This is a genomic window from Streptomyces sp. NPDC046915 (assembly GCF_040644935.1).
Taxonomy (GTDB): domain Bacteria; phylum Actinomycetota; class Actinomycetes; order Streptomycetales; family Streptomycetaceae; genus Streptomyces.
Genome location: NZ_JBEYXB010000013.1, coordinates 112612 through 169757, shown reverse-complemented (window position 1 = coordinate 169757; position 57146 = coordinate 112612). Strand labels below are relative to the sequence as shown.

Below are 57146 nucleotides of genomic sequence, written 5' to 3'. Positions count from 1 at the left end.
ACAGCGCAACCGTTGAGGGAGATCTGACTCTGGTTGGGCAGACCCGTCCGCTCCGCTTGGATGTGCGACAGCTAGACGACGGAAGCGTCAAGGGTGCCGGGAGCGTGGTGCAGTCCCAATGGGGCATCAAGCCATACTCCGGCTTCTTCGGCGCCCTCAAACTTCGCGACGCCGTCGACATTGAGGTCACCACCGGTCTTCAGGAGATCCACGCACCAGGCTGACGGCAGCGACGGCAGTCCTGGGGCGTGCCCGCATCTTCTAAGCGCTTGGCATAGGTTGAGTCCTTCCCTGCCAGCGGCTGCCCGTCACCGGTCCAGTCGTGGTACGAAGCAACATGCCCATCACGATGACCGTCAGAGGGTTCTCGATCCCCGGCGATGCCACCTGCATTGTGTGCCAGCAGGTCCACCCTGTCTGGCCCTCGGGGAACCTGATCCCTCGACTTCATGATCTGGATGAGGACCCTCATGCCTGGGGGATGGTTCTACGCATCTTGGCCGCAGCTGGTGATGGGTCTACCGACTGCAACCGACCGATGGCCTGGACTGCCGTTGAGCACTACCAGCGCATGAGTGTTCACCTCAGCGACCGTAAACGGCACAGGCATTGGGAACATCGGCGGGACGGCAAGTCCCCGCTGCTGATGCATGAGGCGATGATCTACCTCTTCCACTCCCTAACGCTGCTATGGGCCCACGTGGTGGCGGAGGCCCGCGGAGTCGGCTACGAGACGGTACTCGACAACTGCGTCATCGACGGCGCCAAGCAGCTCATCCGGGGGGTCCAGGAGGAGGCCATCAACGTAACGGCATCCGCTCTCGCGCTCTGTGGTGCTGTGGCCAGTCCTGACGGCAGAAGCGCAGATGCAGGGCTCCTTCACACGCAAGCGCGCGGCGCCGGGATTGATCTCGAAGAGATCAGCGCATACGTCCCGGGAAACGTCTACGACGCGGAGGTTGAACCACTGATGGCGGCGGCAAGCTTCTCGATCTACGCCGGAGCCCTGGTATCCCAGTTGGAGTAGTTGGCGCTTGGGGCGGGGTTCTGTCGCTCTCGAGAGGTACACGGTCGAACTCGGCGGCCACGCGAGCCGGCCTGGCCGCGCAGCCCCCGCCGGTCGCATACGTGGCGCTGACCAGCGGCGTTCCCGGAGATGGGCCCTCCGGAGCCGTGCGCGCAGGTTCGAACCGTCCGCCTCTGCAAGGGCGCCCAGTCTTCAAGAGCTGGCCTCGGTCTCGTCCGGTCCGGCTCTTTGCCGTGCTCCCGCACCGCTGCGGGATACCGGTCTTTCACCCCAATTCGGACGGCGCAGGCATGGGCCCCCTCGGCCGTCTGGCTCAGGCGTTGGGGCGCTTGCCGTGATTGGCCTTCTTCTTCTTACGGCCACGTCGCTTGTTCCCTCGTTTAGCCACGGTGCGCATCTCCCTAATTCGGAACTTTCTATGCGTTGGTCAGTCTAGATCCGGCCCGGAGTGTCCGCATCAGCGGTGCCGCGGGCACACCGCACATAGCCCAGCCCCCGTCCCGGAGCAATCACTGGCTTCTGTCGAATGCACGTCGAAGCCGCCCAGACGTTGTGCAGGTCGTGCCAGAACTGTGCCAGGTCGTGCGGGGAACCAGGGGGAATGGCGGGGACCCGGTCGCCGGCCGGTCAGGTGCCCTAGCCAGTCCGCCACAGGTCACGCAACCGGCCGTAGATGACCCAAGCTTCCCAAGCTCAGGGCTTCGGCCACCGGACACGCGGTAGCCACCCGACCCGCGGTTCTGTAGCTTGCCCGCATGACCGACAAACTAAGGGGCGATGCCGCGTAGGCGCCCGTCAGCCCTGCGGGGCGACCTCCCTATCCGTCCCAGGAGGCGGCGACGATATCCGCTCATTGATCGACTCTCAGGATCTTGCACAGCTGACCTGCGTCGACTGGAGCGGACCCGCTTCTGGCCCGAAGCTACAGAAGAAGCGTTCTGGCACTGGCAGGCTTATGCCCATGGCCCTATCAGGGACCTTGTAGACCCCCTCACAGGTCCCGACTGCGGCATTCCCGAGTGCGGGTGTTACGGCGTCGGCTTCCGTGAGCACCTCGAAGCCGTGCTTCACGCGCTGCCGAGAAAAAGCGCGCGTGAGTTACGGGCCCTCGTGCGGGCCCACGACAGGAAAATCCTGGCAAGGGCCAAGGTCATCCCGGCTGACAGCCCAGACGTGCCATGGTGGCGAGATCAGCCCTAGGACGAGACCATAGGAGCAAGCACTGACAACGGACCCACCGGCGATCAACCTTTGAGGTATTAGTCTGCCGTTCGTCCGGGCTGCGGCGCTGGGGCGCCGGTCCCGGCCGAGCGGCAGACCAACAAACCAAGGGCATCGTGCACAGCAGAAGGCCCCGTACGTCGGTTGCCGGGGGAACGACGACGTACGGGGCCAGGCCGGCCAGTCGCAGGAACTGGTCGAACCATCGACCGGCCGGGGTCTCATCGGTGCTTCATCAGGCAGCCGGCTCATTCCGACCGGCAGCGCCCGCCTCCACCATCACCGCATCGAGGTTGCTCCCCGTCTCGGCCGCGAGGCCCGACACGATCAGTTCGGCCAGCATCCGCGCCGCCTCAGGCCGGAGGGTCCCCAGTCGTACCAGGCCGTCGCCCGAGACGTTCACATCCGCCGCGAGGCCTGGGAAGTCCGGTTCCAAGCCCAGCGCCGTCAACTGCGCGGCGAGGGCGCCAGCGCTGCGCCGAGCCTGAGCCCAGCCGCGGACATAGGGGACGCCGGGCATGATGTCCTCGGCGCGCTTGGCTACGACTCCCCGTCGGTCGATCACGGCGTCAATCCTTTCCCCGCACGGTGTTCGGCACCTTCGTCGCCACTCTCCTCAAGCCGCTGCAAGGCGGAAGCCAGTGCGAGGCTCAGCAGTTCCGCCAACCGCTCCGCTGTCGCCGGCGACACATGCCCGAGTTCGACAAGCCCATGTCCGAAGGCGTTCAAGTCGGCCCGCAGGTAAGGGAAGTCCTTCTCCAGGCCAGCGCGGACAAGAGCGTCCCTCAGCGCGGTTGTGGCATTGCGCGCCGCATACCAACCGTCGCTGTCCAAAGGCGACCAGCTCGCAGCGTCGTGCCGGTCAGTGGTCTCATCCTGCATCGGTCGCATCCCCTTCGATCAGGGAAAGGACAAGGTCAGCCGCAGACGGGTAGCGCTCGCCGTACCGGTCCACACGGGCAAGCAACTCGGCGGAGGCAACGAGCATGGTCGCCAGGGCCACCGGGCGGAGCGGATTGGCCATCGGCCGCCGAGTCGGGGCACGAAGCCACTCGTAACGGTCACCGCGCAGGGGCATGGGGCCAGGCACAACGACCACCGACCCTCGGCTCAGATAACGGTATGCGGGTGGCGAGCCGTCTTCCCGCCCGAGGTAGTGGACGAAGGTCTCCTGACTCTGCGAGCCCAGGAAGAAGCCAACCCGTCGAGCCTGGTGGTCGAGCACCGTTGGGCCGAACGGCAGTCCGCGACGCAGCAGTTGGTCAAACGTCTCGATACCGATTCGCTGGTCGACCGTCACCACGTCGAAGTAACGGCCGGTCGGCAACATGTACGGCGCGCGGGTCGTCCGCCCAGGTGGCCCGGCACGTAACTGGATCGTCCGCCGCAGCGGAGAGCCATTCCACACCTCTCCTGGTCATCCTCTGCACGTCATCTCACCTCGGTCGGACTCAGCTGCGGCTGTGCTGCCGCTCTGGTATTCAGACTCGCGGTCGGGCCCCTGACCAGGGCAGATGACGAGAGGTGATGAGGGGTGACGTGCCAAACGAGAACGCGTCATCCCTCGTCACGAGTTGAGCGCCCCGGGATCTCCCGTTACTTGCAGCGCGCAGCGATGAGCAGCGCGTACATTCGGTCGCAAGATCCCACAGCCGTGCGCTCAGCAACCACACCAGCCCGCGAGTAAGGGAGGGAACGGTCACGTCTTCGACGCAGCCGACCAGCGTTCGGTTACGGCACGCTCGAGTGAGCCGGGGTTGGAGCCAGCCTCGGTTGGTGCGCGAGTTATGTCAGGCTGCGCTCCGCCGCGGCCACCACCTGCCGGCGGACGCCAGCGTGAAACGTCGTATCGCCAGTTGGGAGAACGGACACAGCGTCCCGGATGACTTCTATGGTCCGCTGCTGTGCGAGGTCTACGACCTCAGTGCCGCCGAGCTCGGGCTGAATCACAGCGGTGAGCGGGATACAGGGCTGTTGAACGCCAGTTATCCAACGAGTCCCGAAGGCGCGATCGATACAGTCAGCCAAGCGGAAGCGATGAGGCCCCTGGACAGGGGGCCAGGGGCCTCGGACACGGTCAGATGGTGTCACTTGCGGGCTCTGTCCGGACGGCGGCCGTACTCCGTCGACGAACCGCTCACCAGGCCGTTGGACCCGTACACCATCGCCTTCATGACCCCAACGGCACAGCACACTCCCGCCCTCCGCGCCGGGCGGGAAGGAGAACTGCCCGCCACTGCGGACCGCTGGCTGTGGCAACTGGCCTCACGTTCCACCCCGGAGGACTTCCCCCTCCCACCGGAGGCCGCCGACGACCAACTCGACCACACCGTGCGGATCTCGGCGGACTGGAGCGCCCTGGTGCTACGGCAAGGAGCTGCCTTCCTCGGCCACCGGCCCGACACCGGCGCGGGTGACTTCTTCGACTTCGGGGCACTGCACTCCCGCACCGTCCTATCTCGACGCCCTGCTCCTCGGTGCTCTCCAACGCGATCACATCGACGAGCTCACCGACGAACTCTCCGGGGTGTTCGACTCTTCACCCCGACTGGCGCGCCGCGTCGCCGGCTTGGAGAGGAACATCGCCGTCTTTCGCAGCACCTACTGGCGGCAACACCTCACCGCCCACGGCCCGGCGAACGATCTGCTGCTCGCCTTCCAGAACCAGCACCGGTTACCCGTCCGCTTCAACGCGATCCTCGCCGAAGCCGCCGACTACAGCAGGCTCGTACAGACACAGGAGAGCCAACAGATCAGCGGCGCCCTGGGCGTCCTCACCATTCTCGGCCTGCCCCTCGGCACCGCGCTGAGCATCCTGCAGGTCCTCGGCGACGACTCCGTGACACACCTGCTCGTAGCACTCGCACTATCCATCGCCTCCACAGCAGGAGCCTTGACGACTCGGTACGGGCGCCTGGTCTTGTCGTCACTCAGGGGCGGGGAGGGCAAGGCGTAGAACGCCACGCCATGCAATCGCGCCCCTGATCAGCGGCCTTTCTGTCCCCGTACTCCGCGTCTCTCGTCTGGGCCGGAGTTTGCACCGGCGCGGATCACTACCGCAGACGCCGATACGCGGCAGCGAAGCCTCTTCAGGCGGCGGTAGCTCCGTAGTCCGGGTCGTAGAGCCGCAGCATGCCTACGAAGCGGTCCAGCAGGTCGAGTTGTTCGGATCTGAGTGAGGGCGCGTTGAAGTGCATGACCGTGTTGCGGACGACTTTCACGCTGCTGAGCAGCCCGATGAAGTGATCCCTGTCGACACCGGGCCAGCCGAGTTTGTTCCAGCGTTGCTCGTTGTCCAGGAGCCGGATGTACTCGCCGAACATCATCTCGTCGACGGACTTCTTTTTCTTGTGCACCTTCTGGACGTCGGCCTCGTCGTAGACCCGGCCGAGACATCGCCGCAACCGTCGCTCGATCTCCCCGAGGGTGAAGAAGGGCCGAGCGACCGTGCCGAACTCGCCGGCGAGATCTGCGGAGGTGACGATGCCGCTCACCCTCCCGTCCGCGGCCCGGACGAGAACGAACTCGTGGGCACAGATGAGCGGCAGCACCAGCAGCAGGTGAGCGGAAGCGTTGACGATCTCGTACTCGCTGCTGATTGCGTTGTCCAGACACGGCTTGCGTCCGGTCGCATGCATGTGGGCGATCGATGCCCAGGTGACGACTCCGTGGAGAGTGCCTGACGCGTCGATCACGGGAAGCTGTGAGTACCCGTGCTCGGCCATCCTCCCCATCGCCAGCGGCAGCTGTTCGTCAGGTGCGATCGAGGTGACGCTGTGGGCGCACGGCAGATCGTGGACCCGCATCGCTGTCTGCGGGAGCATGCCGACGGGTTCCTCGAGATCGTCGAAGTCCTCGACGATCCCGGTGTCGTCGGCATGCTCGGGCTCAGTGCCGCTGTCCGTGTCGCCGGTGGCGGCCCCGGTCTCGTACACACGGGTGACGGAGGCGATCGCAACCTCGTCGTCCAGCGAACCGGACGCGAAGTCCGGCACCGTGGTCAGGCCGAAGCCCTTCAGATCGAGTCCGATCTGCGGGACGGACACGTGGTCGCGGACCCGGAAACCCCACAGGTGCAGCAGCCCGCGGATCGTCAGGGAGGTGCCTTCCAGCCCCTTGACGGTCGCGTCATCCGGCGTCGCCATCGCCTGCCCCTTCGCGGACCGCAGCCTTGCCCATCTCCCGTTCGACGAGTTCCAGAAGCCTGGCGGTCCTGTCCCGGTAGAAAGCCTCGAAGTCGTCCGCGCGCAGCGGCTTCGGGTCGATGAGATGGGTTCCGACAATGTCGTCGAACCAGTCGCCCGGACTCCCGGTGTGCCGCTCGAACGACTGCAGGTAGGCCGAAGGGGTGCTGGTCCCCATGGTTTGCTGCGCCCGGTAGGACAGCGGGGTCTTGTTCACGATGCTGGTCATCCGGAGGCCGTTCACGCCGTTGTGCTCGAACCAGGTTTTCGGGAAGACCTGCCGGATGTCCACGTACTCCCCGATCAGGGACTGCTCGTTGATCGGCTCGCTGTGGAAGAACCAGTCGATCGCCCCTTCCTTGAGGAAGAGGGCGTAGATTCCCTTGTAGGCAGCGCTGTTGCGAGAGGTGAGCCGATGCAGGCGCTGTTCCTGGAAGGACGATTCCGTGATGGTGTCGGGCTCCGGACCACCGTCCCGGATCCAGCCGACCACCTGCTCGACATCCCGGACGAACCGGGTGTCCGTGACGCCTCCGTAGAGCTCACCGAGCACACCGCACCAGTACCAGCGTGTCAGCCTTTCATGGACGCCGGGTTCTTCCACCTTGTCCCCGAGGATGACGCCGATGGCTGCGAGGGGCACCACCTGGGACCCGTACGGCAGGTCGCGTTCGCGGAACACGTACTGTGAAGCGAGGAACCGGCCGGCCCAGGACAGCGCTTCGGCCGTCTTCGGGGAGATCTCCGTGTAGTCACCGAGCGGGAGATGCAGCAGATCGCGGCGCTTACAGCTCACCGCGGGTGCGTTCGTCGCTCCGGGATTCTCCGCCAAGAACTCTTGTTTGCGTCGGTACGTCCGCACCAACGCGATGGCTTGAAGGAAGTCCAGACTAGTGAGCCCGGTTTCTTGACCGCTGTCCTTGTCCAGGGTCCCGAAAACGGGATATTCCGAGCACAATTTTCCCTTGATGGCTCGCCAGTCCGCAATGAGGCTGAAGTCCTCACCCCCGTTGCACTCCGCGTACTGCGTGTCACCCGCGTAGGTCGCCGTCAGCAGCTCGAACACATTGAGGACGACGCCGCCGGTGTTCACCCGCTCGAAGACCGAGCACACCGCTTCCTTACGGGTTTCCTTCGGCAACCGGATCAACGGCACCTTGAATCCCTTGACGGTGTCGATGACCCGGGCCTGGAACGCCGACCACAAGTCCCAGCGGTCGTCGGCAGCGCTGACGTAAGCCCGTTGCCACTTCCCTGTCTTCTCCGGCTCGAAGATCAGGTTCAGAGGGAACAGGCCGCTCGCGCACTCCTTCTCCCGAGACGTGAGGTCCCAGGCCGTGCCGCGACCGAACGCACCTCGAACGATCCTGTCCTCCGCCACGGACAGAATCGCCTCGTCCCGGTCCGCCGCGTCGTCCACCGCCTTGGCGATGTCGATGTAGTACCAGCGGCGGAGCGGCCTGTTCCGCGCCCCGGTCGTCTCCACGGGACGGTCCGATTTGAGCGCCTGGAACAAAGACGTCAGTCGCTGCTGCCCGTCAAGTAGCAACTGTTCCGGGACGACGAGCGGGCCCACCTCGGTGCCATGCAGCGGGCGAGCCTTGAACTGAGCCTCGCCACCGGTCTCCAGCGTCATGGCGACACCCAACGGATAGTCAAGTGTCACCGTCGCTAACAGAGCGCGGATCCTGTCGTCGTCCCACTTCCACTGTCGCTGGAAATCGGGGAGCTGAATCCTCCCCGCCGCAACGTCGTCCAGCATCTTGCCAAGGCTGGGCCCGTCGAGCGCCACCCCATACCCCCCAGTGACAAGGACGCTCCTCCGCGTCACACGGGAGACATGCTACTGGCACGCATACAAGTGGCGCCGCCCCTTAGGCGAGGGGGTCACTGTGGAAACAGCTCCTTGCTGCGTTGATGAACTGATCAGTATCGAATCTCGACGAGGCGCCCGTCTGCATCCTGCTCGGGCGCCTCAGGAACCCGGTTCGCTGTCCCGAGCGCGATCCGGCGCGCCGACCAGGCCGCGACAGCGGCGTCGAGTACGTCGTCCACGGGAATGCGGTCCGCTTCGCCAAGCTCGTCCGGGAGCACGAGGCCGGCCTCGGCCAGCAGGGAGCGGCGCAGGGCCTGACCGCGCCAGGTCTTCTTGGCGTATGGCAGCGGCACTCCGTCGGCCAAGGCGTAGAAGGACACCTCGGGGTGCACCTCGTGGATCCGCTCATCGGCGAGCCAACACGCCCGCGCCTCAAGCAGCTTCGGTCTCAGCGCCCACGCCTGCTGGCTCAGCCGATTGCCGGTGAGCTCCTGGCATCGGCTGGCGGCCGCCCTGTAGTCCTGCTCCTGCCACACCATCCTTGGCGCTATGGGGAATACGCTGCTGCGCCGCACCCCGAGCAGCGCCCTGGCCGCGAGATCTGCGGCACGCCAGCTCTTCTCGACGAGACCCAACGGCATGTCCACCGCGATCGCATCCACCTCGGCAGCGCGCTCGATCAGCCTCTCGAGCCGGGAATCCACCAGGCTGCCCGCGTAGGCGCCGTCCGTGAGTCTGATCCCAACCCACCCCTGCTTACCACAAGCGTCGACGCCAAGGACGTCCATCCCACCCACCCCTCGCGCACAAGCCGAGCCGCAACGTAGCAGCACCTACCGTCCCAGAAACTGCCACCCGCCGCCGTTCCCATGTGTCTGTGCCCTGCCGGGGACTCGCACCTGCGAACTCCGCCAACGCTCTACCGGTTCAGCCGGACGACGGTCTGGATCACCAGCAGCCCGCCCCGACCGCCGATCATTCGTGATCCCATGCCCCGCGTCCCCCGCCGGCGGGCATCCGGCATGAAGTGCCCAAAGCCCCGTCACCATGCAGCGCTGGGCGACCCTATGACAGGGTCTGCGGACTGTTTGTGACCGGATCTCGGCGCGTCTGTCCAGGTCAGCCCCCTGCCGTCAAGGGGACTATTACCCGGCGTCGGGCCAGTCCTCAGGGGGCTGAAGCGTCTCAGGGGTCGCCTGCCGCTCCACTCGCCGTGCGTTCTCCGCTCGCAGGCTCGTCAGCCACGGCCACAGATCGGTCAGTAGCTGTGCCGAGCAGGCGAGCCGGTGTTCGATGCGGCAGCGCTGGAACGGATCCGGCGGACACACCCCGCAGACCGTTACCCGCCCATCGGACAGCACGATCCACTGATGCTCCGCCGGCACCGTATATGCCAACGGAGCCATGTCCGGTTCCAACAGCACCCAATCCTGCTGAAGCGTCACCACCCGATCCTGTAACTGTCCGCAGTACGGGCAGCACGACTGCGCGCCCCAGCCGACGCGGTTCCTCTCCGAAAACCCCCATACCGTCGAGAGTCGGCAGCGCGGCGGCCCACGCGTAGACGGTGAACCGGACGAGGCCAGCTGGAGCTGGGGGAGCACCCATCGCGGTGCGTGCGGAACTCAGCGATGAGGGCTGGGAGTTGATCGATCCGCTCTTTCCGATCGGCAGGTCCGGTTCGTATCCCGGTGATTGCTGAGGTGGCACGCCGGGGCAGGTAGATCTGTCGCTGGGCACCGTGGGCTTCACGGTGTGTGGGGTACCGCGGGAGTCAGTGTGTGCGGGTCCTGCCACGCGTACCTCTACTTCGTACTACGCAGTATCGTATAACGTAGTAGTCGCAAGGGACGAAGGAGGTGCCTGATGCCGCGTCAACGGGATCGTGTCGGATGGGCCGAACCCGCGCTGTTGATTCTGGCCAGTCTGGCCGACGGGCCCAAGCACGGCTACGCGATCACCAAGGACGTCGAGGAACAGACGTCCATCAAGCTGGGGCCGGGCACGCTGTATGCCGCCATTGCGCGGCTGGAGGAACGTGGTCTGGTCGCGCCGTTGGACGAGGACGAGCGTCGGCGGCCCTACCGCCTCACGGCGGAAGGGCAGACCGTGCTCGACGACAAGCTCCGGGCGATGGCCCGGTTCGCACGCACCGGGTTGACCCGGCTGGGGGTGGCAAGCGCGTGATCAACATGGCGGGCCGGTTGGCCTTGCGGGCGTACCCTCCCTCGTTCCGGGAGCGCTACGGTGCCGAGCTCGAAGCACTCGTCGAGGACACCGGCGCCGGCCCGAGCGTCGTCGCGGACCTCTTTACCGGCGCGCTGAAGGCATGGCTTCGCCCGGTGATGCCCGATGAGTCCGCTGAAGGGCGCCGTCGCCGCATGCAGGCGAGCGTCGCCACCATCTGGGTCACCTGGTGTGCCGCGCTGTACACCCTGCCGATACTGCACTTCATCCTGTCCGAGGAGCCCTGGCCGACTCCGGATCTGGTGCGCGGACTGCTCGACGTTGCGCAGTACGCCATGTACGGCGCTGGGCTCGTCCTGCTGGTCGGTGCCCTTGCGCTCCTCCTGGAAACCTCCAGAACCGGCAGTTGGGCCGCGTGGCGCCCGCTGGTGGCTCTCATACCGACGCTGCCCACGTGGGTGATCGCGCCGTTGCTCCTGATGTTCGCCTCCATCGACCCGTTCTCCTATTGGGTCGGGGCCTTGGCCGTGCTCGGGCCGGCTGCCTTCCTTATTACCGCGGCGGTGACGCCCGCCGTCGTCGTGACCCGGTGCCAGCCATCTGCCAAGGTCTTGCGGCTACTTGCCCTGTCCGGGGTTGCGGTGGCGCTCGCCGTGACGATGACAGGCGTCGCCTGCGTCGCGGTCGTCACGGGGGTGATCATGAATACCGGGGACGCAGCCCAGCTGGTCACGATGCCCATGCTCGCCGTGACCGTCGCCATTTCTGTAGCAGCCCTGGTCAGTTCCGGGCGTGGTGCCAGGGCAGCGCTCCACAGGGAGCATCCGGTGGATCTTGGCGTTGATGTGTGAGTGCCTAGGCCAGGCGACGCCGCGGCCGGTTCGGAGTCTGTTCGTCAATCAAGCCAAGTCCTTGCGGAATTACGGAAGTTCATGAAGATCCGTTGATCGGACGGGGCCAGAGTCCGGCGGTGTCCAGCAGGCTGATCAGGCCGTGCATGGCGAGGGTGCGGCGGAGGGTGCGGCGGCTGATGGTGACCGCACGTGGGTCGTTGGGGATGTAGAGGCAGTACTCCCAGGAGTCGGCCAGGTTTTCGGGCATGCGTCAGCTCCGAGAAGAGCCGCTGGTTCGCCCTTCGGTCGAGCCGCAAGTGGGTGAGTAGGCCATCGTAGGGACAAGCTACTGTCGGGTGGTATTGGCGGTAGCATAGAGAGTATGAGCGAGCCTACCCAGAAGTACTCGATCACGATGCCCCGGGACATCGCCGAAGCCGCCCGTGCCCGTAGCGGCCCCTCCGGGCTGTCTGCCTATGTGGCCGCTGCCGTCGCCCGGCAGATCGAGCGTGACAACCTCAACGAACTCATTCAGGTCGCCGAGGCGGAGCACGGTCCCATCACCGAGGACGAAGTGCAGGCCCTGCGCGACCAACTCCACCAGGCGCGCGTGCAGCAGACCGGTGATGGGGCGAACGCCGCGTGACTCGTTCCCCTGCGGCCCCGGGCGGCACGTTGGTGCTCGACAGCGAAGGGCTGACCAAGGCCATGCTGCGTGACCGGACGGTCACCGGGTGGCTCGCTCTCGCCCGCGCCGACGATCTGCGTGTGATCACGTCCGCGGCCACCTTGGTGGAAGTGGTCCACCCGCGCGTCAACCGCCCGGCGCTGGAATGGACGCTTTCGCGTCTCGTCGTGGAGCCGGTCACCGAAGCGATCGCCCGTCACGCCGCCGCCCTCCTGGCCGACGCCGGCCTGCACGGCCACAAGTACGCGATCGACGCCATGGTGAGCGCGACCGCCCTCACCGCGCCTGGGCCCGTCACCGTGCTCACGTCCGATCCGGAGGATCTCACCGCACTCTGCGGGACACGCGCCACCGTCATCGAGGTCTGACCCCGCTGAGTCCGAGTTCTTCGCGTATGTGGAACCGTCTACTCCCCCGTACCCGGGACACGCGGTGGGCATGAAACTGGCTCACGCCCTACCCGACGATGCCACCGGGTGGTGGATCTACCTGGGCACGCTCGTTCTTTACGCACTCGGCCGGTTGTTCTTCGCCTGGCTGCAGGCGCGACGCGAGGGCGACAGTCACCCCGTGCGTGCCGCTTTCGCCGAGGAGGATGATCCTGATGCGACGAGCGCGGCGCTGCGGGGAGGCTTCCGGTCCTACCGGCAGTTCTTCGGCTTCGTCGGTAGCGCCGTCGCGGTCGTTCTTGTCGCCGCACTGACCGGTGGCCGGCTCCGGGTCGTCCTGCTTTGGATCATCGTTCCGCTGCTGGTCATAGCGCTGTCGTACCTTGACTTCTTCCAGGCACGGAAGGCGCGCTCGCGAGCTGCGTAGGGCGCGCCGACGCTACGCGCTGCGCTTGCGGGAGGCTGTTTTCTTGGCCGTGGCTTTCTTGGCTGCGGTCTTTTTGTCAGCCGTCGCCGACTTCGCTGTGGACTTCGTCGTCGTCTTGGCTGTGGTCTTGGCCGTCGTCTTCTTCGCCGTGGTCTTCCTGGCCGTGGACGTCGACTTCTTGCCGCCCGTTTCCTTGGGCTGGGTGCGGCCGACCCGCCCCACTTCCTCGCCTCTGGACTCCTTCGCGGCGCGGACGCTGTTCTCCAGGGCGGCCATCAGGTCCAGCACCTTGGCGCCCGTCGGTGGGGCGGGGGCCTCGGGTGGGGTTTCGCCGGCCGCCTTGGCCGCGATGACCTCCTCCAGGGCTTCGCGGTACTCGTCGTGGAGGTCCTGGAGGTCCACCTCGCCCAGGGTGTCCATGAGGGCGTCCGCCAGGTCGAGTTCCTTGTCGCGGACCTTGACGTCCACGTCGGGGGCGACGCCCTCGGGGGCGCGGACCTCGTCCGGCCAGAGGAGGCCGTGCATGGCGATGGCCTCGCCCACCACCCGCAGCATGCCCAGGCGTTCCCGGCCGCGCAGGGCGTACTTGGCGATGGCTACCTTGTGGCTGCGCTTCAGGGCCTCGCGTAGGAGTGTGTACGGCTTGGCGGCCGGGGCGCCGCTCGCGGCGAGGTAGTACGCGGCGTCCATCTGGAGCGGGTCGATGCTCTCGGCCGGGACGAAGGCGACGATCTCGATCGTCCTCGCGGTCGGGATGGGCAGGTGGGAGAGGTCCTCGTCGCTGATCGGGATGATCGTGCCGTCCGCGTCCTCGTAGCCCTTGCCGATCTCGGCCTGGCTGACCTCACGCTCCTCCAGTTCGCAGACCTTGCGGTAGCGGATGCGGCCGCCGTCCTCGGTGTGGATCTGGCGGAAGGAGATGGAGTGGCTCTCGGTGGCGTTCACCAGCTTGATCGGGATGCTGACGAGACCGAAGGAGATGGCGCCGTTCCAGATGGATCGCACGTGCAGCACCTTTCCGCCGTTTCGCCAGTGCTTAGGCCGTTGTGCGTGAGATTGTCATCTTATGACGCCTATCACGGAGGTGGAGGGGCGGAGAGTCGCGCTCAGCAACCTGGAGAAGGTGCTGTATCCGGCGGTCGGCTTCACCAAAGCCGAGCTGCTGCACTACTACGCGACCGCGGCCGAGGTGCTGCTGCCTCATCTTCGTGACCGGCCGGTCTCCTTTCTGCGCTATCCGGACGGGCCGGACGGGCAGGTCTTCTTCACCAAGAACGTGCCGCCCGGTACGCCCGACTGGGTCACCACCGCCGAGGTGCCGCGGTCCGAGGGGCCGGCGCGGATGGTGCTGGTGCAGGATCTGGCCTCGCTGATGTGGGCGGCGAATCTCGTTGCGGAGTTCCACACCCATCAGTGGCTGATCCGCGATCCCGGTCTGGCCGATCGGCTCGTCTTTGATCTCGACCCCGGGCCGCCTGCGGGCGTGGGGCAGTGTTGCGAGGTCGCGCTGTGGCTGCGGGAGCGGCTGGCGGTGGATGGGGTCGAGGTGTGCGTGAAGACCTCTGGGTCCAAGGGGCTGCATCTGCTCGCCGCGGTGCGGGGGGCCTCGTCGGAGCGGGTTTCCGAGTACGCCAAGGGGCTGGCCGTGGAGGCTGAGCGGGCCATGCCCCGGCTGGTGGTGCACCGGATGACTCGGAGTCTGCGGCCCGGGAAGGTGTTCGTGGACTGGAGCCAGAACGCGGCGCGGAAGACTACCGCCACGCCTTACACCGTGCGGGCGCGGGCGGAGCCGTTCGTTTCGGCGCCGGTCACCTGGGAGGAGGTCGGTGCGTGCCGGGGTTCCGGACAGCTTGTGTTTCGGGCCGGGGACATCGCGCCGCGGGTGCAGGACTTCGGGGATCTGTTGGCTCCGTTGCTGGAGCCGGGGCGGGCCGCTGTGCTGCCGGTGCCGTGACAGGGGTTGTTTCGCCCCCGCCGCCCCTTCCCGTCTCGTCCCGTCCCTGGGGGCTGCCGCCCCCAGACCCCCGCTTCGGCCCTTGAGGGGCCTCGTCCTCAAACGCCGGACGGGCTGATTTTCACCCGCCCCCGCTTACGAGCGGTCACGCGTTCCCCCACGTCCCCCGATCCCGCGCCATCGCATGCAACGACTCCACATCCGCCGGCTTCAGCACGCCCCCCAACCGCGCCAGCCCCTCGATCTCGGTCTCCCGCAGGATGCGGATCTCGCGCGGCGGCACCGGTATGGACACCTCCGTCGGGTCGACCAGGGCCAGGACGGGGCGGACCTCCGCGGTCAGGGTGTGGGACGCGCGGTCGGCGTCCGCGCGGACGCGGCGTAGCAGCGGCAGCGACTCGCGGCGGCCGAGGGCGACCATCAGGTCGGTCACGGTGACACGGTGGCGCCGGGCGTACAGGCTGTGCACGGCGAAGAGGCCGCCGGGGCCGATGGCGAGGTGGTGGATGCGGTCGCCCCCGGGGAGCGGTACGGAGTGCAGGGTGTGCCAGCCCGCGCCCTCCAGGCGGTCCAGTGCCTCGCCTACGGTCTGCTCGGCCGTGAGGGCCCGGCGGCGGGGGTCGGGGCGGAGCCGGTGCGGTGGGGCCGGGTCCCTGTCGAGGGCGACGAGCAGGGCCTCGCCGGGGCGGTTGGGGGCGAGGTCGTCGTCCGGGTGGAGGGTGAGGCGGGCCAGTTCGGCGGGGGTCGGGACGGGGGGCGGGCCCACGGTGACCGGGCCGGTCAGGAAGGGGCCGAGGGCTTGGAGTACGTCCTCCCTGCGGTCCTCGCTCAGCAGGTTGACCCGGCCCGACTCACGGTCGTACCAGGCGACGTTGCCGCCGTCCCTTCCGCAGACGTACAGCCGCTCCTGACCGTGCCGCCAGGTCGGCACGACGCGCAGTCCGCTCATGCGGCATCACCCCTCGACCATGGGAACAGGGAGGGTGGTCCAGGAGCAAGCGCTCCGCTTTCTTTGACGGCGAAGGGGGCGACGGGATTGGCCGAACAGCGGAGGTGCGGGGGCGGCGGGCCGGGTGGCGGAGTGACCGTTTCTCCGGGCGAATAGGGTGTACCGCGCCGCCGCGCGGCCGTACCACCGAATGATTCCAGCCAGCGAAACGTACTCCCTGCCGGCGAAGCCCCCAATAACAGAGCGAACAGAACGAACCGAGCCACAGGAGCATCGTGCCCCGCACCCGCCCGACCCGCAGCGCCCTCGTCGCCGGGGTCGTCGCCCTCGTCGCCCTCGTGGCGGTGACCGCGGCCGGCTGCGGTGACACGGGCGGCCTGCGCGGGGCCGGGTCGACCCCGACCGCGATCAGCCCCGCCAAGCTCTGGCCCGATCTGCGCCCGGCGTCCAGCCCGGCCTGGCCGTACGACGAGGCGAACACGGAGACCGTGAAGGGCATCACCGTGCGCGGCGACGACATCCACGAGGCGGACCCGGTCGCCGTCGTCCGCGCGGAGATAGCGGCCCATCCGGACGACTACGGCGGCAAGGGCGCGTACCACGCCACCGTGGCCCGGATGGGCGACTGCGGGGCTGGTGGAGCTGGTGGCGGCGCGCGGTGTCCCCTGCTGAAGGCGTACTACCGGGACCTGACGGGGGACGGGCGCGACGACATGACGCTCGGGTTCCGGCTGTATCCGACCAACCAGACGGCCGTGCGGGTGTACACCGTCGAGCACCACAAGCTGGTGCAGGTGCTGGCCGACAACGACGCGATCACCGGGGTGGAGCTGGCCGGACGGGCCGTGATCGTGCGCTCGCCGGCCGGGATCACCGGCTACGAGTACCGCACCACCTGGGCCTGGGACCCGCAGCAGCGGGCGATGGTCTTCTCCCGCGACGAGTTCCTGCGCACCGGCCGGCGTACCGGCCGGCACAAGCACGCCACCCGCACGCCCGCGCCCACCCTCTCCCCCTCGGCGAGCCTGCGATGAGGCTTCCCCGGTGGGCCGGGACCCTGGCCGTGAAGGCCGCCGCCTTCATCACCGTGATGTGCTGTGCGCTGGCCGCGCTGCTCGGCGTGCTGGTGCATGTCTCCGTCACCGACCAGACCGTGGGCCAGGCCCGCGACCAGGCACTCAGCCGGCTGACCGACGCGACCACGGCCTACCAGGCGGGGGACGCGCTGCGGCCGGGCGCCGGGGTGGATCCCGAGGGGCTGCCCGCGCCGCTGCGGGCGCTGGCGATGGCCGGGCAGCGCGGCACGATGGTCGCCACGCACCGCGGGCACCCCACGATGTGGGCGGCGGGCCCAGCCGACGCCGGCCGGGCGCTCGCGGTGGAGGTCGACTACTCTCAGCAGGCGGGCACCATCGCGGGCCTCGACCGGGCGATCCTGTGGTCGTCGGTGCTGGCGATCGGGGCGACGCTGCTGGTCGGGGCGTTCGCGGTGACCCGGGTGACGCGGCGGTTGCACGGCACGGCGCAAGTGGCCCGGCGGATCAGCGCGGGCGATCTGGACGCGCGCGTGGACGATCCCCGTACGCGGGATCCGATCCGTCCGCAGGACGAGGTGGCCGCGGTCGCGGCGGCGCTGGACTCCATGGCCTCGTCGCTCCAGAGCAAGCTGCTGAGCGAGCAGCGGTTCACCGCGGACGTGGCGCACGAGCTGCGCACCCCGCTGACGGGGCTGCACGCGGCGGCCGAGCTGCTGCCGCCGGGGCGGCCCACGGAGCTGGTGCGCGACCGGGTGGCGGCGCTGCGCACCCTCACCGAGGACCTGCTGGAGATATCCCGGCTGGACACCGGGCGGGAGCGGCTGGAGCTGGACACCGAGGAGCTGGGCGCGCTGGCCGAACGGGTGGTGCGGGCGTCGGGCACGGACGCCGAGGTGCGGGTCGTACGGGACGCGCGGGCGGAGACCGACCGGCGGCGGATCGAGCGGGTGCTGGGCAATCTCGTCGCCAACGCGCACAAGCACGGGCGGGCGCCGGTGGAGGTGACGGTGGAGGCGGCGGCGGACGGGCCGGTCGTCACCGTACGGGACCACGGGGACGGCTATCCGGAGTACCTGGTACGGCACGGCCCGCAGCGCTTCCGCACCGAGGGCGGGGCGAAGGGGCACGGGCTCGGGCTGACCATCGCGGTGGGCCAGGCGGAGGTGCTGGGCGCCCGGCTGACCTTCGCCAACGCGCTGGACGGCGGGGCGGTGGCGACCCTGACGCTGCCCCAGGCACCCGCCCAGGCCCAGACACACGCCCAACCCCAGACCCAGGCCCCGCAAGCTGACACCCCGACAGGTGAGGGACAAACACGACATACATGACACCATTTGGGTAAGTTCCGGGCATGACCAAGGCCGGAACCACCGTGGCAGCGGCGCAGACCCCCGTACCCGCCGTACGCCTCAACCGGCGCCGTGGCATCGAACTCGCCCTGATCCTGCTGGCCGTCCTGCTGTCCGTGTACGGCTACTGCGCCGTCGGTCTGGCCAGGTACGGCGCCGTCCCGCCCGGGGCCGCCGGGTACGGCGCCGGGCTCGGTGTGCTCGCCCTGGTCGCGCATCTCGCCGTCCGGGTGCGCGCCCCCGGCGCCGATCCGCTCCCGTTACCGATCGGGGTGCTGCTCAACGGCCTCGGCCTGGTCCTGATCTACCGGCTCGACCTGGAGACGCCGGGCGACGGGGCGGCGCCCGCCCAGCTCGTGTGGTCGACGCTGGGGGTGGCCCTGTTCATCGTGGTCGTCCTGCTGCTGCGCGACCACCGGGTGCTCCAGCGCTACGCCTACGTGTGCGTGGCCGCGGCCCTCGTCCTGCTCACGCTGCCGATCCTCTTCCCGGCCGTCAACGGCGCCCGTATCTGGATCCGGATCGCCGGATTCTCCATCCAGCCGGGCGAGTTCGCGAAGGTGCTGCTGGCGGTGTTCTTCGCCGCGTATCTGGCGGCCAACCGCACCGCGCTCGCCTACAGCGGGCGCCGGGTCTGGTGGATCCTGCTGCCCACCGGGCGGGTCCTCGGCCCGATCGTCGCGATCTGGCTGCTGAGCGTCGGCGTCCTGGTGCTGGAGCGCGATCTCGGTACCTCGCTGCTGTTCTTCGGGCTGTTCGTGGTGCTGCTGTACGTCGCCACCGGCCGCACCGGCTGGATCGCGGTCGGGCTGCTGCTCGCGGTGCTCGGCGCGGTCGCGGTCGGCTGGCTGGAGCCGCATGTGCACGGCCGGGTCGAGGACTGGCTGCACCCGTTCGCCACGATCGACGCAGGCCAGGGCCCCAATCAGCTCGCCCAGTCCCTGTTCGCGTTCGCGGCGGGCGGCGTCCTCGGCACCGGGCTGGGGCTCGGCCACTCCATTCTGATCGGCTTCGCCGTCAAGTCGGACTTCATCCTGGCGACGGCCGGCGAGGAGCTGGGCCTGGCCGGTCTGTCGGCGATCTTCGTGCTGTACGCCCTTCTCGTGGAGCGCGGCTACCGGGCGGGCCTGGCGCTGCGCGACCCCTTCGGCAGCCTCCTCGCGGTGGGGCTCGCCTCGCTCCTCGCGCTACAGGTGTTCGTGATCGCGGGCGGGGTGACCGGTCTGATCCCGCTGACCGGTATGGCGATGCCGTTCCTGGCGCAGGGCGGCTCGTCCGTCGTCACCAACTGGGCGATCGTCGCCCTGCTGATCCGGCTGAGCGACTCGGCCCGCCGGCAGCACGACGGGCAGGAGGCCCCGTGACGAAGTACATCCGGTACGCCGCCGCCTTCTGCGTGCTGCTGCTGGCGGCCCTGCTGGTGAACGCCGCCCGCGTCCAGGTCGTCCAGGCCGGCTCCTACGACCACAACCCGGCCAACCGCCGCCCCACGATCGCCCGTTACCACCAGCCGCGCGGGAACATCCTGGTCGGCGACGAGCCGGTCACCGGCTCCCGGGACAGCGGGGAGCAGCTGCGCTACGAACGCGCCTATTCCTACGGCCCGTTGTACGCCCCGGTCATCGGTTTCTCCTCGCAGAAGTACGGGACGACGCTGCTGGAGCACAGCGAGGACGCCGTGCTCGCGGGCACGGACCCGATGCTGTCACCGCTGCCGCTGTGGAACGGTGCCACGCGGTCCCGGAACCCCGGCGGGAACGTGGTGACGACCCTGAACCGGGACGCGCAGGAGGCGGCGTTCGAGGGCCTGGGCACCCGCAAGGGGGCGGTGGCCGCGATCGAGCCGGTGACCGGCCGGATCCTGGCCCTGGTGTCCACCCCGTCGTACGACCCTTCCGAGCTGTCCGGGAACGGCGAGGCGGTGACCTCGGCCTGGGCCCGGCTCAACGACGACCCTGAGAAGCCGATGCTCAACCGGGCGGTGTGGCAGACGTATCCGCCGGGTTCCACCTTCAAGGTGGTGACCGCGGCGGCCGCCCTGGACGCGCGCGTGGTCCGGAACCTGGACAGGCGGACGCACTCCCCCGACCCGTACACGCTGCCCGGCACCAGGACGAGGCTGACGAACGAGTCCGACGGCTGCGCGGACGCCTCGGTGCGGATGGCCTTCGAGTGGTCGTGCAACACGGTGTTCGCCAAGCTGGGCGTGGACACCGGCGCCGAGCACATGCTGGCCACGGCGCAGGCCTTCGGCTTCAACGACCGGCGCCTGAGGATCCCCTTCCCGGCCGCGCCGAGCACCTTCGACTCGGGCGCGGACCGGGCGCAGCTGGCGCTGTCCTCGATCGGGCAGTACAACACCCGGGCCACGCCGCTCCAGATGGCGATGGTCGCGGCGGCGGTCGCGAACGGCGGGCAGCTGCGGCCGCCGTACCTGGTGCAGCGGACCACCCGGGCGAGCGGGGAGATCGTGGCGGAGTACGGTCCCCGTGCGGCACGGCAGGTGATGCGGCCGTCGACGGCCGTGCGCATGCGGGAGCTGATGACGGACGTGGTGCGGGAGGGAACGGGCCGCAACGCCGCGATCCGCGGCGCCACGGTCGGCGGCAAGACCGGCACCGCGCAGCACGGTGTCGGCAACGCCGGTGTGCCGTACGCCTGGTTCGTCTCCTGGGCGCAGGCCAACGACGACCTGGAGCCGAAGGTCGCGGTCGCGGTGGTCGTGGAGGACGCATCGGCGGACCGCGGCGACATCAGCGGCGGCGGGGATGCGGCGCCGATCGCGAAGGCGGTGATGGAGGCGGTTCTCGGTTTGTGAGTCGTTCACTCCGAGCGAGGCGCGACCGGCGGCCGGCGGTTGATCGCCGTGAGGTCGATGGTGAGGGGGAACGGAACGGTCAGTTTCAGTCGATCATGGTGGATACCAGTGTTGACGTACGTGTCCGTGGACGGATCGAGCTCGTAGGTGTACACGATCGGGAGGCCGTTGCTGCCCTCCTCCACGCGCCAGAAGTACCGGATACCCGCCGCCGCGTACTTGCGGGGCTTGACCTCTCGGTCGCGTTCCTCCGAGTCCTCTGAAACGACTTCGACGGCGAGGATTACGGTATCGGAGTGGTGCCAGGTTTGATGCGGGCCTGTGTCGGCGTCCGCGCGGTAGACCAGCACGTCGGGCTCCGGCCGGTTGCGCCGGTCGAGCTTGACGCTGAACTCCCGGTCGACGTCGTACATGTCGGGCGCCTGGCTTAGCAGGGCGTACTCCAGAAGCCGGATCGTGCGCATGTGGAAGCGGGTCTGCGGACTCACGAAGACGAGACTCCCGTCGATCAACTCCGTGTGCGGAGGAAGGTTCGGGAGTCGGTCCAGGTCGTCCGCCGTCCAGCCGCTCTCCGGCGGACGAGGCCACTCGTAGTCTTCGCCCAGCCCGTAGTCACGCGCGGCACTCATGATCGCTCCCATGCGCCGGAGTCTGCCTGACACAGCCAGCCTACCCGGGGGAATATGCCGATTCGCCCGTCGATCGAGTGATCAACCGCCCAGGCGTTGACCCTCCTCGATGGCCTCCTCGACCTCCGCGACCCGCTCCCTCTCCTCCGCCGCGAAGCGCTCCGCGTCCAGCTTCTCGGCTATCTCCTCGTCCTCGGCCATCAGCAGGTCCAGGTTCGAGTCGCCCATCTCGAACACGCCCATGTCGACGTAGGCCTCCTGGAGGCGCTTGCCCCACAGGCCTATGTCCTTGACGCAGGGGACGATGCGGCTGAAGAGCAGCCTGCGGAACAGCTGGAGGAACTCGGAGCGCTCGCTCAGTTCCTCCGCCTCCGCCTTCGGGATGCCGAAGTTCTCCAGCACCTCCACGCCCCGCAGCCGGTCCCGCATCAGATAGCAGCCCTCGATGACGAACTCCTCGCGCTCACGCAGTTCCGCGTCCGTGAGCTGCTTGTAGTAGTCGCGCAGGGCCATCCGTCCGAAGGCGACGTGCCGGGCCTCGTCCTGCATGACGTAGGCGAGTATCTGCTTGGGCAGCGGCTTGTCGGTGGTGTCGCGGATCATGCCGAAGGCGGCGAGCGCCAGGCCCTCGATGAGGACCTGCATGCCCAGGTAGGGCATGTCCCAGCGGCTGTCGCGGAGCGTGTCGCCGAGCAGCGACTGGAGGTTGTCGTTGATGGGGTAGACCATCCCCATCTTCTCGTGCAGGAAGCGGCCGTAGATCTCGGCGTGCCGGGCCTCGTCCATGGTCTGGGTCGCCGAGTAGAACTTGGCGTCGAGGTCGGGGACGGACTCCACGATCCGTGCCGCGCAGATCATCGCGCCCTGCTCGCCGTGCAGGAACTGGCTGAACTGCCAGGAGGCGTAGTGCTGTCGCAGCTCGCCCTTGTCGCGGTCGGTCATCTTCGCCCAGTGCGGGGTGCCGTACAGGGTCATCATCTCGTCGGGGGTGCCGAGCGCGTCGTACGGATCGACCTCCAGATCCCAGTCGATGCGCTTCTGCCCGTCCCACTGCTTGTCCTTGCCCTTCTGGTACAGGGCGAGCAGCCGGTCGCGGCCGGAGCCGTTCTTTTGGCCAACAAACATGGCCTCCCAGCTGAAGCGGGCCTCGCCGCTCGCCGGCACCTGCCAGTGCGGGTCGCCCGGGTCCATGGCGTACAGGTCGTAGGTCGGCATACCCCGCAGGCTCACACGTAGACGCCGAGTCAACAAGTGGTGTGCAAGGGATTGACGCCCTTGCTGACAGGCAGTCTCATAAGAGCGGCAGAACATGGGACTCCGGGCAACGAGGTGGGACAGCGATGACGACCGTGACGGAAGCCGACGCGCTCGCGGGACTGCGCGACGCGCTCGGCCTGCTCAAGGACCGGGAGCAGGTGGCCGAGCGGCTGCTCGTCTCTTCCGCCAAGCACTCCTTCGACCCGGACGAGGAGCTGGACTGGGACGCGCCCTTCGAGGAGGGCAAGTGGTTCTGGCCGCCGGAGCTGGTGTCGCTGTACGGGACGCCGTTGTGGCGGCGGATGAGCGAGGAGCAGCGGATCCTGCTGTCGCAGCACGAGGCGGCGGCGCTGGCCTCGTTGGGCATCTGGTTCGAGATCATCCTGATGCAGCTGCTGGTCCGGCACATCTACGACAAGGCGGCGACGAGCGCGCACGTCCGGTACGCGCTCACCGAGATCGAGGACGAGTGCCGGCACTCGAAGATGTTCGCGCGGCTGATATCGCGGGGGGACGCGCCCTGGTACCCGGTGAGCCGGGCCCACCAGAATCTGGGCCGCCTGTTCAAGACGATCTCCACCACGCCTGGATCGTTCACGGCGACGCTGCTCGGCGAGGAGGTCCTGGACTGGATGCAGCGGCTGACGTTCCCCGACGAGCGGGTGCAGCCCCTGATACGGGGCGTGACCCGCATCCACGTCGTGGAGGAGGCCCGCCACGTGCGCTACGCCCGCGAGGAGCTCCGCCGCCAGATGGTGACCGCGCCGCGCTGGTCCCAGGAGTTCACCCGGGTCACCTCCGGCGAGTTCGCCCGCGTCTTCTCGGTCGCCTTCGTCAACCCGGACGTGTACACCAACGTGGGCCTGGACCAGCGGGAGGCGATGGCCCAGGTGAAGGCCAGCGGCCATCGCCGCGAGGTCATGCAGACCGGCGCCAAGCGGCTCACCGACTTCCTGGACGACATCGGGGTGCTGCGGGGTGTCGGCCGACGGCTGTGGCGGTCGTCGGGGCTGCTCGCCTGAAGCCGCGACCGGCCGCCGCCGGCCCGACAACCCATCCAGGGATCTGGCACGGCCTCACAGGTGGGCCAAGATCTGGCGGACGGGGTGGCCGAGTGCTTCGGCCACCTCGGTCAGCTCGCCGTCCGTCAGCCAGCCCCGCTCCGGGTAGAGGACCTCGATCCGGAAGCTCGCGAAGCCCATGGGCCAGTCGTACACCAGGTCGTTCAACGAGGTCGCGGCGCCACAGCAGGGGACGGCGACCTCGAGCGTGGCGAATCCCTCCTCGAAGCTCTTCGTGACCGCCTCGCCCCACCAGCCCCCGCTGTACAGCTCCGCACCGCAGCCGGGGCAGGAGATCTTCTCCAGGTTCGCGTAGCAGAGCACCACCTCGACCGTGTCGTGCCACCGCGCTTCCAGGCCCCGCCGCGCCTCCGCGGAGAGCATCCCGGCCAGCGCGGCGGCGGCGCGGTCCGCCGCCGCGCGGTCCGGCCGCCAGTACGGATCATCCGGGATCACGATCAGCCATGTGTCGCTCATCCCCCACCTCCGCCCGCCACCGTAGTGCCGCCCCGATTACGCTGCGGAGCATGACCCCGCAGGCCCCCACCCCCGCCTACCGCCGGCTCAGTGTCGAGGAGCGCCGCAGTCAGCTGCTCGACGCCGCGCTGGGCCTCTTCGCGCACCGCGCCCCCGAGGACGTCTCCTTGGACGACGTGGCGGAGGCGGCGGGAGTCTCGCGCCCGCTGGTGTACCGGTACTTCCCGGGCGGCAAGCAGCAGCTGTACGAGGCCGCCCTGCGCTCCGCCGCCGAGGAGCTCCAGCAGTGCTTCGACGAGCCCCACGACGGCCCCCCACTCCCCCGCCTGGCCCGCGCCCTGGACCGCTACCTCGCCTTCGTCGACGAGCACGACACCGGCTTCACCGCACTCCTCCAGGGCGGCAGCGTCGTCGAGACCTCCCGGACCACCGCCATCGTCGACGGCGTGCGCCGGGCCGCCGCCGAGCACATCCTCAGCCACCTCGGCGTCACGGACCCGGGCCCGCGCCTGCGCATGACCGTCCGGATGTGGATCACGGCCGTGGAGGCGGCCTCCCTCATCTGGCTCGACGAGGGCAAGCAGCCCCCCGTCGACGAGCTCCGCGACTGGCTGGTGGAGCAGTTCGTGGCCGTGCTGACGGTGACCGCGGGCCGCGATCCGCAGACGGCGGCGCTGGTCACCGGCCTGACCGAGGATGACTGACACTGGTCTTGTGAAGAGTCAGGACACCCCCTTCGAGGGCGGGCCCATGGACGGGCGCGTGCTCCCCGTGCTGCTGGGCATGACCGGTCACCCCCCGAAGACGTACCGCATCCCGGTCCCGGACCCGCACGGCGGCCCGCCCACGGTCCTCGTCTACCGCCGTGTGCCCCGGGCACAGAGCAGGCGCACGGGGATGGTGCGGGGATGGAAGTACCAGTACGACCCGGATGCCGGGCCCGGCGGCAGGCTCACCTGGCCCTGGTCCAAGCCACACAGCACGCCGGCCCGCAACCCGGGTGACACCGACGGGTGACATCGTTGCGCCGGACGGCGCAGACCTCACCACCGGCGCGCGCACTTCCCCCTCATGCTCGCGATGCGGAAATACGAAAGGCGGATGGTCCGCCTGCCGCACCGGAGGTGATGAGGTGTCAGGAAGGCTTCTGCGCCTGGTGTGTACGGCCGCGGTGGCGGCCCAGGCCGTCCTCGCACCCGCGCCCGCCGCGGCCACCGCTCCGCCGCCCCCACGTTCCGTGGCCGACCTGCTGACGGACCTGCAACGGCTGTACCGGCAGGCCGAGCAGGCCACCGAGACCTACGACACCGCCGAGGTGAAGCTGAGGACGCAGCGCGCCGAGGTGGACCGGCTGGAGGACGAGCTAGCCCGCGCCCGCCTGTCCCTGCACGACAGCGAGGGCGCCGTCGGCCGGCTCGCCCGGCAGCAGTACCAGGGCAGCACCGAGATCTCCCCCTACCTGCGCCTGCTCCTCGCCCGCGATCCGCAGCACGCGCTCGACGAGGGCCATGTCATCGGGCAGCTGGCGCGGGAGAGGGTCAGGACCGTGGGACGGCTGACGAGCAGCGAGCAGCGGATCGACCGGCTGGCCCACCGGTCCCGCGAGGCACTCGACGCACAGCTCACCCTCGCCGAGCAGAAGAAGAAGGCACGCGACGACGTACGCGGCAAGCTCGCCGAGGTCGAGAAGCTGCTCGCCTCCCTCACCGCCGAACAGCTCGCCGCGCTCGCCGAGTTCGAGCGGGACGGAATCGCCGACGCACAGCGGAAGTTCGTCGCGTCCGGCGCGCTCAGCGGCGAGCGTGCCCCGTCCCCCGAGGGCGACCGCGCCGTGCGCTACGCCGTGGGACAGCTCGGGAAGCCGTACCAGCCGGGCGCGCAGGGCCCGGCGTCGTACGACAGCCCCGGCCTGACCTCCAGCGCCTGGCAGCGGGCCGGAGCCCCGATCCCCCGCACCACCCGGCAGCAGTGGACCGAGCTCCAGCACATCCCTCTGGGCGAACTCCGCCCCGGCGACCTCGTCGTCTACTTCCCCGAGGCCACCCATGTCGCCCTCTACCTCGGCGACGGAATGGTCGTCCAGGCCCTGAGACCCGGCGACCGCATCATGATCTCCCCGATCGCGACCTATCCGGTACTGGGCGCGGTACGCCCGGATCCGAAGGGAAGTGCCCTGACCCACTACACCCCGCCAGAGGTGACCTACCCAGGGGCGCGGGGCTGAGACATTGTGCGGCTCCGCCGCGTGGGCGCGAGAGACCACGAACAACCCGCAGTCGCCGGCCCCCCACAGCCCTCACGGCGTCTAGGCTCCCGCTACAGAAGCGAGGTACGCCCCCGCCTTCTCCGGCTCATAGAAGAAGTTCTCGAAGTCCGCCGGATCGTTGAACCCGTTGGCGAACCGATCAGCCACCGGCTGAAGCTGACCCGCCGCACCGATCAGGTTCAGGATGTGCTCCGGCGGCGGAGCCAACATCGCGTTCGTCCACTTGGTCACGTGCTGGGCCGTGCTCCAGTACCGCTCGAAGGTCGCGTGCATCCACTCCTCGTCGAAGGGCTTGTCGCCCTGTTCCAGGATGGAGGCGAGGTACGCGGCGGCGCACTTGGAGGCCGAGTTGGAGCCCTGGCCGGTGATCGGGTCGTTGGCGACGACCACGTCGGCCACGCCGAGCACCAGGCCGCCGCCGGGGAGGCGGCCGACGGGGTTGCGGACGGTCGGGGCGTAACGGCCGGCGAGGGTGCCGCCGGCGTCGGTCAGTTCGACCTTGGTGGCCCGCGCGTACTCCCAGGGCGTGAACTTCTCCATGAGTCCCAGGGTCAGGGAGAGGTGTTCCGCCGGGTCCTTGACGCCGTTGAAGACGTCCAGCGGGCCGCCGGGTATGCCCTCCCAGAACAGGATGTCGGCCGGGCCGGAGGTGGTCAGGGTCGGCATGACGAACAGCTCGCCGACGCCCGGGACCAGGTTGCAGCGCACCGCGCGGAAGTCGGGGTGTTCCGGGCGCGGGCCGAGCCCGTGCACGTACGCGACCGCCAGCGCGCGCTGCGGCTCGCTGTACGGGGACCGCTCGGGGTCACGGGCGAACATGGACACCAGCTCGCCCTTGCCCGCCGAGACCAGCACGAGGTCGTACGTACGGGAGAAGTAGTCGAGGTCGGAGACCGCCGCGCCGTGGATGACGAGCTGGCCGCCGCGCTGGGCGAACGTCTCCATCCAGCCGGCCATCTTCACCCGCTGGTCCACGGACTGGGCGTACCCGTCGAGCTTGCCCACCCAGTCGATCGCGCGCTGCGTCGGGCCCGGGTCGTGCGAGCCGGGGGCGGCCACCGAGACGCCGAGTCCTTCGATCTTCGGGGCCTGGGACTCCCAGAAGTTCAACTGGAGGTCGCGCTCGTGCTGGAGTGCCGTGTCGAACATGCACTGGGTGGACATGACCCGGCCGGCGCGGATCTCGTCCGCGGTCCGGTTGGACATGAGAGTGACCTCGTACCCGTGCGACTGGAGGCCGAGGGCGAGCTGGAGACCGGACTGGCCGGCCCCCACGACGAGTATCTTCCGCATGCGGGTGGTGCTCCTAAATCGCTGCTTGGGTGCTACTCGGGGGTTTCGTCGAGCGCGTGCCCGACGAGGGACAGCAGGGTCTCGATCACCGAGATCCGGCGACGCGCATCCATGATCATTACAGGGATGTGCGCGGGGATCGTCAACGCCTCCCGCACGTCCTCCGGTTCGAAGCGCTCGCTGCCGTCGAAGTGGTTGACCGCCACGACGTACGGCAACCCGCAGCTCTCGAAGTAGTCCAGCGCGGGGAAGGAGTCCTTGAGCCGCCTCGTGTCCGCGAGGACGACCGCACCGATCGCGCCGCGCACCAGGTCGTCCCACATGAACCAGAACCGCTGCTGACCCGGCGTGCCGAACAGGTAGAGCACCAGGTCGTCGTCGAGCGTGATGCGGCCGAAGTCCATGGCCACGGTGGTGGTGAGCTTGCCCGGCGTGGCGGTGAGGTCGTCGGTCTCCTCGCTCGCCTCGGTCATCAGCGCCTCGGTCTGGAGGGGCGTGATCTCCGAGACGGACGTGACCAGCGTGGTCTTGCCTACGCCGAAGCCGCCCGCCACGACGATCTTCGTCGCGATGGGGGCCCGGGTACGGTCCGTCTGCCAGGACTTCAGGTCCTCGTCGGGTTCGACGAGGGGGGCGCCCCCGAGGGGGGCGGCGGCGTCAGAGACGGCGGAGTCCATTCAGCACCCTTTCCAGCAGAGCGCGGTCCGGCCGGCCGGCACCGTGACCTGTTCCCGTTCCGTACACGCGGATCTTTCCCTGGTCCGCGAGGTCGCTCAGGAGTACGCGGACCACGCCGAGCGGCATCCTCAGCAGCGCGGCGATCTCGGCCACCGTGCGCATACGGCGGCACAGTTCGACGATGGCCCGCATCTCCGGCATGACCGCGGAGAGCGGCGCACTCGTCAGCTGCTTGCGCTCCTCGGGAGCCTCGATCGCCGCCGTGCTCGCCACGAACGTCTCGACGAGCAGGACGTGGCCGAACCGGGTACGGCCGCCGGTGAGCGAGTAGGGGCGGACGCGGGCGGGCCTGCGGTCGCCGCCGCGCACCGGGAGCTTGTTCGGCGTGCTGCTGCTCATCGAGCGCTCCCCGTCGAGTCGGACTCCATGGATTTGCGGAGCTCGTTGCGCAGTTCGGGCGTAAGGGCGTGGCCGGCGCGGCCGACGAAGAGCGCCATGTGGTACGCCACCACGCTCATGTCGCACTCCGCGGAGCCGTGCACGCCGAGCAGCGAGCCGTCGCTGATCGACATGACGAACAGGCTGCCCTCGTCCATCGCGACCATCGTGTGCTTGACCCCGCCGAACTTCATCAGCTTCGCGGCGCCGACGGTGAGGCTGCCGATGCCGGAGACGATGGTGGCGAGGTCGGCGGAGGAGCCGCGGGGGCCCCTGCCGGGGCGGGCCTGACGGGATTCCGCCGCCGCGGTGGGGTCGGAGGACAGGAGGAGCAGGCCGTCGGAGGAGACCACGGCGACGGACTGGATGCCGGGGACTTCCTCGACCAGGTTGGTCAGCAGCCAGTGCAGGTTGCGGGCCTCCCTGCTCAGTCCGAAGGTACTGGGCGCGGTCAACTGCTTGCCTCCTCGACTGTGCCCCCCGTGGCTTCTTCGGTTGTGGCGTGTTCCGCCTCCGCGCGGCGGTAGCCGGCCTGTGCGCCCTGGCGGAAGCCGCCGAGTCTGCGGCGCAGGGCTTCGGCGTCCACGGATCCGCTGCGCTGGCGTGGGGCCTGGGCGGGTGCGGTGATCTTGGGGGTGCGCTTGGGCAGGCCCTTGGCGGTGAGTTGCTCTTCGTCGTCTGTGCGGGTGTGTTCTTGGGTCGCTGCCGCCTCGGCTTCGCCTTCGGCGGGATTGTTCCCACCCGCACCACCCGTGCTGCTTTCGTGGTCGGGTGCGGGCTGGGCACCGTCGGCGGCTGCGGGTTCGTGGGTGGGGGCGGGTGGGCCCTGTGGGGGCTCGGCGCCGTCGGCGGCTGCGGGTTCGGGTTCGGCCTTGGGGGTGGGGTTCAGGTCTGGGAGGAGGAGTTCCATCGTGGATTCCGCGGGGGTCTCCGCGGACTCGTGTACGGGGTCCTCCGCGTCCGGTGCCTGGCGTACCGCCCTTTCCGCCAGGGCGACCAGCGGGTCGCCGTCCGTGGAGCGGGCGGGGAGGACGTTGGAGTTGACCTCGGCGTCCGCGCCCGGCAGGGAGAAGGTGTGGGTGCCGCCCCCCGTGGTGGCGGGGGCGGGTACGGCCGCCGCCGGGGGCTCGGCCAGCAGCGACGCGGACAGGACCACGACCGCCGCCACGCCGCCCTGCTTCTGCTCGCGGAGCTGGACGCGTGCGCCGTGCCGGTGGGCGAGGCGGGCCACGACGTACAGGCCGAGGCCGAGGCCCTCCTCGCCCTCCTGGTCGTAGGGCGCCTCGGGGTCGAACGCGGCGAGGCGGGAGTTGAGGCGCTCCAGGCGCTCGGTGGCCATGCCGATGCCCTCGTCCTGCACGGAGAGCATGACCTCGCCGCTCTCCAGCAGCCAGCCGGAGACCTCGACGGGCATGTCCGGCGGGGAGAACGAGGTGGCGTTCTCCATCAGTTCGGCGAGGAGGTGGGAGAGGTCGTCGGCGGCGAAGCCCGCCACGTGCGCGTGCGGGGGCAGGGCGGCGATGCGGACCCGTTCGTAGCGCTCGATCTCGCTGACCGCCGCCCGGACGACGTCGACCAGCGGGACCGGGCCCGGGTGCTGCTGGACGTGCTCGGTGCCGGCGAGGACCAGGAGGTTCTCGCTGTGGCGGCGCATGACCGTGGCGAAGTGGTCGAGCTTGAAGAGGGTGGACAGGCGCTCGGGGTCCTGCTCGCGTTCTTCCAGGCCCTCGATGACCGCGAGCTGGCGTTCGACGAGGCCGAGCGTGCGCAGGGCGAGGTTGACGAAGGTACCGCCGATGCTGGTGCGCAGCCGCTCCAGCTGGGCGGCGGAGCCGGCGAGTTCGGCGCGCAGTTCCTCGCGCGCGTCGGCCATCCGCTGCCGCTGGCCGACCAGGTGCTTGCGGTCGGTCTCCAGGGTGGTGATGCGCTCGTGGAGGGCGGTGGCGTGCGCGTGCAGGGCGTTGACGGAGCGGACCACCTGGGCGAACTCGTCGTTGCGCCCGGTGAACTTGACCGGCTCCGCCGTCGTCGGGTCCGTGGCCTCGGCCAGGCGGGCCGAGCCCCGGCGCAGGACCGACAGCGGGCGGGTGAGGGTGCGTGCCATGGCGGTGGCGACGCCGACGGCGACCAGCAGCAGGGCGCCGAGGACGGCGATCCGGATCTCCAGCGCGGTGACGTCGTCGTCGCGCAGCTTGGCGAGGTCCTTGGTGCGGTGGTCGTAGAGGGCGGACTCCGCGCCCCGCATCAGGTCGACCCGGGCGGACAGGGCCGCGTCGAGCTTCTTGGTGCTGGTGCCGAGGTCGTTGTCGCTCAGCGTCGGCTGGTCGGTGAGGGAGGCGAGGTACTTCTCGGCGGAGTTGACCTCGGGGCCGGTGACCGTGGAGTCGTACGAGGTGGCGGCCGTCTTGGGCGCGGTCTCGCGGAAGTCGGCGAGGGCCGTGTCCGAGCGCAGCCTGGCCTGCTGGGCGGCGGCGGTGAGGGCGTCGCGCTGCTTCTTGTCGGCCGCCGAGGTGGTGGTGGTCGTGGTGGGCAGGCCGGTGGCGGGGCTGATGACCGTCTGCTCGCTGGTCGGCACGTTGAGGGCCGCGAGGAGCAGGCCGCGGGCGGCGGCGGACTGCTGGACGGCGGAGTCCAGCTCGGCGAGCGCGTACGCGCCGGAACCGGCCCGCGGGGGCATCTGCTCGGCCAGCTGGTCGGCGAGCCGGTGGAGTTCGGTGATGGTGGCGGAGTAGGCCTGGTGCGCTTCGAGGGCGGTGCTCTTGCCGGTGAGCGCGGCCCGGCGTACGGCCGCGATGCCGTCGAGGTCGGTGCGCAGGGAGCCCGGTGTGTCGCTTTCGGCGCGCAGGTCCTCGACCTGCCGGTCGACGCGGGCGCCGCGCTGCTCCGAGGGTGCCTTGGACTTGGGGCGGCCGGCCGCGATGTACGAGGTGACCTCGTCGCGCTCGTCGGCGAGCGAGTGGGCGAGGGCGAGGGCGTCCTGGGTGCGCTGGGCGAGGGTCACCAGGTCCTGGGAGTCGCTCAGCTGCCCGGAGGCGGTGAGCAGGGCCGGCGCTCCCGCCCCGGCTATCGCGGCGGCCACCACGGTGACGGCGACTATCAGCCGATTGCGTACGTGGGTCGGGCGACCGGTGCCGACGGGGGTGCGCTCGGCGCCCTCTTCGGAGGCCGTCTGCTTGCCTGTGCGCCGAGGCCGCTTTTTCTGCACCGGTGCTCGCATTCCTGAACTCGTCTACCCATGGGCCCGGGTGGCGCCCCGTCACATCGGTGCCAAGTGGTGCTCACACCCGGTACGGTCCGTCCCCCGACCCTTCCAGTGCCGGTGGTCAGTGGTCGCGCATCACCTGGCTCGCCACCCAAAGGAGTGAACATCGGCGAGGAGTTGCCGGGCAAGTTCCTGGGGCGCGTACAGGGACCTTGCCCGGTGGGCCGGTTGGACGCGGACGGCAGGCTTTGACAGTATTCGCCACCACGCCTTCCCGGACGGCGCCATTCCACCTCAAAACAGGCGCCTGACCTGCGGAGTGGCAGGAATTCCGTGGTCGTTGCCAGCCTTTGGCGGACCTTGTGAAGGGGTCGTGCAGACTGGCCGAATGCGTACTGAACTCGTTTCGGAACCCGGTGACGCCACCCGCGCCAACGAGGACTTCGCCGCGGTCGGGCTACCGGCCTCCGGACAGGGCGGTTGCGTGGTCGTCCTGGACGGCGTCACCCCGCCGAAGGACGGGACGGGGTGTCTGCATTCCGTCGCCTGGTACACCGCCCGGCTGGGCGGCGCGCTGACCGAACTGGCCGTCTCGCTGCCGGATATGACGCTTACGGAAATACTCGCCCGGGCGATCCGCCGAACCGCCGAGGCACACGCGGCCACCTGTGACCTTTCTCACCCGCGCACCCCCCAGGCGACGGTGGTCCTGGCCCGCTGGACCCCGGACGCCGTCGATCACCTGGTCCTCTCCGACTCCGCCCTCCTCCTGCGGGCCCCGGACGGCACCGTCACCCACGTCCTGGACGACCGCCTCGACCGCCTCCCTCGCGCCTGGCTGGTCAGCGACGCCGTCTGCGACGCCCGCGCCCGCAACAAGGAAGGCGGCTTCTTCACGGCGGCCGCTGACCCGGACGTCGCCGCCCGCGCGGTCACCGGCAGCGCCCCCCGCCACGAGGTCCGCGCCCTTGCCGCGCTGACGGACGGCGCGACCCGCTGGGTGGAGAAGTTCGGCGAGGGCGACTGGACGGCCCTGTTCGAGGTCGTCCGCAAGGAGGGCGCCCGGTCCCTGATCGACCGCGTGCGCGGTCTGGAGGCGGCGGACCGGGACGAACGGGCGTTCCTCGGCCGCAGCAAGACGCACGACGACGCGACGGTGGCGTACGTGGAACTCTGACGGTCCCGTCACGGACCGGGCGTCCGGGACGCGCCGGCCGAGGGCCGGCTGTTGGGGGCCTCGGTCGCCGGGCCACTGTCCGGCGACACCCACATGCCCACCATCGCGGTGGCAAGGGCAGTGGTGGCGGCCACCAGAACCGTGGTCGCCGGGACGGCGACAGCGGACAGCGAGCGGAAGTTGCGGATGTTCCCCCAGCGCAGACCGGCGGCTCTGACCAGGCGTGCCTCCCAGTAGAGGCCCAGGACCAGGACCACGGCCAGGCAGTTGCCCGCGGTCAGCAGCAGGAAAACACCGAAACGGTTCACATCGCGGTTCTGGTACAGCAGCTCGGCCCATTCCGCGGGCAGGACGACGGCAAGGAGACACAGTGCCTTGCCGATCGGGGAGCCACCCCGCAGCCAGGGGTAGGCGTACCCGTAGACGAACCCGTACAGCGGCCAGTGGAGCGCGCAGACCCACTCGTCGATGACGTCGTTCAGCTGGAAGCTGGTGTCGGCGAGCCGGGACGGGAAGGTGTAGAGGACCCACGGCAGGCTGAGAACGGCCAGCAGAACGGCGCCCGCGAGACCGTTGCGCCAGGCGCTGCGCCCTCCGGAGGAGCCGAGCGCGGCCAGCCGCAGCGCCATGGAACGCTGTGGGGCCATGCCGTGCGGACCGAGTGCGCCGAGGCGGCGCCAGCGGGTGCTCCACTCACGAGGGGTCAACTCGCCCTCGGCGAGGGCCGTACGGGAGGCACTGAGGTACTCCCGGCGGCCGGCAGCGAGTATCTCGTCCTTCAGCAGGGCGTGGATGCGGCGATTGTGCGCGTGGGGCAGCGTTCCGTGGAGCCGCGCCGCTCGCTTCCCCGTACCGGCGGGCAGCAGCCAGGCGAATCCCAGGGCGGCTATGGTCACGGCGAAGAAGTCGCCCGAGCGCTGCGCATCGCTGTCGAGCATCGAGAACCCGTCCCGGGTGAGCTGGGACGCCACCGCGGTCACGCCCACGGTCACGACAAGGGCGCGCACATGCGGGGGCCAGGAGGCGATGGTCCGGCCGCGGCGCCACAGGGTGAGGAACACGGTCAGCAGCACGCTCGCCTGAACGACCGTGAGGGGTCGGCCCGCGGCCACGGTGGGAAAGACACCGACCAGCGACCAAGGTCCACCGGGCTCCTTCCACCAGAGCTGGATCGAGTCGCTCGCGTCCGGCATCGCGAGGGCCAGCCACAGCGCCAACCCGGCCGTGGGCGCCACCCACCTGGGCCATCCGAAGGAGGCGAGCAGCAGCCAGCACGCGGCGGGCCAGCACCAGGTGAGGAAGTACGCCGCAGCCTGGTTCGCCGCCCCGACAGCGCCGCCGAGGCCTGCCGGTGGATCGAGGTTGGTCGGCAGGCCCGTTCCGGGTCCGGCGGTCAGCACCGCCAGCCACACTCCCGCCGCCGCCGTCATCGCCCACCGGCTCCCCGCTGTGCCCAGCAGGCCCCGCCGCAGCAGCAGCGCGGTGGCCGCGGCGGTCACGGCCGCGGCGCCGAGGAACACAGCAGCGGTCCCCGGTCGGTCCGCGGCACCCAGCACGATCGCGGGCACAGCCGACAGGACGCTCGGCACCAGGAACGGCAGCAGTTCCCGGAGACGTGGCGGTCGGTGCCGGGTGGCCCGGACGACGAAGGCACCCAGCAGGAAGGGCAGCAGGACCCATCCCCAGACCACCAGCGGCATGCCCCGGCCGGCGGACTCCCACCATCCCGTCCACGGCACCCGGTTCTCCGCGGTGAGCGCGTATTCCATCGTGGCGGCCGTCAGGACGGCGGCCACCGCCGCCGCCGCGGTCCACCGCGTCCGCGTGGCGGGCGGTGCCCAGCCGCGGAGGAAGGGCACGACCAGGAAACCGGCCACGGCCGCGACGGCGGCGAGCAGAGCCAGCGCCTCACGCTGTTCGGAACGGTAGCTCTGGAGCACCGATCCGAGCTGCGCCAGGTCTCCGCCACCCACCACCCGGGATGTCTCCGGTCCGTCCAGCGAGATGCTCACAACACCTCGGGCAGGCAGGACGACCTCGGCGCCAGTGGCCGACTGCCGCAGAGTGGTGCCGCCGTCCAGGGCGTAGACGGGGTTCACGTCCGACGTGAGGTCGACGGTCCACCGGTCGTACAGCCCGTGCGTGCCGATCGCTCCCTTGTCGGATTCCAGGGTTACGAGGATGAACGCCCAGTCGCCGCCCGGTCCACTGCACGCGGTGGGGCTCCATGCCCACCTCGCGGTGGCCGTCACGGAGGCGTACACCGTCGTCCGCGGCCCGTCCTGCCGCAGCCACTCCCGGGCCGGGTGCGGCAGGGGGTAGTCCGCCTCGCAATCGTCGCTGCCGCTCTTGACGCTCAGTTCGAAGGGCAGCCAGTCGGCAGGGTTCTGGTCGTCGCGGCGCAGGTCGTCGATCATCGGGTCGCCCGGGCGCAGGGCGATCCTGCTGCGGGCCGTGAGACGCCATGCGGAACCGCCCGAATGCGGTACCGGGGCGACGCTGATGACGGTGGTACCGGTCCTCGTCGGGCGGCCCTTCGCCCGGTACGTCTTCTCGGCGGCCGCGCGGGCCTGCCTGTCCCGAGAGGATGTCCCCGCGTCCGCCTCCGGATCGACGACCCGGTCCGCGTAGGTGTGCTCTGCGGTGCGCACCCACTGGACGTGCACTCCCACCGCCGCCGACACCGTCAGCACGGCGAGCAGCAGACCGCCTGCGACTCGCCGCCATGGCACAGTCCCCCCGAACACCTGATGCGCTCCCCCCGATGCGGAAGCGTCAGGTTAGCGGCCGGACCGATGCGGGATACAGCCATCGGACGGCATCGCCGGGAGGCCGGGCCCGGTGGGACAGGTACGGCTACTTCTCCATGACCCCGTTCAGCTCGTGCAGCAGCCGCGCCAGCTCCGACACCTCGCGCCGGTCCCAGTGGGCGAGCTGGCTGACGTAGCGTGCGCGGCGGGCCTCACGGACCTTGCCGACCCGGCCGCGGCCCTCGTCGGTGAGGGCCACCAGCCAGGCCCGGCCGTCCGCCGGATCCGGCTCCCGGGCGATGAGGCCGAGCTCCTCCAGGGCACGCAGCTGGCGGGACATGGTGGCCTTGCCGACGCCGATGTAGGCGGCGAGCTCCGTGGCGCGCTGGCCGCCGTGCTCGTCGAGGCGGACGAGCAGGCCGTACGCGGCCGACTCCAGGTCCGGGTGGACCTCCCGGGCCATCTCGCCCTGGTTGGCGCGGGCGCGCCGCAGGAGCACCGTCAACTCGCGTTCCAGCGCCAGGAACTCCTGGTCCGCACCGCTCGGCGTCACCTCGGCGGCGGCGGGTTGTCCGCCACCGTTCGCGTCCTCGTGCACGTCAGCACTCCTGCTCGGTTTCCCGGTCCTGAAAGTTTCTGCCAAATCTCGTCATCGCCGCAGCTACGTAAGTATTTCGCAGGCGTAGACCAACGGCGGCATCCGGACCCCCTTCCACGCCGTCTTCTACGTGCGTAGCTTCATTGGCAGGCAATCAATGGCATGCCCACGCCCAGTACATCGGGCGTGGGTCACCGTGGGCCCCCCACTCCCCCCACCTCCCCCCTCCTCGCCTCGGAGGCATGTCATGCCCGTGCTCAGATCCCCTTCCGTCCCACGTCCGCTGACAGCGCTCGCCGCCGCCCTGCTCGCGGCCCTCTCCCTCACCCTCCCCCTGTCGCCCGCGCACGCCGCGGGCTTCCCCGCCCGCGGTTCCGCCCACATGGGCATGGGCGTCCTGGCCCACGACGGCCGGCACGGCAGCCCCGCCCCCACCGCCGTCACCCAGACCGAGGGCGTCGACGTCTCGGCCTATCAGGGCAACGTCGCCTGGTCCACCCTGTGGAGCAGCGGGGTCAAGTGGGCGTACACGAAGGCGACGGAAGGTACGTACTACACGAACCCGTACTTCGCCCAGCAGTACAACGGCTCCTACAACGTCGGCATGATCCGCGCCGCCTACCACTTCGCCACCCCGGACACCACGAGCGGCGCGACCCAGGCCGACTACTTCGTCGATCACGGCGGCGGCTGGTCCAAGGACGGCAAGACCCTCCCGGGCACCCTCGACATCGAGTGGAACCCCTACGGGGCCGCCTGCTACGGCAAGTCGACCGGCGCGATGGTCAGCTGGATCGCCGACTTCCTGGACCGGTACAAGGCGCGTACGGGTCGGGACGCGGTCATCTACACGGCCACCAGCTGGTGGTCCCAGTGCACGGGCGACTACGGCGGCTTCGCGTCCGACAACCCGCTGTGGATCGCGCGGTACGCGTCGGACGCGGGAACCCTGCCGTCGGGCTGGTCCTTCTACACCATGTGGCAGTACACCTCGTCCGGGCCGACGGTCGGGGACCACGACAAGTTCAACGGGGCGCTGGACCGGGTGGTCGCCCTCGCGAACGGCTGACCGGCCGGCCGGCTGACGTACGGCGAAGGCCCGGGCCTCCCTCACGGGACCCGGGCCCTGCCTTTCCGGTCGCGTCCGTCACGCCGCGACCGGAACCTCCGGCGCCGCGTCGCTGGTGGCGGGCGCGAGCGCCAGCTCCAGGACCTGGCGGACGTCGGTCACGGCGTGGACGTCGAGCTTGTCCAGCACCTCGGCCGGGACGTCGTCCAGGTCGGGTTCGTTGCGCTTGGGGATGACGACGGTGGTCACCCCGGCGCGGTGGGCGGCGAGCAGCTTCTGCTTCACGCCGCCGATGGGCAGGACCCGGCCGGTCAGCGAGACCTCGCCGGTCATCGCCACGTCCGTGCGGACCAGCCGGCCGGACAGCAGCGACGCGAGCGCCGTGGTCATCGTGATGCCGGCGCTCGGGCCGTCCTTGGGGACCGCGCCCGCCGGGAAGTGGATGTGCACGCCCCGGTCCTTCAGATCGGCGACGGGCAGTTCCAGCTCGGCGCCGTGGCTGCGCAGGAAGCTCAGCGCGATCTGCGCCGACTCCTTCATCACGTCGCCCAGCTGACCGGTGAGGGTCAGACCCGCCGCGCCCGTCTCGGGATCCGCGAGGGACGCCTCGACGTACAGGACGTCGCCGCCCGCGCCGGTCACCGCCAGGCCGGTCGCCACGCCCGGCACCGCCGTACGGCGCTCGGCCGGGTCCTGGGCGGACTCGGGCACATGGTGCGGCCGGCCGATCAGACCGCGCAGGTCGCCGTGGGTGACGGTGAACGGCAGTTCCCGCTCGCCCAGTTCGTGCTGGGCCGCGACCTTGCGCAGCAGCCGGGCGATCGACCGCTCCAGGTTACGCACGCCCGCCTCGCGCGTGTACTCGCCGGCGAGCCCCCGCAGCGCGCTCTCCTCGAGGGTGACCTCGTCCTTGCCCAGGCCCGCCCGGTCCAGCTGGCGCGGGAGCAGGTGGTCGCGGGCGATGACGACCTTCTCGTCCTCGGTGTAGCCGTCCAGGCGGACCAGCTCCATGCGGTCGAGCAGGGCCTCGGGGATGGCTTCCAGGACGTTGGCGGTGGCGAGGAAGACCACGTCCGACAGGTCCAGTTCGACCTCCAGGTAGTGGTCCCGGAAGGTGTGGTTCTGGGCCGGGTCGAGGACTTCGAGGAGGGCGGCCGCGGGGTCGCCGCGGAAGTCCGAGCCCACCTTGTCGATCTCGTCGAGCAGGACGACCGGGTTCATCGAACCGGCCTCCTTGACGGCGCGGACGATGCGGCCGGGCAGCGCGCCGACGTACGTACGCCGGTGGCCGCGGATCTCGGCCTCGTCACGGACACCGCCGAGGGCGACGCGGACGAACTTGCGGCCCATGGCGTGCGCGACGGACTCACCGAGGCTGGTCTTGCCGACGCCGGGCGGGCCCACCAGGGCCAGTACGGCACCGCCGCGCCGGCCGCCGATCACGCCGAGGCCGCGGTCGGCGCGCCGCTTGCGCACCGCCAGGTACTCGGTGATCCGCTCCTTGACGTCCTCCAGTCCCGCGTGCTCGGCGTCCAGGACGGACTTGGCGCCCTGGATGTCGTACGCGTCCTCGGTCCGCTCGTTCCACGGCAGTTCGAGGATCGTGTCGAGCCAGGTGCGGATCCAGCTGCCCTCGGGCGACTGGTCGCTGGCCCGCTCCAGCTTGTCGACCTCCTTCAGGGCCGCCTCGCGGACCTTCTCGGGCAGGTCGGCGGCCTCCACGCGGGCGCGGTAGTCGTCGGACTCCTCGGCGTCGTCCTTGGAGTCGCCGTTCAGCTCGCGCAGTTCCTTGCGGACGGCCTCCAGCTGGCGGCGCAGCAGGAACTCGCGCTGCTGCTTGTCGACGCCCTCCTGGACGTCCTTGGCGATGGTCTCGGCCACGTCCTGCTCGGCGAGGTGGTCGCGCAGCTGCTGGGTGGCGAGCTTGAGGCGGGCGACCGGGTCGGCGGTCTCGAGCAGTTCGACCTTCTGGTCGGTGGTCAGGAACGGCGAGTAACCGGAGTTGTCGGCGAGGGCGGAGACGTCGTCGATGGCCTGGACACGGTCCACGACCTGCCAGGCGCCGCGCTTCTTCAGCCAGCTGCTGGCGAGGGCCTTGTACTCCTTGACGAGTTCGGCGACCTGACCCGGCAGCGGGTCCGGCACGCTCTCGTCGGTCCTCGTGCCCTCGACCCACAGGGCCGCACCCGGCCCGGTGGTCCCGGCGCCGATCCTCACCCGGCCGCGGCCGCGGATCAGGGCGCCCGGGTCGCCGTCGGCGAGCCGGCCGACCTGCTCGACCGTGCCCAGCACACCGGTCTTGGCGTACGTCCCCTCGATGCGCGGCACCAGCAGCACCTTGGGCTTCCCCGGCGCCGACCGGACGGCGGCCTGTGCGGCCTCCACCGCGGCGCGCACCTCGGGGTCGCTCAGGTCCAGCGGGACCACCATCCCGGGCAGCACGACCTCGTCGTCGAGCGGCAGAACGGGCAGGGTGAGTGGTGTGGACGCCGTGGACTCAGCAGTCATGATCTCCCCTTAGGCAGTCAACTTGAGCTATGCCGACTCAATGCTTGTGAGCCTTTGATTGTTCCCCAAGGGGTGTTCGCTGTGAGCGATCACTTCTTCAGCCACGTCCAGCCACGTTCGGCCACAGTCAAAAGCAGTTGCCCCCCGCCCCGGCATTCCCCGTACCGTGCCCCCGATGACGACCGACACCGCGGCGCTGCTCGCCGCCTACGACACCCAGATACGCGCCACTCCGCCCGTCCCGCCGCCCGGGATCACGCACGAGTACGAAGGCGGGCTGCTGCGGGTGGTCGGGGATTTCCGCGGCTTCCTCAGCGCGCCGCGCGACCTGGGCCTGCGCGGGCGGGAGCTGGACGAGCTGATCGCCCGGCAGCGGGACTTCTTCGCGGCGCGCGGCGAGGCGGTGGAGTGGAAGATCCGCGGCCACGACGCCCCGGCCGACCTGACCGACCGGCTGCGCGCGGCGGGGTTCGTGCCCGAGGAGCAGGAGACGGTGCTGGTGGCGCCCGTGGCGGAGCTGGCCGTGCGGCAGCCCGTACTGCCCGACGGCGTCACGCTGCGCCGGGTCACCGCCGAGGCCGACATGCACCGGATCGCCGCCCTTCAGACGGCCGTCTGGGGCCAGGACCTGAGCTGGCTCGGCGAGCACCTGACCGGGCGGCTCACGGTCGCCCCGGACGACATCTCCGTGCACGTCGCCGAGGCCGGCGGTGAGCTGGTCTGCGCGGCCTGGCTGCTCTTCCGCCCCGGTACCGAGTTCGCCGGCCTGCTGGGCGGCTCCACGCTCGCCGAGTGGCGCGGCAAGGGCATCTACCGCGCCATGGTCGCCACCCGCGCCGCCCTCGCCGCCGCCCGCGGCGTCGGCTACCTCCACGTCGACGCCTCCGCCGCCAGCGCCCCCATCCTGCAACGCCTGGGCTTCCACGCGGTGACGACGACCACGCCGTACGTGTGGTCGCCGGAGGGGCGGGGCTAGGGCCTGTCCGGCGGATCAGGCCGCAGGAAAGGTGTGGTGCCTCATCGACGCTGGCGAGCGGGGCCGTGGGGGTGCCCCCGCGCGAGGTCGTTCGAGCGTGGGGGAGTCGGCAACCGACGACAACGCCGGTGGGGGCACCGCCCGCTCGAGCGAAGTCGGGAGTGGGGGAGGGCGTGCCGGGCCCCGCGTCTGGGGCATGATCCGCCGGACAGGCCCCAGGGAGCGCTGCTCGGGTCGGCGCCTCTCGCACCGACACCCGTCCCGTTCGCGTACGTCGCCGAGCCCGGCGCGCGCGGAGTCGACGCCCCGGAGCGGGAGTACGCCCACGCGCGCGTGCCCGAGTGGCGGGGCCGGCCGTCTGTCAGGCGGTACGGGCCCGCTGCCAGTGTCTGACCAGTGGCCAGGTGGTCACGCCTATGGCCAGGGCGATCAGATGGCCCCAGTTGGTCATCGGGTCGGTGAAGGCGATCAGGTCCTGGACGACGATTTCGGCGGCCAGGGCGAGCAGTGGCCAGCGCAGCCACGGGGTGAGCAGGCCGGCCAGTGAGCCGACGCCGGCCGCCACGCCGAAGCTGATCCCGTAGTCCAGCCGGTGCAGGGAGCTGTGCGGCAGATGCCCGGCCAGGACCGCGATCCCGACGGGCACTTCGGTGGCGAGGGTGGCCAGTACGTGCCCGAGCAGGAAGATCCCGGCCGCGCGCGGTCCGCCCATGCGCCGCTCCAGCGCGGTCAGCACGAGCACGAAGGCGAGCGCGTACGGCGACAGGAGCCCGCCGGCGATCCACAGCGCGCTGGCGAGCAGCACCAGTACGGGCGAGCGCAGCAGATGCGCGACGTCCGTGCTGGAGGCCTGGTGGAGGGCGTGGACGAGGGACGGGTCGGCGTACTCGGTGAACAGCGAGGTCAGGGCGAGCACGGCGGCGTAGCCGACGGTGAAGGGCGTTCCGGTGGGGGTGGGGAGCAGCCGCCAGGGGCGGAAGGGGACCGGGGTGGGGAGCGGGCGCGCGACCGCGACGGTCGCGGGGTCGCTCGCCGTCGCCGGGCCGCGCTGGCGCGGTACGCCGTCCAGGAGTTCGGCGAGTTCGGCGGACGGGGGACCGTCCTCGGAGAGGGGCGGGCACGGGGCCGTCGTCGCGGCCCTCGCGGTCGGTTCCAAGGTGGGGCGCTCCCTTCCGTTCCGCCCCACCCTTCGCGTCCCACCCGTCGCTGTCTATGACCGACACCACGCGAGACCGGATTCACAGGAACCTCTCATCCTTCTTCCGCGTCCGCGCGGTCTGCCGCCTCGGCCGGCGCCTCGCAGGTCACCCGTAATTCGCCTGCCCGCCAGGCCCCGTTCGGGCAGGATGGGCGCCATGGCTGCCACCTACGACATTCCCGTGGTCCTGGACCGTCGCGAGGGCCCGTACGGGGAGGTGGTCCTGCGCCGGCACGGCGAGTTGCTCCAGATCATCGCCAACGGCTGCTTCCTGATGGACACCTCCGACGGCCGCTCGGAGCGGCTGCTCGTGGACGCCGCGTACCGCGCGCTGGACGGCCGGCCGGAGCCGGAACTGCTGATCGGCGGGCTGGGCGTCGGCTTCTCGCTCGCACACGCGGCGGCCGATCCGCGCTGGGGCCGGATCACGGTGGTGGAACGCGAGCGAGCCGTCGTCGACTGGCATCTCGGCGGGCCCCTGTCGGCGTTCTCCGCCGCCGCCCTCGCCGATCCGCGTACCCACATCGTGGAAGGCGATCTCCTGGCGCACGTCAATGAGACATCCGCCACGTACGACGCCCTGTGCCTGGACATCGACAACGGCCCCGGCTGGACCGTCACGGAGGGCAACGAAGGGCTCTACTCGCCCGCCGGACTGGCAGGCTGCGCACGGGCGTTGAGACCCGGCGGCGTGCTCGCGGTGTGGTCGGCGCGTCCTTCTCCAGAATTTGAAGGTACCTTGCGGAATGCCGGGTTCCAGCAGGTGCGTACCGAAGAGATCCCCGTTGCCCGGGGCGTTCCGGACGCCGTGCACCTCGCCGTACGCCCTGGATAGCAAATGCGACGCCACTCCCCGTAATGTGCTTCCCTGACGCGGATCATTCAAGCGTCAATCGCAACCATGCGCAGACCGAGGAATCACCCCACTGGTTCCGGAAAGCACACTCAGGGGCGGGCGATGGAGCAGACACACACCTCCCACAACGGCGCGGCGGCGGCCACCCAGGGCGCACAGCGCCGGGTCCTGGTCGTCGAGGACGACCCGACGATCGTCGACGCCATCGCGGCCCGACTGCGCGCCGAGGGATTCCTGGTGCAAACCGCGGGCGACGGCCCGGCCGCCGTCGACACCGCCGAGGCCTGGCAGCCCGATCTGCTGATCCTCGACATCATGCTGCCCGGCTTCGACGGTCTGGAGGTCTGCCGCCGTGTGCAGGCCGCCCGGCCGGTGCCGGTGCTGATGCTGACCGCGCGCGACGACGAGACCGACATGCTGGTCGGGTTGGGCGTCGGCGCCGACGACTACATGACCAAGCCGTTCTCGATGCGGGAGCTGGCCGCACGGGTGCACGTGCTGCTGCGCCGGGTGGAGCGGGCCGCGATCGCCGCGTCCACCCCGCGCTCGGGCATCCTGCGCCTGGGCGAGCTGGAGATCGACCACGCGCAGCGGCGCGTGCGGGTGCGCTCCGAGGACGTCCATCTGACGCCGACCGAGTTCGACCTGCTGGTCTGCCTGGCGAACACCCCGCGCGCGGTGCTCTCCCGGGAGCAGCTGCTGGCCGAGGTCTGGGACTGGGCGGACGCCTCCGGCACCCGGACCGTCGACAGCCACATCAAGGCGCTGCGCCGGAAGATCGGGGCCGAGCGGATCCGTACCGTGCACGGCGTGGGCTACGCGCTGGAGACCCCGACGCCATGAGCGACGGGCCGGCCGCACGGAGAGGCCCCGGGGATCCCTGGGGCGGCGTTCGCCCGTTCTCGATCAAGACCAAGCTGGGCGCGCTCGTCGTCACGTCTGTGCTGATCACCACCGGACTGTCGGTGATCGCGGTGCACACCAAGACGGAGCTGCGCTTCATCACGGTCTTCTCGATGATCGCCACACTGTTGATAACGCAGTTCGTGGCGCATTCGCTCACCTCGCCGCTGGACGAGATGAACACGGTGGCCCGGTCCATCTCGCACGGCGACTACACGCGCCGGGTGAGCGAGAGCCGCCGGGACGAGCTGGGCGACCTGGCCCAGACGATCAACGTGATGGCCGACGAGCTGGAGGCGCAGGACCTCCAGCGCAAGGAGCTGGTGGCGAACGTCTCGCACGAGCTGCGTACGCCCATCGCGGGCCTGCGGGCGGTGCTGGAGAACGTGGTCGACGGCATCGCGGAGGCCGACCCGGAGACCATGCGGACGGCCCTGAAGCAGACCGAGCGGCTCGGGCGGCTGGTGGAGACGCTGCTGGACCTGTCCCGGCTGGACAACGGCGTCGTACCGCTGCGTATGCGGCGCTTCGAGGTGTGGCCGTACCTCTCGGGTGTGCTGAAAGAGGCCAACATGGTCGCCTCCGCGCGCGCGGGCATGGCCTCCGGATCCGGCAGCCACACCCGTACGGACGTCCATCTGCACCTCGACGTCTCCCCGCCGGAGCTGACCGCGCACGCGGACCCGGAGCGGATCCACCAGGTCGTGGCGAACCTCATCGACAACGCGGTCAAGCACAGCCCGCCGCACGGCCGGGTGACGGTGAAGGCGCGGCGCGGGCCGCTGCCGGAGTCGCTGGAGCTGGAGGTCCTCGACGAGGGGCCCGGAATCCCCAGGTCGGAGTGGCGCCGGGTGTTCGAGCGCTTCAACCGGGGCGCGGTGCGCCGCCCGCACGGACCGGGCAGCGACGGCGGCACCGGGCTCGGCCTGGCCATCGCCCGCTGGGCCGTCGACCTCCACGGCGGCCGGATCGGCGTGGCCGAATCCGAACGCGGCTGCCGAATCCTGGTCACCCTCCCGGGAGAGCACTCCCCCCTGGTCGGCTGATCCGCACGACGGCCCCCGCGCCAGGCGGCCGGCCGGGAACAGGATCACCGGCTCCCGGCCACTCCCCGGAAGAGCCCTCCCGGCGGGGCCGACCGGCCAGCGGCTCCTGCGGCCGGAACCCGGTGGCTGGATCTGAGCGGGGTTGCCGGGTTCTGGTCACCCGTACGGGAGAGTCATCCGTGCCAAGTTGACGTAAAGTTCGAACCGGAGCCACATGATCCACGAGTGTCCCCGCTGACGGACACGTGTGATCAGGGGGAGGCGTGTGACGCTTCGCACCCAGGCCTTGGCCGAGGCATCCCTTCCGCGGGTGAACCACGCTTGTTTCCCGCCATATCAACCCCCGAAACACACTTTTCGATGTGACTTACGCGACGATGAACCGGCCCGACCTGACCTTCGCGGTCTTGGAGGCGTAGCCTTTATTCCCGCTGTCCATCACCTTGTGAAGCGGAAGAGGGCGGTTGCCGCCGTGTCGCCACAGTCCAGTAACTCGAGCATCTCGACCGACGACCAAGCCGGGAAGAACCCCGCAGCCGCGTTCGGTCCGAACGAGTGGCTCGTCGACGAGATCTATCAGCAGTACCTTCAGGACCCGAATTCGGTAGACCGGGCCTGGTGGGACTTCTTCGCTGATTACAAGCCCGGCGCCGCTGCCGCGGGGACCGCGGGGACCCCCACCGCTGCCAGTCCGGCCAAGCCCGCGGCTCCGGCCGCGCCCGCTCCGGCGCCCGCGGCCCCCAGGCCCGCGGCGAGCGCCCCGGCGCCCGCGCAGCCCGCCGCGCCCGCCAAGCCGGCACAGGCCGCGCCCGCTGCCCCGGCCGCCAAGCCGGCGCAGCCCGCCGCGCCCGCTCAGCCGAAGGCGAAGGCCCAGCCCGCCGCCGCGGCCCCGGCCGCCGCGGACGGCCCGGAGTTCGTGACGCTGCGCGGTCCGTCCGCCGCGGTCGCCAAGAACATGAACGCCTCGCTGGAGCTGCCGACCGCCACCTCGGTCCGCGCGGTCCCGGTGAAGCTGCTGTTCGACAACCGCATCGTCATCAACAACCACCTCAAGCGGGCCCGCGGCGGGAAGATCTCCTTCACGCACATCATCGGCTACGCGATGGTCCAGGCCATCAAGGCCATGCCGTCGATGAACTGGTCGTTCGGCGAGAAGGACGGCAAGCCGACCCTCGTCAAGCCGCCGCACGTGAACCTCGGTCTGGCCATCGACCTGGTGAAGCCCAACGGCGACCGCCAGCTCGTCGTGGCCGCCATCAAGAAGGCCGAGACGCTGAACTTCTTCGAGTTCTGGCAGGCCTACGAGGACATCGTCCGTCGCGCCCGCGACAACAAGCTGACGATGGACGACTTCACCGGCGTCACGGTCTCCCTGACCAACCCCGGCGGCCTCGGCACCGTCCACTCCGTCCCGCGCCTGATGCCCGGCCAGTCGGTGATCATGGGCGTCGGCTCCATGGACTACCCGGCGGAGTTCCAGGGCACCAGCCAGGACACCCTGAACAAGCTCGGCGTCTCGAAGGTCATGACACTCACGTCGACCTACGACCACCGGGTGATCCAGGGCGCCGCCTCCGGCGAGTTCCTGCGCGCCGTCGCCAACCTCCTCCTCGGCGACAGCGGCTTCTACGACGACATCTTCGAGGCCCTGCGCATCCCCTACGAGCCGGTCCGCTGGCTCAAGGACATCGACGCCAGCCACGACGACGACGTCACCAAGGCCGCCCGCGTCTTCGAGCTGATCCACTCCTACCGGGTCCGCGGCCACGTCATGGCCGACACCGACCCGCTGGAGTACCGCCAGCGCAAGCACCCCGACCTGGACATCGTCGAGCACGGCCTCACCCTGTGGGACCTGGAGCGCGAGTTCGCCGTCGGCGGCTTCGGCGGCAAGTCGATGATGAAGCTGCGCGACATCCTCGGCGTGCTCCGCGACTCGTACTGCCGCACCACCGGCATCGAGTTCATGCACATCCAGGACCCCAAGCAGCGCAAGTGGATCCAGGACCGTGTGGAGCGCCAGCACTCCAAGCCGGAGCGCGAGGAGCAGCTGCGCATCCTGCGCCGGCTGAACGCGGCGGAGGCCTTCGAGACCTTCCTCCAGACGAAGTACGTCGGCCAGAAGCGCTTCTCCCTGGAGGGCGGCGAGTCCGTCATCCCGCTGCTCGACGCGGTGCTGGACTCGGCCGCCGAGTCCCGCCTGGACGAGGTCATCATCGGCATGGCCCACCGCGGCCGCCTGAACATCCTCGCCAACATCGTCGGCAAGTCGTACGCGCAGATCTTCCGCGAGTTCGAGGGCAACCTCGACCCGAAGTCGATGCACGGCTCCGGCGACGTGAAGTACCACCTGGGCGCCGAGGGCACCTTCACCGGCCTGGACGGCGAGCAGATCAAGGTCTCCCTGGTCGCGAACCCCTCCCACCTGGAGGCCGTCGACCCGGTCCTGGAGGGCGTCGCGCGCGCCAAGCAGGACATCATCAACAAGGGCGGCACGGACTTCACGGTCCTGCCGGTGGCGATCCACGGCGACGCGGCCTTCGCGGGCCAGGGCGTGGTGGCCGAGACCCTGAACATGTCGCAGCTGCGCGGCTACCGCACGGGTGGCACGGTCCACGTCGTGATCAACAACCAGGTCGGCTTCACCGCGGCCCCCGAGTCCTCGCGTTCCTCCATGTACGCGACGGACGTGGCCCGCATGATCGAGGCCCCGATCTTCCACGTGAACGGCGACGACCCGGAGGCCGTGGTCCGCGTCGCGCGGCTGGCCTTCGAGTTCCGCCAGGCGTTCAACAAGGACGTGGTGATCGACCTCATCTGCTACCGCCGCCGCGGTCACAACGAGTCGGACAACCCGGCCTTCACCCAGCCGCTGATGTACGACCTGATCGACAAGAAGCGCTCGGTGCGCAAGCTGTACACCGAGTCCCTGATCGGTCGCGGCGACATCACCCTGGAAGAGGCCGAGCAGGCCCTCCAGGACTACCAGGGCCAGCTGGAGAAGGTGTTCACCGAGGTCCGCGAGGCGACCTCCCAGCCGGTCGCCGGGGACATCCAGGCGCCGCAGGACGGCTTCCCGGTCGCGGTCCCGACGGCGATCACCTCGGAGGTCGTCAAGCGGATCGCCGAGTCCCAGGTCAACATCCCCGACCACATCACCGTCCACCCGCGGCTGCTCCCGCAGCTCCAGCGCCGGGCGGCCATGGTCGAGGACGGCACGATCGACTGGGGCATGGGCGAGACCCTGGCCGTCGGCTCGCTGCTGCTGGAGGGCACCCCGGTCCGCCTGGCGGGCCAGGACTCCCAGCGCGGCACCTTCGGCCAGCGGCACGCGGTCCTCATCGACCGCGAGACGGGCCAGGACTTCACCCCGCTGCTGTACCTCTCCGAGGACCAGGCCCGGCTGAACGTCTACAACTCGCTGCTCTCCGAGTACGCGGCGATGGGCTTCGAGTACGGCTACTCGCTCGCCCGTCCCGACGCGCTGGTGATGTGGGAGGCCCAGTTCGGCGACTTCGTCAACGGCGCGCAGACGGTCGTGGACGAGTTCATCTCGTCGGCGGAGCAGAAGTGGGGCCAGACGAGCGGCGTAGTGCTCCTCCTCCCCCACGGTTACGAGGGCCAGGGCCCGGACCACTCCTCGGCCCGCCCGGAGCGCTTCCTCCAGATCTGCGCCCAGAACAACATGACGGTCGCGATGCCCACGCTCCCGTCGAACTACTTCCACCTCCTGCGGTGGCAGGTGCACAACCCGCACCACAAGCCGCTGGTCGTCTTCACGCCGAAGTCGATGCTGCGCCTGAAGGCCGCGGCCTCGAAGGCGGAGGAGTTCACGAACGGCCAGTTCCGCCCGGTCATCGGCGACGCGTCCGTCGACCCGGCGGCCGTGAAGAAGGTCGTCTTCTGCGCGGGCAAGGTCTACTACGACCTCGAGGCCGAGCGGCAGAAGCGTGGCGACAAGGAGACGGCGATCATCCGCCTCGAGCGTCTGTACCCGCTGCCGGGTGCGGAGGTCCAGGCGGAGGTCAACAAGTACCCGAACGCCGAGAAGTACCTGTGGGTCCAGGAGGAGCCGGCGAACCAGGGTGCCTGGCCGTTCATCGCGCTCAACCTGATCGACCACCTGGACCTGGCGGTCGGCGCGGACATCCCGCCGGGCGAGCGCCTGCGCCGGATCTCGCGCCCGCACGGCTCCTCCCCCGCCGTCGGTTCCGCGAAGCGGCACCAGGCGGAGCAGGAGCAGCTGGTGCGTGAGGTGTTCGACGCCTAGTCCTGTGTGACACCGCGTCCTGTGTGACAGAGCGGAAGGGCTTGGCCCCGGGGAATCCGGGGCCAGGCCCTTCCGGCTGTTTCCGTCAGGTCGTCTGGGGCTCGAAGTCCCAGTACGGGCGGTTGCGGGAGCGGGCCGAGATGGTGTGGATGTGCTGCTTGCCGAGCGTGGCCTCCAGGTCGGACAGGGCTTCCTGCTCGACCTTCTCGGCCTGCTGGACGTCCCTCAGGCCGCGCAGGTCGGCCGCGTGGGCCACCCGGGCGGACAGGGTGAGGGGGTGGGTGCGGCCGAGGGACTCCGTCGCCCGGGTGACGGTGTCCCGGCTGAGCGCGGCGGCCCCCTCCGTGTCGCCCACCAGATTGCGCAGGGCCGAGGCGTTGATGGCGCAGCCCAGGGCGTAGGGGTGGCTCTCGCCCACCGCCGCGGTCATGTCGGCCAGCGCCTGGTCGACCAGCACGTGCGCGTGGTCGCGTTCGCCGACGCTGCGCAGGATCAGGGCGTGGTTGGCCCGGGCGCCCGCGATGAACGGGTGCCCCTCGGTGAGCAGTTGTTCGTAGCGGGCCAGGATGGACTCGCTGGCCTCGCGGGCCTGGTCGATGTCGCCGTGCTCGCGGGCGAAGCAGCTCTGGCTGACGGCGGCGGCCAGGGTCTCCGGGTGCCGGTCGCCGACCTTGCGCTCGTAGCGTTCCAGCACCCGCGCCAGCAGTGCTCCGGCGGCGGACCGGTCACCGCCGCGCAGCCGGCACAGCGCCAGGTTGTGCTCGGCCCGCAGCGTCTGCGGATTGTCGGCGCCCATGACGAGGCGGCACTCGCGGACGTTCTTCGTCTGGACGGACTCGGCCTCGCCGTAGCGGCCCAGCAGTCTCAGGCAGGTGGCGTAGGAGGCCTCCGAGAACAGCGCCCACGGGTGCCGTGCCTTCAGCAGGCGGCGGCGCATCTCCAGGGTCGTCTTGTCGATGTCGAGGGCGTGCTGGTAGTGGCCGAGCAGCCGGTGTGCGAAGCCCAGGTTGTTCAGCGCGTTGAGGGTGCGGGAGTCCTCCTCGCCGAGGAGGTCGCGGTAGGCCGGGTACAGCCACTGGTAGTGCTCCAGTGCCTCGTCGTACCGGCCCAGTCCCCACAGGTTGGCGCCGACGCCGTTGGCCGCCCGCAGATGGTCCAGGTCCCGTTCGCCGCGGTCCTCGCGCAGGTGGTCCATCGCCGCCCGTTCGAGGGGCTCGCTGCGCTCGTAGTCGCCGGTGGCGCGCAGCAGGTTGGCGTACTGGTAGATCAGGTCGAAGACCCGTGGATGGAACTCGCCGAGCAGCGACCGCCAGGCCCGCAGGGCACGCGCGCCGAGTCTGACGCCGGAGGTGTATTCGCCGGCGAAGTACATGTAGCGCAGGCAGTTCAGGACCAGGGTCTGCACCCTGCGGTCGTCGCTGTTCAGGACGTCGGCGTACTTCAGGTGCGGCACGATCTCCGCGTACGCGTCCCACAGACGGGTGTCCGTGGCGCGGCCGGGGTCGGCCGCCGCGAGGGCGCGCCGTACGACGTCGACGAACTCCCGCCGGTCCGCCTCCGGCATGTCGTTGCGCACGATCTGGTGGACCATGCGGTGCAGGTACAGCGACTCGCCCGAGGAAGCGGAGTCGGCGCCCTGGTCGTGGGCCTCCAGGCGCACCACGGAGTACTGGCGCAGCTGGTTGATCGCCCGGTTCCACAGCAGCGGGTCCTCCAGCAGCCCGGTGAGCTGTTCGGGCAGATCGTCCTGCGGCATCTCCCTGAGCAGTCGTACGGGGATGAAGCCGGGCGCGAAGAAGGTGCACAGCCGCAGCAGGTCGACGGACTCCGGGACGGTCTCGCGGAGTTTGTTCAGCAGTATCGACCAGGCGGTCTGGAAGGCGACCGGGAAGTCGGCGGAGACCCTGACCACGTCCTGGTCGATGCCGCCCTCCAGGAGGGCGATGTAGTCCTCGACGGAGAGGTCGGAGTCGTTGAGCCAGCCGGCCGTCTGGTCCAGCAGCAGCGGCAGGTCCTCCAGGGCCTCGGCCAGCTGGTCGGCGTCCGCCTCGGTCAGGCGCGGCGCGCGGCGGCGGATGAAGGCCACCGACTCGTCGCGGGAGTAGACCGGGATCTGGAGCAGCCGGCTGTTGTGTTCGCCCCACTGCGGGTTCCGGGAGGTGATCAGCACGTGTCCGGGGCCGGTGGGGACCAGGTCCCAGATCTGGTCGGGTTCGTCGGCGCCGTCGAGGATCAGCAGCCACCGGGTGAACGGCTCGCCCCGGCGCAGCGCGTCGCGTACCGCGCGCAGCCGTTCGCCGTACTCGGCGCCGGTCGACAGGCCGAGCTTGGGGGCGAGTTCGGCCAGCAGACGGCGGTAGGTCACCCGTTTCTCGGCGTTGATCCACCACACGACGTCGTACTCGGAGCTGAACCGGTACACGTATTCGGCGGCGAGCTGTGTCTTCCCCACGCCGGACATGCCGTAGAGGGTGAGCACGCCCGCGCCGGGCTCGCTGCCGTTCAGCAGATGGTAGGCGTCGTTCAGCAGCGGCTCGCGGCCGGTGAAGCGGGTGTTGCGGCGCGGTACGCCGCCCCACACCTCTGGCATGGCCGACGGGAAGCGCAGCCCGCGCCGGTTTTCGCCGGTCCCCGGCAGCGGTTCGTACGCCAGGTCGAGCCGCTCGACCACACGCCGTTCGGCCTCGTCCGGGCCGGTGTTCACCAGGTCGACGGGCGCGAGGACGGCGGTGGCGGTGGGGATCGACGCGGTGGTCACCGAGACTGCGGCGAAGCGGGACGGGTCCGGCGCCACGACCTCGCGCAGCGCCGCGTTCCACTCCTCGTGGGTGCGCGGGCCGAGTTTGAAGTACCAGTCGCTGATCAGGATGAGAACGCGGCCGTCGGCCAGGCTCAGATCGCGCAGCAGTTGCACCAGCGGGACCTCGGGAGGCGCGTCCCACCGCAGGTACACCACCCGCAGGCCGCGCCGCTCCAGACGGTCCCCGATCCAGGCCGCCCAGGCCCGGTTGAACCCGGCGAAGCTGATCGTGACGGTCTGCTTCGCGGTTCCCCTCTCGGTTAACCCGAACGGCCTACGACTTCCAGACATGCAGCGGCCTCCCGCTCGCGATTTTAGAAGCTGAACCCGGCCCCGGGAAGGCGTGTGCCCGCGCCTGCGCCGACGGTCGTGGATCGCATCCTTTCCCGCCGGCGCATCGATCTCCACCTCCGAGCGCAAAGGTTGACCACGGATCAGGGAGTCTCACTCCCGCGAGCGGCGTACATCCACCGCATGGCGCTGCACCCACAGCCTGCGGGCGGCCCGCACGTACTCGCGGGCCCGGACGGCGTGCGCCCGGGGGACGGCGATGTCACCCATACGCTCGTGCGTGTCGACCATGACCTCGACGAACTGCCGTCCCCGCGCGGTCAGATCGTCCGAGCCGACGAGCGCCGGCAGCGCCGCCGCCACCTGCTCGTGGTAGCGCGCGAACTGCCCCCAGGCCGTGTCGCGCCGAGCGGGGTCGCCTTCGCCGAGCGCGCGGTGCTGGAAGTAGTCGGCGAGGCCGAGGTGCGCGTAGGCGCCCTGGAGCAGGCCGTCGTACGGTCGCGGCTCGGGGCGCCAGGGCGCGAAGTGCCGCGCTCGGCCGTCGGAGTGATGCAGCGTCACCATGGTGCCGGCCACGGCCAGTTTGGCGTGCTGGAGTTCGTGCACCAGGGTCGCCGCGAAGGACATGGCGTTCGGCGGTGTGCTGCTGAGCACGGCTCCGAAGGCCTCCTGCCGGGTGGCGCTGCACGAGCCGTGGGCGCGGCCGTCGGCCGAGTCTCCCGGCGGCACGGCGAGCGGCACCAGGCAGCGCAGCAGGGCCGCCGCCTCGGTGAGCCGTCCCGCGCCGCCGAGGCGCAACGCCGTGGCCGTGCCCGACCAGGCCTGGAGCCAGCGTTTGCGTTCGGCGTCGTCGAGGGTGACGGGGCCGCTCAGGCCGTAGTAGTGCGGTCCGCCGTGCACGGTGCGGTACGGGTCCAGGTCGTCCAGCGGGATCGGGGGGCTGTCGGCCAGCAGACCGGGCAGCGCGTACGCCGGGGTCCAGGCCCGGGAGTCGGCCCAGGCGCCGACACCGCCCTCGAGGTGGACGACGACATCGGCGGCACCCGGCCGGCGCAGGGTCAGCCGGCCGCTGCGGTGGACGGCGTCGACCGGCGTCGACTCCGGCTCGTCCGTGCGCAGCGCTCCGAAGGACGGCAGGACGAGCGTGCCGGCGTGGGCGGTGAGGCGTACGGCGAAGGGGATGCCGGCGCGGGCGGCGAGCGCCGCGGCCACGGCGCTGAAGTGGTCCAGGTCGGTGGCCAGGTCCCGCTGCCGTTCCGGGTCGGCGGCGGAGGCGGAGCCGAGTCCGCGCAGGATGCGCTGGGCCCAGGGGCCGAGGAGGGGGTGCAGGAGGCCTGTCCGGACAGAGGGGCCGGAGGGGCCGGAGGGGCTGGAGGAGCCGGCTGTCGCCGTGGCGCGTCCGCGGGGGTTCGCCGTCGCGCCCTCCGCCTCCTCCAGCAGCGCCCAGTCCTCCCGCAGCCGCCGCGCCGCGCCGGCGGAGCAGGTCCGGGCCTCGCCCGCCCCGTCGAGGACCGCGCGCAGGATGAGGAGCCGCCGGGTGTCCTGGTCCCGGGCCAGGAGGGCGAGGGTCTCGCTGCTGCCCCCGGTGCGGCCCAGCTCGGTGAGGGCGTGGCCGGGCAGCGACGGAAGTGTCACGGGGTGCCTCCTTCGGCCGAGGAGGCGGCGGGTACGCGTGCCGCGTCCTCGGTGAGCCGTCGCGCCACGTGCCGGATGAAGCGCTGTAGGTCCGCGCAGTACACGGAGGGGTTGGCGAAGCCGTGTCCGGCCCGGTAGCGGTGGGCGTACTGGCCGCCGCCGCACACGCGGAGCAGCGGGCAGGCGCGGCACCCGGCGGCCAGCGCGTCCTCGCCCGCCTGCCGGGCCGCCACCGCCGGGTGGCGCAGTACGTCGTCGAAGCCGTGCCGGAAGACGTCGAGACCGGTCTCGGCCGCGCCCTCGTAGCAGGACTTCAGGGAGTCGACCTGCTCGATCGATCCGTCCGTCTCCACCACGACCGATTCGAACGGCGCGAGGCCGAGGGACTCGGTGGCGGCGGGCATGCCGAGCAGCAGGGCTATGCAGGCCTCGAAGAGGCGGATTCTCGTCTGCCGCCGTCCCGCGTTCCACCAGCGGTCGAAGACGTCGCACAGCCACCGGCCGTGGCGTTCCCCGCCGAGGTGCGCCGGCGGGGCCGACCAGTTGCCGTGCGGCAGCAGCAGGTCGAGCGCCGGGGGACGCAGGCCGAGCAGTGACTCGTAGGTCTCCACCGGGTCCAGCGTGGGGTCCACGACCGTGAGGATGCCGGCGTACGAGCCGGGGAAGCGGTCGGCCAGCAGGCGGGCGCCGCGCGAGGCGGCGGTCCAGGACGGGCGTCCGGCGTGGTCGACGCGCTGGGCGTTGTGGCCGGGCAGGCCGCCGTCGAGGCTGATGCCGACGCGGACGCCGGCGGCGGCCAGCACGGCGAGGCGCCGCTCGGTGAGGAGGGTGGCGTTCGTCTGGAGCACCGGGTGGACCGACGTACCGGGCGGGACGCGGTCGCGGACCAGGGCGGCGAAGCGGGCCAGGGTGCCGGCGCCGGCCAGGAGGGGTTCGCCGCCGTGCAGGACGAGGGAGAGCCCGGTCAGGCCGTGCGCGCTCGCGTGCTCGGCGATGCGGGTCGCGGTGCGGTCCAGAACGGTGGAGGACGCGGCCCGGGGGCGGTCGCGCCAGGACCGGTCGGGCCCCTCGTACAGGTAGCAGTAGCGGCAGGCGAGGTTGCAGCGGCCGTGCATCTTCACGATGAACTGCCGGAAGGGGACCGGGGCAACGGGAGCAACGCCGTACGACACTCCGCCACCCCCATGCCTTCGGCCGTCCAATGGCCGCATTCCCGAGCGGGCGACAGGCAAACTGAACCGGCCCTCCGTGCAAGGGATTTGACCGGATCCCGTCCCCTGTCAGAACGCGCTGCCGAACCCCCACAGCATCTCGCCCGGCTGGGCGGCCCGTTCGCGCAGGTCCTCGAGGACCTCACGCAGCACGGCATGCCGCACGGTCCGCAACTCGGTGAGGTTCATGGCCAGTACGTCCGGCATCGGCTCGACCGGCCCGTGCTCCGCGGACTCCATGCTCATGGTCTCCCCTGTTCCCAGTCGTTCGTGGTCGTTCGTGGTCATTCGTCGTTGTGCGTCGTTGTGCGTCGTCAATCCAGCTCCGCCAGCCTGCGAGCCGTGTCCTCGGCGGTGGGCTCGCTCGTGCCGACGGTGTCCTGCGGCATCCGCTGCCACTCCGACCGCGCCGTCCGGTAGGCCTCGCGGGCGGCACGCGGGCGTGCGGCCGCCTCATAGGTCCTACCCCGCCAGTGGTGCGCCTGAGCATGCAACTCCACGGCCGCCAGCCGTCGCCGCTCGGTCTCGGCCTCCTCCTCGGCGTCCCCGGCGGCCTGAGCGGCGTCCCGGAACACGTCCACCGCCGCGTCCAGCCGGGTGGGCCGGCCAAGGCTCCGGTAGGCCTCGAAGTGCGCCCGCCCGAGCGCCAGCAGACAGCGCGCCGCCGACAGCGCGTCGTCCGCCTCGGCCGCCGCCAGCCCGAACAGATGCTCCGCCTCGCGCAGGTCGACCGGGTCGCCGCGAGTGCCGTAGCGGGCCATCAGCGCCCGGCCCAGCGACAGCAGCCGGTGGGCGAGCCGTGGGTCACCGGGGGGTGTCTCCGTACGGCACTCGCGCAGCACCCGGATCGCCTGGGACAGCGGGCCGAGCGCCCGGGCGCCGGTTTCCAGGTCGGCGAGCCGCAGCAGCGTCCCGCCCCACTCCGCGAGGACCTCCGCGTGGACGGGCGCGTCCCGGGGCATCCCGAGGGCGGCCTGCTCGAAGCGTTCGGCGGCCAACCGCAGTTCGCGCGGGTCGCCCGATTCGCCGTGCCGTGCCACGCCGATCCGCCCCGAGCGCACCAGCAGCTCCGACCGCAGGGCCCGTTCGCGGGTGAGCCGGAGCGCCTCGTCGACCCGGTCCTGTGCCTCGTCCAGGGAGCCGCCCGAGATCAGCAGCGCGTCGACGAGGTCGAGCCGGATGCGCACCCGCTCACGTGGTGCCGGTTCGGTGCCGGCCTCGGCGGCGGTCTCCAGGGCGTCCCGCAGCGACCGGGCGGCCTGCTCTGCGTGGCCGCGGGCCTGCTCGGGGTCGGCCGTGGCGTCGGCCAGCCGGAGCAGGATCCGGCCGTGGGCGAGCGGCAGTTCGGGCGGGCGGCTGCGGCGGTCCGGCCAGGCGTCGGCGAACGCCTCCAGCATGCCGACGGCGCCCTGCAACAGCGCGCTGTCACCGCCCAGGCGCCACTGTGTCTCCAGGGCGCGGACGCGCTCCAGGGTGAGTTTCAGCGCCTCGGCCTGCCCCAGGTCGGGCGCCGCGCAGGCCACCGCGTACTCGCGGTCGGCGCGGCTGAGCAGGTCCAGCGCGCCGTGCTGGTCCCCGCGCCGCCTGCGGTCGACGGCGGCCGCGTGCAGCACGCGCGCGAGGACGGCCCGTTCGCGCAGCGCGTGCGGGTGCGCGACGGCCCGCTCCGCGGCCTGCT

General features: G+C 70.4%; 50 protein-coding genes and 1 pseudogene (2 of these 51 only partly in view). 24 read left to right on the top strand and 27 right to left on the bottom strand.

Features of this window, described 5'->3' with window-relative positions:
• Both ABZ915_RS30795 and ABZ915_RS30790 read left to right on the top strand, forming a co-directional pair.
• On the top strand, positions 1-224 hold the 3' end of the coding sequence (locus ABZ915_RS30795; RefSeq protein ID WP_361810000.1) for a YceI family protein. The gene continues 343 nt to the left of window position 1, outside the view; 224 of the gene's 567 nt are visible here — the last part of the coding sequence; its start codon lies beyond the left edge, outside the window; the stop codon is at positions 222-224.
• 113 nt (positions 225-337) lie between these two features.
• Positions 338-1027, top strand: coding sequence for a hypothetical protein (locus ABZ915_RS30790; protein ID WP_361809998.1), 690 nt, complete (start codon positions 338-340; stop codon positions 1025-1027).
• A 1456-nt stretch (positions 1028-2483) separates the two neighbouring features.
• Here the strand turns inward: ABZ915_RS30790 and ABZ915_RS30785 are convergent.
• From ABZ915_RS30785 to ABZ915_RS30775, 3 genes are read right to left on the bottom strand one after another with little or no spacing between them, the layout of a single operon-like run.
• Positions 2484-2813 (bottom strand): hypothetical protein, encoded by a 330-nt coding sequence (locus ABZ915_RS30785; protein WP_361809996.1) that lies wholly within the window; start codon positions 2811-2813, stop codon positions 2484-2486.
• Positions 2810-3130, bottom strand: a complete 321-nt coding sequence (locus ABZ915_RS30780) for a hypothetical protein (RefSeq protein ID WP_361809994.1) — start codon at positions 3128-3130, stop codon at positions 2810-2812. Before ABZ915_RS30780 ends, ABZ915_RS30785 begins: the two co-directional genes overlap by 4 nt.
• Positions 3120-3578 carry a hypothetical protein gene (locus tag ABZ915_RS30775; protein ID WP_361809992.1) on the bottom strand — a complete coding sequence of 153 codons (459 nt, stop codon included), beginning with the start codon at positions 3576-3578 and terminating at the stop codon, positions 3120-3122. The genes ABZ915_RS30780 and ABZ915_RS30775 overlap by 11 nt, the downstream gene beginning before the upstream one ends.
• A gap of 1083 nt (positions 3579-4661) precedes the next feature.
• Between ABZ915_RS30775 and ABZ915_RS30770 the strand changes: the two genes are divergently transcribed.
• Positions 4662-5204, top strand: coding sequence for a hypothetical protein (locus tag ABZ915_RS30770; RefSeq protein WP_361809990.1), 543 nt, complete (start codon positions 4662-4664; stop codon positions 5202-5204).
• Between the two features lie 133 nt (positions 5205-5337).
• Here ABZ915_RS30770 and ABZ915_RS30765 read toward each other — a convergent pair whose 3' ends face one another.
• The 4 genes from ABZ915_RS30765 to ABZ915_RS30750 form a co-directional block, all read right to left on the bottom strand.
• Positions 5338-6393: a CBS domain-containing protein gene (locus tag ABZ915_RS30765; RefSeq protein WP_361809988.1), complete on the bottom strand. Its 1056-nt coding sequence runs from the start codon at positions 6391-6393 to the stop codon at positions 5338-5340.
• Complete coding sequence (locus ABZ915_RS30760; protein ID WP_361809986.1) at positions 6377-8194, bottom strand: DUF262 domain-containing protein; 1818 nt, start codon at positions 8192-8194, stop codon at positions 6377-6379. The genes ABZ915_RS30765 and ABZ915_RS30760 overlap by 17 nt, the downstream gene beginning before the upstream one ends.
• 164 nt (positions 8195-8358) lie before the next feature.
• A complete protein-coding gene (locus ABZ915_RS30755) occupies positions 8359-9036 on the bottom strand; it encodes a DUF429 domain-containing protein (protein ID WP_361809984.1) in 678 nt (225 codons plus the stop codon).
• 357 nt (positions 9037-9393) lie between these two features.
• Positions 9394-9693, bottom strand: coding sequence for a DUF6083 domain-containing protein (locus tag ABZ915_RS30750; protein ID WP_361809982.1), 300 nt, complete (start codon positions 9691-9693; stop codon positions 9394-9396).
• A 421-nt stretch (positions 9694-10114) separates the two neighbouring features.
• On the opposite strand from ABZ915_RS30750, the gene ABZ915_RS30745 reads away from it, so the two are divergent.
• Positions 10115-10435, top strand: coding sequence for a PadR family transcriptional regulator (locus ABZ915_RS30745; protein WP_361809980.1), 321 nt, complete (start codon positions 10115-10117; stop codon positions 10433-10435).
• Entirely contained in the window at positions 10432-11286 is an 855-nt protein-coding gene (locus ABZ915_RS30740) for a hypothetical protein (RefSeq protein WP_361809978.1), read from the top strand. Before ABZ915_RS30745 ends, ABZ915_RS30740 begins: the two co-directional genes overlap by 4 nt.
• Before the next feature lie 109 nt (positions 11287-11395).
• Here ABZ915_RS30740 and ABZ915_RS30735 read toward each other — a convergent pair.
• Positions 11396-11536: pseudogene (locus ABZ915_RS30735) on the bottom strand (ATP-binding protein); the annotation flags it as partial.
• Positions 11537-11650: 114 nt separating this feature from the next.
• Between ABZ915_RS30735 and ABZ915_RS30730 the strand changes: the two are divergent.
• The 3 genes from ABZ915_RS30730 (at position 11651) to ABZ915_RS30720 (ending at position 12772) form a co-directional block, all read left to right on the top strand.
• The gene (locus tag ABZ915_RS30730) at positions 11651-11914 is read left to right on the top strand and encodes a CopG family transcriptional regulator (protein WP_361809976.1); all 264 of its coding nucleotides are present in this window, start codon (positions 11651-11653) and stop codon (positions 11912-11914) included.
• On the top strand, positions 11911-12324 hold the full coding sequence (locus ABZ915_RS30725; RefSeq protein WP_361809974.1) for a PIN domain-containing protein: 414 nt from the start codon (positions 11911-11913) through the stop codon (positions 12322-12324). Before ABZ915_RS30730 ends, ABZ915_RS30725 begins: the two co-directional genes overlap by 4 nt.
• Before the next feature lie 64 nt (positions 12325-12388).
• A complete protein-coding gene (locus tag ABZ915_RS30720) occupies positions 12389-12772 on the top strand; it encodes a hypothetical protein (protein ID WP_361809972.1) in 384 nt (127 codons plus the stop codon).
• Between the two features lie 12 nt (positions 12773-12784).
• Here ABZ915_RS30720 and ABZ915_RS30715 read toward each other — a convergent pair whose 3' ends face one another.
• Positions 12785-13777 carry a Ku protein gene (locus tag ABZ915_RS30715; protein ID WP_361809971.1) on the bottom strand — a complete coding sequence of 331 codons (993 nt, stop codon included), beginning with the start codon at positions 13775-13777 and terminating at the stop codon, positions 12785-12787.
• Positions 13778-13838: 61 nt separating this feature from the next.
• Here ABZ915_RS30715 and ligD point away from each other — a divergent pair, with 61 nt between their 5' ends.
• Positions 13839-14726 (top strand): non-homologous end-joining DNA ligase, encoded by an 888-nt coding sequence (gene ligD / locus ABZ915_RS30710; RefSeq protein WP_361809970.1) that lies wholly within the window; start codon positions 13839-13841, stop codon positions 14724-14726.
• Positions 14727-14871: 145 nt separating this feature from the next.
• Here the strand turns inward: ligD and ABZ915_RS30705 are convergent, their stop codons facing one another.
• Positions 14872-15675, bottom strand: coding sequence for a nuclease-related domain-containing protein (locus ABZ915_RS30705; RefSeq protein ID WP_361809968.1), 804 nt, complete (start codon positions 15673-15675; stop codon positions 14872-14874).
• Between the two features lie 272 nt (positions 15676-15947).
• On the opposite strand from ABZ915_RS30705, the gene ABZ915_RS30700 reads away from it, so the two are divergent.
• Genes ABZ915_RS30700 through ABZ915_RS30685 form a run of 4 tightly spaced genes read left to right on the top strand, consistent with a single transcriptional unit; the run spans position 15948 to position 20879 of the window.
• Entirely contained in the window at positions 15948-16709 is a 762-nt protein-coding gene (locus ABZ915_RS30700) for a hypothetical protein (RefSeq protein WP_361810181.1), read from the top strand.
• On the top strand, positions 16706-18040 hold the full coding sequence (locus tag ABZ915_RS30695; RefSeq protein ID WP_361809967.1) for a HAMP domain-containing sensor histidine kinase: 1335 nt from the start codon (positions 16706-16708) through the stop codon (positions 18038-18040). The genes ABZ915_RS30700 and ABZ915_RS30695 overlap by 4 nt, the downstream gene beginning before the upstream one ends.
• A 23-nt stretch (positions 18041-18063) precedes the next feature.
• Positions 18064-19425 carry an FtsW/RodA/SpoVE family cell cycle protein gene (locus tag ABZ915_RS30690; RefSeq protein WP_361809965.1) on the top strand — a complete coding sequence of 454 codons (1362 nt, stop codon included), beginning with the start codon at positions 18064-18066 and terminating at the stop codon, positions 19423-19425.
• A complete protein-coding gene (locus ABZ915_RS30685; protein WP_361809963.1) occupies positions 19422-20879 on the top strand; it encodes a penicillin-binding transpeptidase domain-containing protein in 1458 nt (485 codons plus the stop codon). The genes ABZ915_RS30690 and ABZ915_RS30685 overlap by 4 nt, the downstream gene beginning before the upstream one ends.
• A gap of 5 nt (positions 20880-20884) precedes the next feature.
• Here ABZ915_RS30685 and ABZ915_RS30680 read toward each other — a convergent pair whose 3' ends face one another.
• Positions 20885-21508: a Uma2 family endonuclease gene (locus tag ABZ915_RS30680; protein ID WP_361809961.1), complete on the bottom strand. Its 624-nt coding sequence runs from the start codon at positions 21506-21508 to the stop codon at positions 20885-20887.
• Between the two features lie 81 nt (positions 21509-21589).
• Entirely contained in the window at positions 21590-22723 is a 1134-nt protein-coding gene (locus ABZ915_RS30675) for a ferritin-like domain-containing protein (RefSeq protein WP_361809959.1), read from the bottom strand.
• A 125-nt stretch (positions 22724-22848) separates the two neighbouring features.
• Here ABZ915_RS30675 and ABZ915_RS30670 point away from each other — a divergent pair, with 125 nt between their 5' ends.
• Positions 22849-23787 (top strand): diiron oxygenase, encoded by a 939-nt coding sequence (locus ABZ915_RS30670; RefSeq protein ID WP_361809957.1) that lies wholly within the window; start codon positions 22849-22851, stop codon positions 23785-23787.
• A gap of 54 nt (positions 23788-23841) precedes the next feature.
• On the opposite strand, the gene ABZ915_RS30665 is transcribed toward ABZ915_RS30670, so the two are convergent.
• Positions 23842-24303 carry a hypothetical protein gene (locus ABZ915_RS30665; protein ID WP_361809955.1) on the bottom strand — a complete coding sequence of 154 codons (462 nt, stop codon included), beginning with the start codon at positions 24301-24303 and terminating at the stop codon, positions 23842-23844.
• A 50-nt stretch (positions 24304-24353) separates the two neighbouring features.
• Here ABZ915_RS30665 and ABZ915_RS30660 point away from each other — a divergent pair, with 50 nt between their 5' ends.
• The 3 genes from ABZ915_RS30660 (at position 24354) to ABZ915_RS30650 (ending at position 26527) form a co-directional block, all read left to right on the top strand.
• Positions 24354-25007 carry a TetR/AcrR family transcriptional regulator gene (locus ABZ915_RS30660; protein WP_361809953.1) on the top strand — a complete coding sequence of 218 codons (654 nt, stop codon included), beginning with the start codon at positions 24354-24356 and terminating at the stop codon, positions 25005-25007.
• The gene (locus ABZ915_RS30655) at positions 25000-25320 is read left to right on the top strand and encodes a hypothetical protein (protein ID WP_361809951.1); all 321 of its coding nucleotides are present in this window, start codon (positions 25000-25002) and stop codon (positions 25318-25320) included. The genes ABZ915_RS30660 and ABZ915_RS30655 overlap by 8 nt, the downstream gene beginning before the upstream one ends.
• A 115-nt stretch (positions 25321-25435) precedes the next feature.
• The gene (locus ABZ915_RS30650; RefSeq protein ID WP_361809949.1) at positions 25436-26527 is read left to right on the top strand and encodes an NlpC/P60 family protein; all 1092 of its coding nucleotides are present in this window, start codon (positions 25436-25438) and stop codon (positions 26525-26527) included.
• 81 nt (positions 26528-26608) lie between these two features.
• On the opposite strand, the gene ABZ915_RS30645 is transcribed toward ABZ915_RS30650, so the two are convergent.
• The 5 genes from ABZ915_RS30645 to ABZ915_RS30625 are packed head-to-tail and all read right to left on the bottom strand — an operon-like array spanning position 26609 to position 32183.
• Complete coding sequence (locus ABZ915_RS30645) at positions 26609-27862, bottom strand: styrene monooxygenase/indole monooxygenase family protein (protein ID WP_361809947.1); 1254 nt, start codon at positions 27860-27862, stop codon at positions 26609-26611.
• A gap of 32 nt (positions 27863-27894) precedes the next feature.
• Positions 27895-28539: an ATP/GTP-binding protein gene (locus ABZ915_RS30640; protein WP_361809945.1), complete on the bottom strand. Its 645-nt coding sequence runs from the start codon at positions 28537-28539 to the stop codon at positions 27895-27897.
• Positions 28520-28939 (bottom strand): DUF742 domain-containing protein, encoded by a 420-nt coding sequence (locus ABZ915_RS30635; protein WP_361809943.1) that lies wholly within the window; start codon positions 28937-28939, stop codon positions 28520-28522. Before ABZ915_RS30635 ends, ABZ915_RS30640 begins: the two co-directional genes overlap by 20 nt.
• Positions 28936-29433, bottom strand: a complete 498-nt coding sequence (locus ABZ915_RS30630) for a roadblock/LC7 domain-containing protein (protein WP_361809941.1) — start codon at positions 29431-29433, stop codon at positions 28936-28938. Before ABZ915_RS30630 ends, ABZ915_RS30635 begins: the two co-directional genes overlap by 4 nt.
• Positions 29430-32183, bottom strand: a complete 2754-nt coding sequence (locus tag ABZ915_RS30625; RefSeq protein ID WP_361809939.1) for a nitrate- and nitrite sensing domain-containing protein — start codon at positions 32181-32183, stop codon at positions 29430-29432. The genes ABZ915_RS30630 and ABZ915_RS30625 overlap by 4 nt, the downstream gene beginning before the upstream one ends.
• 385 nt (positions 32184-32568) lie before the next feature.
• Here ABZ915_RS30625 and ABZ915_RS30620 point away from each other — a divergent pair, with 385 nt between their 5' ends.
• Positions 32569-33357 (top strand): protein phosphatase 2C domain-containing protein, encoded by a 789-nt coding sequence (locus tag ABZ915_RS30620; protein ID WP_361809937.1) that lies wholly within the window; start codon positions 32569-32571, stop codon positions 33355-33357.
• A gap of 8 nt (positions 33358-33365) precedes the next feature.
• Here ABZ915_RS30620 and ABZ915_RS30615 read toward each other — a convergent pair whose 3' ends face one another.
• Together ABZ915_RS30615 and ABZ915_RS30610 are read right to left on the bottom strand one after the other, a co-directional pair.
• Positions 33366-36089 carry a hypothetical protein gene (locus ABZ915_RS30615; protein ID WP_361809935.1) on the bottom strand — a complete coding sequence of 908 codons (2724 nt, stop codon included), beginning with the start codon at positions 36087-36089 and terminating at the stop codon, positions 33366-33368.
• Positions 36090-36213: 124 nt separating this feature from the next.
• The gene (locus ABZ915_RS30610; RefSeq protein ID WP_361809933.1) at positions 36214-36705 is read right to left on the bottom strand and encodes a MarR family transcriptional regulator; all 492 of its coding nucleotides are present in this window, start codon (positions 36703-36705) and stop codon (positions 36214-36216) included.
• A gap of 247 nt (positions 36706-36952) precedes the next feature.
• Between ABZ915_RS30610 and ABZ915_RS30605 the strand changes: the two genes are divergently transcribed.
• The gene (locus tag ABZ915_RS30605; protein WP_361809931.1) at positions 36953-37774 is read left to right on the top strand and encodes a lysozyme; all 822 of its coding nucleotides are present in this window, start codon (positions 36953-36955) and stop codon (positions 37772-37774) included.
• A gap of 78 nt (positions 37775-37852) precedes the next feature.
• On the opposite strand, the gene lon is transcribed toward ABZ915_RS30605, so the two are convergent.
• Complete coding sequence (lon, locus tag ABZ915_RS30600) at positions 37853-40282, bottom strand: endopeptidase La (protein ID WP_361809929.1); 2430 nt, start codon at positions 40280-40282, stop codon at positions 37853-37855.
• 175 nt (positions 40283-40457) lie between these two features.
• Between lon and ABZ915_RS30595 the strand changes: the two genes are divergently transcribed.
• Complete coding sequence (locus tag ABZ915_RS30595) at positions 40458-41258, top strand: GNAT family N-acetyltransferase (RefSeq protein WP_361809927.1); 801 nt, start codon at positions 40458-40460, stop codon at positions 41256-41258.
• 361 nt (positions 41259-41619) lie between these two features.
• Here ABZ915_RS30595 and ABZ915_RS30590 read toward each other — a convergent pair whose 3' ends face one another.
• The gene (locus ABZ915_RS30590) at positions 41620-42414 is read right to left on the bottom strand and encodes a rhomboid-like protein (protein ID WP_361809925.1); all 795 of its coding nucleotides are present in this window, start codon (positions 42412-42414) and stop codon (positions 41620-41622) included.
• A gap of 199 nt (positions 42415-42613) precedes the next feature.
• Between ABZ915_RS30590 and ABZ915_RS30585 the strand changes: the two genes are divergently transcribed.
• The 4 genes from ABZ915_RS30585 to ABZ915_RS30570 all read left to right on the top strand — a co-directional run bounded on the left by ABZ915_RS30585 (position 42614) and on the right by ABZ915_RS30570 (position 49531).
• Positions 42614-43291, top strand: coding sequence for a spermidine synthase (locus ABZ915_RS30585; RefSeq protein ID WP_361809923.1), 678 nt, complete (start codon positions 42614-42616; stop codon positions 43289-43291).
• A gap of 123 nt (positions 43292-43414) precedes the next feature.
• The gene (locus tag ABZ915_RS30580; protein WP_361809921.1) at positions 43415-44155 is read left to right on the top strand and encodes a response regulator transcription factor; all 741 of its coding nucleotides are present in this window, start codon (positions 43415-43417) and stop codon (positions 44153-44155) included.
• A complete protein-coding gene (locus ABZ915_RS30575; protein WP_361809919.1) occupies positions 44152-45261 on the top strand; it encodes a HAMP domain-containing sensor histidine kinase in 1110 nt (369 codons plus the stop codon). The genes ABZ915_RS30580 and ABZ915_RS30575 overlap by 4 nt, the downstream gene beginning before the upstream one ends.
• 472 nt (positions 45262-45733) lie before the next feature.
• Positions 45734-49531, top strand: coding sequence for a multifunctional oxoglutarate decarboxylase/oxoglutarate dehydrogenase thiamine pyrophosphate-binding subunit/dihydrolipoyllysine-residue succinyltransferase subunit (locus tag ABZ915_RS30570; RefSeq protein ID WP_361809917.1), 3798 nt, complete (start codon positions 45734-45736; stop codon positions 49529-49531).
• 85 nt (positions 49532-49616) lie between these two features.
• Here the strand turns inward: ABZ915_RS30570 and fxsT are convergent, their stop codons facing one another.
• The 5 genes from fxsT to ABZ915_RS30545 all read right to left on the bottom strand — a co-directional run.
• The gene (gene fxsT / locus ABZ915_RS30565; RefSeq protein WP_361809915.1) at positions 49617-52622 is read right to left on the bottom strand and encodes an FxSxx-COOH system tetratricopeptide repeat protein; all 3006 of its coding nucleotides are present in this window, start codon (positions 52620-52622) and stop codon (positions 49617-49619) included.
• A gap of 153 nt (positions 52623-52775) precedes the next feature.
• Complete coding sequence (locus tag ABZ915_RS30560) at positions 52776-54257, bottom strand: HEXXH motif-containing putative peptide modification protein (RefSeq protein ID WP_361809913.1); 1482 nt, start codon at positions 54255-54257, stop codon at positions 52776-52778.
• Positions 54254-55429 carry an FxsB family cyclophane-forming radical SAM/SPASM peptide maturase gene (locus ABZ915_RS30555; protein ID WP_361809911.1) on the bottom strand — a complete coding sequence of 392 codons (1176 nt, stop codon included), beginning with the start codon at positions 55427-55429 and terminating at the stop codon, positions 54254-54256. The genes ABZ915_RS30560 and ABZ915_RS30555 overlap by 4 nt, the downstream gene beginning before the upstream one ends.
• Positions 55430-55537: 108 nt before the next feature.
• Positions 55538-55714, bottom strand: coding sequence for an FxSxx-COOH cyclophane-containing RiPP peptide (fxsA, locus tag ABZ915_RS30550; protein WP_361809909.1), 177 nt, complete (start codon positions 55712-55714; stop codon positions 55538-55540).
• A 68-nt stretch (positions 55715-55782) separates the two neighbouring features.
• Positions 55783-57146 carry the final stretch of an SAV_2336 N-terminal domain-related protein gene (locus ABZ915_RS30545; RefSeq protein WP_361809907.1) on the bottom strand. Its footprint extends 1945 nt past the window's final position, so 1364 of the gene's 3309 nt are visible here — the last part of the coding sequence; its start codon lies beyond the right edge, outside the window — the gene reads right to left on this strand; the stop codon is at positions 55783-55785.

Coding starts and splice junctions, on each gene's coding strand:
- ABZ915_RS30790 (WP_361809998.1), top strand. CDS start 338: ATGCCCATCACGATGACCGTCAGAGGGTTCTCGATCCCCGGCGATGCC.
- ABZ915_RS30780 (WP_361809994.1), bottom strand. CDS start 3,130: ATGCAGGATGAGACCACTGACCGGCACGACGCTGCGAGCTGGTCGCCT.
- ABZ915_RS30775 (WP_361809992.1), bottom strand. CDS start 3,578: ATGTTGCCGACCGGCCGTTACTTCGACGTGGTGACGGTCGACCAGCGA.
- ABZ915_RS30765 (WP_361809988.1), bottom strand. CDS start 6,393: ATGGCGACGCCGGATGACGCGACCGTCAAGGGGCTGGAAGGCACCTCC.
- ABZ915_RS30760 (WP_361809986.1), bottom strand. CDS start 8,194: ATGCTGGACGACGTTGCGGCGGGGAGGATTCAGCTCCCCGATTTCCAG.
- ABZ915_RS30755 (WP_361809984.1), bottom strand. CDS start 9,036: ATGGACGTCCTTGGCGTCGACGCTTGTGGTAAGCAGGGGTGGGTTGGG.
- ABZ915_RS30745 (WP_361809980.1), top strand. CDS start 10,115: ATGCCGCGTCAACGGGATCGTGTCGGATGGGCCGAACCCGCGCTGTTG.
- ABZ915_RS30730 (WP_361809976.1), top strand. CDS start 11,651: ATGAGCGAGCCTACCCAGAAGTACTCGATCACGATGCCCCGGGACATC.
- ligD (WP_361809970.1), top strand. CDS start 13,839: ATGACGCCTATCACGGAGGTGGAGGGGCGGAGAGTCGCGCTCAGCAAC.
- ABZ915_RS30705 (WP_361809968.1), bottom strand. CDS start 15,675: ATGAGCGGACTGCGCGTCGTGCCGACCTGGCGGCACGGTCAGGAGCGG.
- ABZ915_RS30695 (WP_361809967.1), top strand. CDS start 16,706: ATGAGGCTTCCCCGGTGGGCCGGGACCCTGGCCGTGAAGGCCGCCGCC.
- ABZ915_RS30690 (WP_361809965.1), top strand. CDS start 18,064: ATGACCAAGGCCGGAACCACCGTGGCAGCGGCGCAGACCCCCGTACCC.
- ABZ915_RS30680 (WP_361809961.1), bottom strand. CDS start 21,508: ATGAGTGCCGCGCGTGACTACGGGCTGGGCGAAGACTACGAGTGGCCT.
- ABZ915_RS30675 (WP_361809959.1), bottom strand. CDS start 22,723: ATGCCGACCTACGACCTGTACGCCATGGACCCGGGCGACCCGCACTGG.
- ABZ915_RS30670 (WP_361809957.1), top strand. CDS start 22,849: ATGACGACCGTGACGGAAGCCGACGCGCTCGCGGGACTGCGCGACGCG.
- ABZ915_RS30665 (WP_361809955.1), bottom strand. CDS start 24,303: ATGAGCGACACATGGCTGATCGTGATCCCGGATGATCCGTACTGGCGG.
- ABZ915_RS30660 (WP_361809953.1), top strand. CDS start 24,354: ATGACCCCGCAGGCCCCCACCCCCGCCTACCGCCGGCTCAGTGTCGAG.
- ABZ915_RS30655 (WP_361809951.1), top strand. CDS start 25,000: ATGACTGACACTGGTCTTGTGAAGAGTCAGGACACCCCCTTCGAGGGC.
- ABZ915_RS30645 (WP_361809947.1), bottom strand. CDS start 27,862: ATGCGGAAGATACTCGTCGTGGGGGCCGGCCAGTCCGGTCTCCAGCTC.
- ABZ915_RS30640 (WP_361809945.1), bottom strand. CDS start 28,539: ATGGACTCCGCCGTCTCTGACGCCGCCGCCCCCCTCGGGGGCGCCCCC.
- ABZ915_RS30635 (WP_361809943.1), bottom strand. CDS start 28,939: ATGAGCAGCAGCACGCCGAACAAGCTCCCGGTGCGCGGCGGCGACCGC.
- ABZ915_RS30620 (WP_361809937.1), top strand. CDS start 32,569: ATGCGTACTGAACTCGTTTCGGAACCCGGTGACGCCACCCGCGCCAAC.
- ABZ915_RS30605 (WP_361809931.1), top strand. CDS start 36,953: ATGCCCGTGCTCAGATCCCCTTCCGTCCCACGTCCGCTGACAGCGCTC.
- lon (WP_361809929.1), bottom strand. CDS start 40,282: ATGACTGCTGAGTCCACGGCGTCCACACCACTCACCCTGCCCGTTCTG.
- ABZ915_RS30595 (WP_361809927.1), top strand. CDS start 40,458: ATGACGACCGACACCGCGGCGCTGCTCGCCGCCTACGACACCCAGATA.
- ABZ915_RS30585 (WP_361809923.1), top strand. CDS start 42,614: ATGGCTGCCACCTACGACATTCCCGTGGTCCTGGACCGTCGCGAGGGC.
- ABZ915_RS30580 (WP_361809921.1), top strand. CDS start 43,415: ATGGAGCAGACACACACCTCCCACAACGGCGCGGCGGCGGCCACCCAG.
- ABZ915_RS30575 (WP_361809919.1), top strand. CDS start 44,152: ATGAGCGACGGGCCGGCCGCACGGAGAGGCCCCGGGGATCCCTGGGGC.
- fxsT (WP_361809915.1), bottom strand. CDS start 52,622: ATGTCTGGAAGTCGTAGGCCGTTCGGGTTAACCGAGAGGGGAACCGCG.
- fxsA (WP_361809909.1), bottom strand. CDS start 55,714: ATGAGCATGGAGTCCGCGGAGCACGGGCCGGTCGAGCCGATGCCGGAC.